This is a genomic window from Labrys miyagiensis (assembly GCF_030160835.1).
GTDB classification, from domain to species: Bacteria; Pseudomonadota; Alphaproteobacteria; order Rhizobiales; family Labraceae; genus Labrys; species Labrys miyagiensis.
In genome coordinates, this window is sequence record NZ_BSPC01000095.1 from 1 (window position 1) to 55,566 (window position 55,566).

Annotated in this window: 51 protein-coding genes; 20 read left to right on the forward strand and 31 right to left on the reverse strand. The window is 64.6% G+C overall.

Annotated features, from left to right (window positions below):
- Positions 1–801 precede the first annotated feature (801 nt).
- The 3 genes from QQL24_RS34945 (at position 802) to mutL (ending at position 5,597) form a co-directional block, all read left to right on the forward strand.
- On the forward strand, positions 802–2,112 hold the full coding sequence (locus tag QQL24_RS34945) for a M16 family metallopeptidase (RefSeq protein ID WP_284316939.1): 1,311 nt from the start codon (positions 802–804) through the stop codon (positions 2,110–2,112).
- A 90-nt stretch (positions 2,113–2,202) separates the two neighbouring features.
- The gene (locus QQL24_RS34950) at positions 2,203–3,444 is read left to right on the forward strand and encodes a M16 family metallopeptidase (protein WP_284316940.1); all 1,242 of its coding nucleotides are present in this window, start codon (positions 2,203–2,205) and stop codon (positions 3,442–3,444) included.
- A gap of 362 nt (positions 3,445–3,806) precedes the next feature.
- Complete coding sequence (gene mutL / locus QQL24_RS34955; RefSeq protein ID WP_284316941.1) at positions 3,807–5,597, forward strand: DNA mismatch repair endonuclease MutL; 1,791 nt, start codon at positions 3,807–3,809, stop codon at positions 5,595–5,597.
- A gap of 187 nt (positions 5,598–5,784) precedes the next feature.
- Here mutL and QQL24_RS34960 read toward each other — a convergent pair whose 3' ends face one another.
- The 5 genes from QQL24_RS34960 to ileS form a co-directional block, all read right to left on the reverse strand.
- Positions 5,785–6,456, reverse strand: coding sequence for a D-lyxose/D-mannose family sugar isomerase (locus QQL24_RS34960; RefSeq protein ID WP_284316942.1), 672 nt, complete (start codon positions 6,454–6,456; stop codon positions 5,785–5,787).
- A gap of 11 nt (positions 6,457–6,467) precedes the next feature.
- Positions 6,468–7,217 carry an SDR family NAD(P)-dependent oxidoreductase gene (locus QQL24_RS34965; protein ID WP_284316943.1) on the reverse strand — a complete coding sequence of 250 codons (750 nt, stop codon included), beginning with the start codon at positions 7,215–7,217 and terminating at the stop codon, positions 6,468–6,470.
- Positions 7,218–7,437: 220 nt separating this feature from the next.
- Entirely contained in the window at positions 7,438–8,070 is a 633-nt protein-coding gene (locus QQL24_RS34970) for a hypothetical protein (RefSeq protein ID WP_284316944.1), read from the reverse strand.
- A gap of 142 nt (positions 8,071–8,212) precedes the next feature.
- Positions 8,213–8,764, reverse strand: a complete 552-nt coding sequence (lspA, locus tag QQL24_RS34975) for a signal peptidase II (RefSeq protein WP_284316945.1) — start codon at positions 8,762–8,764, stop codon at positions 8,213–8,215.
- Positions 8,765–8,767: 3 nt separating this feature from the next.
- Positions 8,768–11,836 (reverse strand): isoleucine--tRNA ligase, encoded by a 3,069-nt coding sequence (ileS, locus tag QQL24_RS34980; RefSeq protein WP_284316946.1) that lies wholly within the window; start codon positions 11,834–11,836, stop codon positions 8,768–8,770.
- A gap of 322 nt (positions 11,837–12,158) precedes the next feature.
- Between ileS and yghU the strand changes: the two genes are divergently transcribed.
- Complete coding sequence (gene yghU, locus QQL24_RS34985) at positions 12,159–13,034, forward strand: glutathione-dependent disulfide-bond oxidoreductase (RefSeq protein WP_284316947.1); 876 nt, start codon at positions 12,159–12,161, stop codon at positions 13,032–13,034.
- 85 nt (positions 13,035–13,119) lie between these two features.
- On the opposite strand, the gene QQL24_RS34990 is transcribed toward yghU, so the two are convergent.
- From QQL24_RS34990 to QQL24_RS35020, 7 genes are all read right to left on the reverse strand, one after another.
- The gene (locus tag QQL24_RS34990; RefSeq protein WP_284316948.1) at positions 13,120–14,025 is read right to left on the reverse strand and encodes a S1C family serine protease; all 906 of its coding nucleotides are present in this window, start codon (positions 14,023–14,025) and stop codon (positions 13,120–13,122) included.
- A gap of 239 nt (positions 14,026–14,264) precedes the next feature.
- The gene (locus tag QQL24_RS34995; RefSeq protein ID WP_284316949.1) at positions 14,265–14,585 is read right to left on the reverse strand and encodes a DUF6665 family protein; all 321 of its coding nucleotides are present in this window, start codon (positions 14,583–14,585) and stop codon (positions 14,265–14,267) included.
- Positions 14,586–14,745: 160 nt separating this feature from the next.
- A complete protein-coding gene (locus tag QQL24_RS35000; protein ID WP_284316950.1) occupies positions 14,746–16,398 on the reverse strand; it encodes an FAD-binding dehydrogenase in 1,653 nt (550 codons plus the stop codon).
- A 145-nt stretch (positions 16,399–16,543) separates the two neighbouring features.
- Entirely contained in the window at positions 16,544–17,326 is a 783-nt protein-coding gene (locus QQL24_RS35005) for a molybdopterin-binding protein (protein ID WP_284316951.1), read from the reverse strand.
- 2 nt (positions 17,327–17,328) lie between these two features.
- Positions 17,329–18,213: a cytochrome b/b6 domain-containing protein gene (locus tag QQL24_RS35010; protein WP_284316952.1), complete on the reverse strand. Its 885-nt coding sequence runs from the start codon at positions 18,211–18,213 to the stop codon at positions 17,329–17,331.
- A 111-nt stretch (positions 18,214–18,324) separates the two neighbouring features.
- A complete protein-coding gene (locus tag QQL24_RS35015; RefSeq protein ID WP_284316953.1) occupies positions 18,325–18,552 on the reverse strand; it encodes a hypothetical protein in 228 nt (75 codons plus the stop codon).
- Between the two features lie 128 nt (positions 18,553–18,680).
- Positions 18,681–19,388 carry a DUF1223 domain-containing protein gene (locus QQL24_RS35020; protein WP_284316954.1) on the reverse strand — a complete coding sequence of 236 codons (708 nt, stop codon included), beginning with the start codon at positions 19,386–19,388 and terminating at the stop codon, positions 18,681–18,683.
- Positions 19,389–19,657: 269 nt separating this feature from the next.
- Here QQL24_RS35020 and QQL24_RS35025 point away from each other — a divergent pair, with 269 nt between their 5' ends.
- The 7 genes from QQL24_RS35025 (at position 19,658) to QQL24_RS35055 (ending at position 26,426) form a co-directional block, all read left to right on the forward strand.
- The gene (locus QQL24_RS35025; protein WP_284316955.1) at positions 19,658–20,575 is read left to right on the forward strand and encodes a TauD/TfdA dioxygenase family protein; all 918 of its coding nucleotides are present in this window, start codon (positions 19,658–19,660) and stop codon (positions 20,573–20,575) included.
- A gap of 24 nt (positions 20,576–20,599) precedes the next feature.
- Entirely contained in the window at positions 20,600–21,691 is a 1,092-nt protein-coding gene (locus QQL24_RS35030) for an ABC transporter substrate-binding protein (protein ID WP_284316956.1), read from the forward strand.
- A 1-nt stretch (position 21,692) separates the two neighbouring features.
- The gene (locus QQL24_RS35035; protein ID WP_284316957.1) at positions 21,693–22,547 is read left to right on the forward strand and encodes an ABC transporter permease; all 855 of its coding nucleotides are present in this window, start codon (positions 21,693–21,695) and stop codon (positions 22,545–22,547) included.
- Entirely contained in the window at positions 22,544–23,365 is an 822-nt protein-coding gene (locus QQL24_RS35040) for an ABC transporter permease (RefSeq protein WP_284316958.1), read from the forward strand. The genes QQL24_RS35035 and QQL24_RS35040 overlap by 4 nt, the downstream gene beginning before the upstream one ends.
- On the forward strand, positions 23,362–24,210 hold the full coding sequence (locus QQL24_RS35045) for an ABC transporter ATP-binding protein (protein ID WP_284316959.1): 849 nt from the start codon (positions 23,362–23,364) through the stop codon (positions 24,208–24,210). The genes QQL24_RS35040 and QQL24_RS35045 overlap by 4 nt, the downstream gene beginning before the upstream one ends.
- Before the next feature lie 106 nt (positions 24,211–24,316).
- On the forward strand, positions 24,317–25,678 hold the full coding sequence (locus tag QQL24_RS35050; RefSeq protein WP_284316960.1) for an LLM class flavin-dependent oxidoreductase: 1,362 nt from the start codon (positions 24,317–24,319) through the stop codon (positions 25,676–25,678).
- A 196-nt stretch (positions 25,679–25,874) separates the two neighbouring features.
- A complete protein-coding gene (locus QQL24_RS35055; RefSeq protein ID WP_284316961.1) occupies positions 25,875–26,426 on the forward strand; it encodes a DNA/RNA non-specific endonuclease in 552 nt (183 codons plus the stop codon).
- Between the two features lie 80 nt (positions 26,427–26,506).
- On the opposite strand, the gene QQL24_RS35060 is transcribed toward QQL24_RS35055, so the two are convergent.
- Complete coding sequence (locus QQL24_RS35060; protein WP_284316962.1) at positions 26,507–28,774, reverse strand: FdhF/YdeP family oxidoreductase; 2,268 nt, start codon at positions 28,772–28,774, stop codon at positions 26,507–26,509.
- Between the two features lie 157 nt (positions 28,775–28,931).
- Positions 28,932–29,843 carry a LysR family transcriptional regulator gene (locus QQL24_RS35065; RefSeq protein WP_284316963.1) on the reverse strand — a complete coding sequence of 304 codons (912 nt, stop codon included), beginning with the start codon at positions 29,841–29,843 and terminating at the stop codon, positions 28,932–28,934.
- Between the two features lie 100 nt (positions 29,844–29,943).
- Here QQL24_RS35065 and QQL24_RS35070 point away from each other — a divergent pair, with 100 nt between their 5' ends.
- The 3 genes from QQL24_RS35070 to QQL24_RS35080 all read left to right on the forward strand — a co-directional run bounded on the left by QQL24_RS35070 (position 29,944) and on the right by QQL24_RS35080 (position 31,269).
- Entirely contained in the window at positions 29,944–30,642 is a 699-nt protein-coding gene (locus tag QQL24_RS35070; RefSeq protein ID WP_284316964.1) for a pirin family protein, read from the forward strand.
- Between the two features lie 94 nt (positions 30,643–30,736).
- Positions 30,737–30,949 carry a hypothetical protein gene (locus QQL24_RS35075; protein WP_284316965.1) on the forward strand — a complete coding sequence of 71 codons (213 nt, stop codon included), beginning with the start codon at positions 30,737–30,739 and terminating at the stop codon, positions 30,947–30,949.
- Positions 30,950–31,002: 53 nt separating this feature from the next.
- Positions 31,003–31,269: a hypothetical protein gene (locus QQL24_RS35080; RefSeq protein ID WP_284316966.1), complete on the forward strand. Its 267-nt coding sequence runs from the start codon at positions 31,003–31,005 to the stop codon at positions 31,267–31,269.
- 261 nt (positions 31,270–31,530) lie between these two features.
- Here QQL24_RS35080 and QQL24_RS35085 read toward each other — a convergent pair whose 3' ends face one another.
- Positions 31,531–31,860 (reverse strand): hypothetical protein, encoded by a 330-nt coding sequence (locus QQL24_RS35085; protein ID WP_284316967.1) that lies wholly within the window; start codon positions 31,858–31,860, stop codon positions 31,531–31,533.
- A gap of 683 nt (positions 31,861–32,543) precedes the next feature.
- Here QQL24_RS35085 and QQL24_RS35090 point away from each other — a divergent pair.
- Positions 32,544–32,993 (forward strand): hypothetical protein, encoded by a 450-nt coding sequence (locus QQL24_RS35090; RefSeq protein WP_284316968.1) that lies wholly within the window; start codon positions 32,544–32,546, stop codon positions 32,991–32,993.
- A 53-nt stretch (positions 32,994–33,046) separates the two neighbouring features.
- Here the strand turns inward: QQL24_RS35090 and QQL24_RS35095 are convergent, their stop codons facing one another.
- The gene (locus QQL24_RS35095; protein WP_284316969.1) at positions 33,047–33,286 is read right to left on the reverse strand and encodes a DUF2188 domain-containing protein; all 240 of its coding nucleotides are present in this window, start codon (positions 33,284–33,286) and stop codon (positions 33,047–33,049) included.
- Positions 33,287–33,334: 48 nt separating this feature from the next.
- Between QQL24_RS35095 and QQL24_RS35100 the strand changes: the two genes are divergently transcribed.
- Complete coding sequence (locus QQL24_RS35100; RefSeq protein ID WP_284316970.1) at positions 33,335–33,490, forward strand: hypothetical protein; 156 nt, start codon at positions 33,335–33,337, stop codon at positions 33,488–33,490.
- A 119-nt stretch (positions 33,491–33,609) separates the two neighbouring features.
- On the opposite strand, the gene QQL24_RS35105 is transcribed toward QQL24_RS35100, so the two are convergent.
- Complete coding sequence (locus QQL24_RS35105) at positions 33,610–34,005, reverse strand: PRC-barrel domain-containing protein (protein ID WP_284316971.1); 396 nt, start codon at positions 34,003–34,005, stop codon at positions 33,610–33,612.
- Between the two features lie 111 nt (positions 34,006–34,116).
- On the opposite strand from QQL24_RS35105, the gene QQL24_RS35110 reads away from it, so the two are divergent.
- Entirely contained in the window at positions 34,117–34,674 is a 558-nt protein-coding gene (locus QQL24_RS35110; RefSeq protein WP_284316972.1) for a sugar O-acetyltransferase, read from the forward strand.
- A gap of 274 nt (positions 34,675–34,948) precedes the next feature.
- Here QQL24_RS35110 and QQL24_RS35115 read toward each other — a convergent pair whose 3' ends face one another.
- On the reverse strand, positions 34,949–35,926 hold the full coding sequence (locus QQL24_RS35115) for an aldo/keto reductase (RefSeq protein WP_284316973.1): 978 nt from the start codon (positions 35,924–35,926) through the stop codon (positions 34,949–34,951).
- 180 nt (positions 35,927–36,106) lie between these two features.
- Here QQL24_RS35115 and QQL24_RS35120 point away from each other — a divergent pair, with 180 nt between their 5' ends.
- Positions 36,107–37,021 carry an AraC family transcriptional regulator gene (locus QQL24_RS35120; RefSeq protein ID WP_284316974.1) on the forward strand — a complete coding sequence of 305 codons (915 nt, stop codon included), beginning with the start codon at positions 36,107–36,109 and terminating at the stop codon, positions 37,019–37,021.
- Positions 37,022–37,049: 28 nt separating this feature from the next.
- On the opposite strand, the gene QQL24_RS35125 is transcribed toward QQL24_RS35120, so the two are convergent.
- The 7 genes from QQL24_RS35125 to QQL24_RS35155 form a co-directional block, all read right to left on the reverse strand.
- The gene (locus QQL24_RS35125; RefSeq protein ID WP_284316975.1) at positions 37,050–37,445 is read right to left on the reverse strand and encodes a DoxX family protein; all 396 of its coding nucleotides are present in this window, start codon (positions 37,443–37,445) and stop codon (positions 37,050–37,052) included.
- 519 nt (positions 37,446–37,964) lie between these two features.
- On the reverse strand, positions 37,965–38,915 hold the full coding sequence (locus QQL24_RS35130) for a bifunctional riboflavin kinase/FAD synthetase (RefSeq protein ID WP_284316976.1): 951 nt from the start codon (positions 38,913–38,915) through the stop codon (positions 37,965–37,967).
- 7 nt (positions 38,916–38,922) lie between these two features.
- Positions 38,923–39,792 (reverse strand): TIGR01459 family HAD-type hydrolase, encoded by an 870-nt coding sequence (locus QQL24_RS35135; protein ID WP_284316977.1) that lies wholly within the window; start codon positions 39,790–39,792, stop codon positions 38,923–38,925.
- A 338-nt stretch (positions 39,793–40,130) separates the two neighbouring features.
- The gene (locus tag QQL24_RS35140; protein WP_284316978.1) at positions 40,131–40,955 is read right to left on the reverse strand and encodes a patatin-like phospholipase family protein; all 825 of its coding nucleotides are present in this window, start codon (positions 40,953–40,955) and stop codon (positions 40,131–40,133) included.
- Between the two features lie 3 nt (positions 40,956–40,958).
- Entirely contained in the window at positions 40,959–42,230 is a 1,272-nt protein-coding gene (gene purD, locus QQL24_RS35145) for a phosphoribosylamine--glycine ligase (RefSeq protein WP_284316979.1), read from the reverse strand.
- Positions 42,231–42,440: 210 nt separating this feature from the next.
- Entirely contained in the window at positions 42,441–43,316 is an 876-nt protein-coding gene (locus tag QQL24_RS35150; RefSeq protein ID WP_284316980.1) for a 4-(cytidine 5'-diphospho)-2-C-methyl-D-erythritol kinase, read from the reverse strand.
- 22 nt (positions 43,317–43,338) lie between these two features.
- On the reverse strand, positions 43,339–45,246 hold the full coding sequence (locus QQL24_RS35155; RefSeq protein WP_284316981.1) for a tetratricopeptide repeat protein: 1,908 nt from the start codon (positions 45,244–45,246) through the stop codon (positions 43,339–43,341).
- A gap of 304 nt (positions 45,247–45,550) precedes the next feature.
- Here QQL24_RS35155 and QQL24_RS35160 point away from each other — a divergent pair, with 304 nt between their 5' ends.
- Positions 45,551–46,786, forward strand: coding sequence for an MFS transporter (locus QQL24_RS35160; protein ID WP_284316982.1), 1,236 nt, complete (start codon positions 45,551–45,553; stop codon positions 46,784–46,786).
- A gap of 151 nt (positions 46,787–46,937) precedes the next feature.
- Here QQL24_RS35160 and QQL24_RS35165 read toward each other — a convergent pair whose 3' ends face one another.
- From QQL24_RS35165 to QQL24_RS35185, 5 genes are all read right to left on the reverse strand, one after another.
- Complete coding sequence (locus tag QQL24_RS35165) at positions 46,938–47,813, reverse strand: SDR family oxidoreductase (RefSeq protein WP_284316983.1); 876 nt, start codon at positions 47,811–47,813, stop codon at positions 46,938–46,940.
- 307 nt (positions 47,814–48,120) lie between these two features.
- Positions 48,121–48,960 (reverse strand): N-acyl homoserine lactonase family protein, encoded by an 840-nt coding sequence (locus QQL24_RS35170; RefSeq protein WP_284316984.1) that lies wholly within the window; start codon positions 48,958–48,960, stop codon positions 48,121–48,123.
- Between the two features lie 9 nt (positions 48,961–48,969).
- Positions 48,970–49,965, reverse strand: coding sequence for an ABC transporter permease (locus QQL24_RS35175; protein ID WP_284316985.1), 996 nt, complete (start codon positions 49,963–49,965; stop codon positions 48,970–48,972).
- A gap of 1 nt (position 49,966) precedes the next feature.
- Positions 49,967–51,526, reverse strand: a complete 1,560-nt coding sequence (locus tag QQL24_RS35180; RefSeq protein ID WP_284316986.1) for a sugar ABC transporter ATP-binding protein — start codon at positions 51,524–51,526, stop codon at positions 49,967–49,969.
- 17 nt (positions 51,527–51,543) lie between these two features.
- Positions 51,544–52,482 carry a sugar ABC transporter substrate-binding protein gene (locus QQL24_RS35185; RefSeq protein WP_284316987.1) on the reverse strand — a complete coding sequence of 313 codons (939 nt, stop codon included), beginning with the start codon at positions 52,480–52,482 and terminating at the stop codon, positions 51,544–51,546.
- Between the two features lie 183 nt (positions 52,483–52,665).
- Between QQL24_RS35185 and QQL24_RS35190 the strand changes: the two genes are divergently transcribed.
- Positions 52,666–53,679 (forward strand): LacI family DNA-binding transcriptional regulator, encoded by a 1,014-nt coding sequence (locus tag QQL24_RS35190; RefSeq protein ID WP_284316988.1) that lies wholly within the window; start codon positions 52,666–52,668, stop codon positions 53,677–53,679.
- Between the two features lie 42 nt (positions 53,680–53,721).
- On the opposite strand, the gene QQL24_RS35195 is transcribed toward QQL24_RS35190, so the two are convergent.
- Positions 53,722–55,398, reverse strand: a complete 1,677-nt coding sequence (locus tag QQL24_RS35195; RefSeq protein ID WP_284316989.1) for an electron transfer flavoprotein-ubiquinone oxidoreductase — start codon at positions 55,396–55,398, stop codon at positions 53,722–53,724.
- Positions 55,399–55,566 lie beyond the last annotated feature (168 nt).

Here is a 55,566-nt window from a genome sequence, read left to right on the forward strand (position 1 = left end):
GGTGGTGGCGGCGGTGGCGGTGGTAGCGGCGGTGGTGGTGGTAGCGGCGGTGGCGGCGGCGGTGGCGGTGGCGGTGGCGGTGGCGGTGGCGGCGGCGGTGGCGGTGGCCCAGGCAATGGCAATGGCAACCAGCCGAACAGCGGCAATGGCGGTGGCAACACCCATGGCTCCGGGCCGGGAACCGGCAACAATGGCCACAACAACGGCAACGGAAATCCCACGCGTGGCTGGGGCAACAAGAAGTAGTCCGCAGACGCGCGGGTCGCGAGCCAGGCAACGAGCTTGGCTCGCGCATCGTCTCGCTGCGTAAAACCAACCAACGCGTTTTGCGATTTGATGGCATCGGCAAGAATCGTAAAAGCGCGTCGAAACAAAGAGTTAGAGAAAATTAACGTTTCCGCTTAAATGTGTTTTGCTGCAGGTCACAAACTCATAAAATTGCCTCTCGAAGCGCCTGTGGTGTGATTCAAGCTCCCTTTTGGAGCTTGGCATGTCATTGCGTCGCAATGAACGGAGCGATTTCGAACGGTTGCATCGCGCCTGCTGGGCCAGACGAGGCATTCTAAAACGAGGCGAGCCGGTTGCGCGCCCTCTCCCTGCAAGAACGGGGCGAGGGGACCTCGTCGGCACGCCCTATGACCAGGTGCCCATCTCGCCCAGCCGAAAGATCGGGGGCAGGTCATGTTACTTCCGACCTCAGTCGCCCTTGCAGCTCCCCTGCCGTAACGCTATGGGGGCTTCACAAAGTTCTTTTTCGGCCCATATTGAGCTGACTTCTTTTCCCACCCGATCGGATCTTCAATGACGATTGCGCTCATCCCCGGACTCGGCGGTGCCTCCCAGGCCCAGGGTCCGGCGATTACGGACTTTTATCTCGACAACGGCCTGCATGTTGTCGTCATCCCCGATCACCGCGCACCGGTCGTCACCCATATGATCTGGTACAAGGTGGGCGGGGCGGACGAACCGAAGGGCAAGTCCGGCATTGCCCATTTCCTCGAGCACCTGATGTTCAAGGGCACCGAGAAGAATCCCGGCGGCTTTTCCAAGCAGGTCGCCGAACTCGGCGGCCAGGAGAACGCCTTCACCTCCCTGGACTACACCGCCTATTTCCAGCGCGTGGCCAAGGAGCATCTCGGCGCCATGATGGCTTTCGAGGCAGACCGCATGACTGGCCTCGCCCTCACCGACGAGGTCGTCAACCCCGAGCGCAATGTGGTCCTCGAAGAGCGCAAGATGCGGGTCGACAACGATCCCGGTTCCCAGCTTGCCGAGGAGATCGCCTCGACCCTGTTCACCCACCATCCCTATGGCACGCCGATCATCGGCTGGGAGGACGAGATCGAGGGCCTGACGCGCCAGGACGCCATCGATTTCCACGCCCGCTTCTATACGCCCAACAATGCCAGCCTGATCGTGGCCGGCGACGTGACGGCCGAGGAGGTTCGCACCCTCGCCGAGGCGACCTATGGCCAGGTCACTCGTCGGGCCGAGCCGCCGCCGCGCCTGCGCCCGCAGGAGCCGCCCCAGCGGGCCGACCGCCGCGTGCGGCTCGCCGACAAGCGTGTGGAGCAGCCGATCTATCAGCGCCATTGGCGGGCACCCTCCTATATCCGCGCCCGGAATGGCGAGGGCGAGGTGCTGGACCTGCTCTCCCAGATCCTCGGCGGCGGGCAGACCTCGCGTCTTTATCGCTCGCTGGTGGTCGACAAGAAGGTGGCCTCCGCCGCCGGCGCCTTCTATGGCGGCTCCGCCGTCGACGAGACGCGCTTCGGCGTCTGGGGCATCCCGATGCCCGGGGTCAGCTTCGAGGCGCTGGAGGCGGCGATCGACGAGGAGATCGCCCGCATCGTCGGCGAGGGCGTCACCGATGACGAGCTGGAGCGGGCCAAGACGCGGCTGGTGGCCGATGCGATCTACGCACAGGACAACCAGTCGACCCTGGCGCGCTATTACGGCACCATGCTCTCAGTCGGCGGCAAGGTCGAGGACCTGCAGCTCTGGCCGCAGCGCATCGCCGCGGTTGCGGCCGAGCGCCTGCCGGAAGTGGGGCGCCTGGTTCTGACCAACGGAAAGTCCGTGGTGGGCCTGCTCGAAGGGCAGGCTGCCTGACGGCCGATCGTCGCAACGCCGTCAAAGAAGAGTGTTTGGTTGATTTCCCTGTATGATCGACGCAAAGCGTCGATCTGACCGAGTATTTCCATGATTCAGAAGATCGTCTCGCCCCTCGGCATCGAAGCCTGGCTGGTCGAGGACTATGCCGTACCGCTGGTTGCCGTCGACTTCGCCTTCAAGGGCGGTGCGGCGCAGGACCCGGCCGACCGCGCGGGCCTCGCCCATATGATGTCCGCCCTCTTCGACGAGGGCGCCGGGCCCTATGACGACGAGGCCTTCCAGCGCACGCTCGAAGAAAATGCCGTGGAGATTTCCTTCCAGGCGGCGCGCGACCAGATCAACGGGTCGCTGCGCACGCTGGCCGACCGCAAGAACTTCGCCTTCGACCTCCTGCATCACGCCATCACCGAGCCACGCTTCGAGGAAGGCGCGGTCGAGCGCATCCGCCAGAGCCTGCAGGCGGGCCTGCGGCGGGAGGCGAGCGATCCCAATGCCATGGTGTCTCTGGCTCTGTTCGCCGGCCTCTTTCCGGACCACCCCTATGGCCGCTCGCCCCGTGGTACGCTGGAGAGCATCGGCGCCATCACCCGCGACGATGTCGCGGCCCAGCATCGTCGCCTGATGGCCAAGGATGGGCTGACGGTTTCCATCGTCGGCGCCATCGACGCCCATGACGCGGAGGAGATGCTCGACAAGGTGTTCGGCTCCCTGCCGACCTCGGCGCTCCTGCAGATCGTACCGGAGGCTGACCTTGCCAGTCTGGGCGAGCGTCGGATCATCGAGCTTGAAGTGCCGCAGACCGTGCTGCAATTCGCGACCCCCGGCGTGAAGCGCGACGATCCCGACTACATGGCCGCCTTCGTGCTCAACCATATCTATGGCGGCGGCAGCTTCTCCTCGCGCCTGTTTCAGAAGGTCCGCGAGGAAAAGGGCCTGGCATATTCGGTCTCCACCCAGGTCGGGGCGCTTGCCCACGCCGCCTTTATCGGTGGCGGGGTTGCCACCCGCAACGACCGCGCGGCCGAGAGTCTTGCTATCATCGAGGCGGAGATGGCCGAGATCGCCCGCAACGGGCCGACGCAAGCCGAGCTCGAAAGCGCCAAGAAATACATCACCGGTTCCTACGCCCTGCGCTTCGACGCTTCCACCAAGATCGCCAACCAGCTCACCATGATCCAGACCGAGCAACTCGGCATCGATTTCATCGATCGCCGCAATGATCTGGTCGACGCGGTGACGCTCGATGACACAAGGCGCGTGGCCCAGCGCCTGTTCGGCGGGGGGCGGCCCTTCGTGGCGGCGGTCGGCAAGCCCGAAGGGCTGGCCTGATCCGGTGTGCCGGCCTTGAGGCCGGCATTTTTCTGAAAGTGTAGGCATCACGCGTCAGCCCGGGTCAATGTGAACGTGAATGCGCGATAGCGCTTCGAAAGCTCCCGCTTATAGGGGCCGGTCTTCAGACCTGGCCGTCAGCGAGCAGATACGGCCAAGAGCCGAGTCCGAAGACCCGCCCCTCCAAACCGCGTTTCCCTTCCAGTGTTTTAGCCCCATGGTTTCAGCCGCTGGTCGTCTGGTGTATCGTTCCAAGAGGAAGGCGCGCGACTGCGCTGTCGAGTCGCCCGTGCCCTAACCTCTTGTTTTCATGCATGATCCCACGCATTTGAGGGATCATGCGCCGCCGGACGATTCGCTTCATGGCCATTCGAGCCCTTCCCCAGATCCTGATCGACCGCATCGCCGCCGGCGAGGTGGTCGAGCGGCCGGCGAGCGCGGTGAAGGAACTGGTGGAAAACGCCATCGATGCCGGCGCCAGCAGGATCGAGGTGGTCAGCGAGGGCGGTGGCCAGCGGCTGATCCGCATCGTCGACGACGGCTCCGGCATGTCGCCGTCGGACCTGGAGCTGGCGGTGCAGCGCCACGCCACCTCCAAGCTGCCGACCGAGGACCTGCTCGCCATCACCACGCTGGGCTTTCGCGGCGAGGCGTTGCCTTCCATCGCCTCGGTCTCTCGCCTTTCCATCACCACGCGGGCCCGCGGTACCGATACCGCCTCGATGATCGCCATCGAGGCGGGTGAGAAACAGGCGATCAAGCCGGCGGCGCTGGGCGAGGGCACGCGCATCGAGGTGCGCGATCTTTTCTACGCCACGCCGGCCCGGTTGAAATTCCTCAAGACCCAGCGCACGGAAGCGGCGGCGATCGGCGATATCGTCAAGCGTCTCGCCATGGCCAATCCGCAGATCAGCTTCACTTTGGCCGGGGAAGATCATGCCCCTACCACCTGGCCGGCGGGGGATGAGGCCGCTCGCCTCGGTGCCATCCTCGGTGCCGATTTCATCGACAATGCCATCGAGATCGATGTCTGGCGCGGCGATGTCCGCCTGCATGGACAGGTTGGTTTGCCGACTTATAATCGCGGTAATGGCCAGCATCAGTACCTCTTCGTCAATGGTCGGCCGGTGCGCGACAAGCTGCTGCTCGGTGCCGTCCGCGGCGCCTATGCCGACCATGTGCCGAAGGATCGCTTCCCGGTGCTGGCGCTGTTCCTCGATATTCCCTCGCGTGACGTTGACGTCAACGTCCATCCGGCCAAGGCAGAGGTGCGCTTCCGCGACGGTGGGCTGGTGCGCGGCCTGATTGTTTCGGCCATCCGCAACGCGCTGGAGCGGGAATCCGGCCGCACCTCCTCCGGCAATGCCGATGTCGCGCTCGGCCTGCTCGCGCGCAGCCTCACGCGTCCGGCCAATGCCGACTGGGACTGGCGCCTCTCGCCCGCCGCGCCGCGCATGCCGCCCGATGAGTCTGCGGGATTTGCCGAACCCGCCCAGGCCGGCTTCGACACGCTCGTCCTGCCCTCGGCCGATGCGCGAGCCAATACGGCACCCGTCGCGCCCGATAATCTCGACCGCCCGCTCGGCGCCGCCCGGGCACAGCTGCACGAGACCTATATCGTGGCCCAGACAAGGGAAGGCGTCGTCATCGTCGACCAGCATGCCGCCCATGAGCGCCTGGTCTATGAAAGGCTGAAGCGCGAGCGCGCCGCCGTCGGCGTGAAGAGCCAACTGCTGCTGATCCCCGAGGTGGTGGATCTCGACCCGGCCGATGTCGAGCGCCTGACCGCCGCAGCCGAGGACCTCTCTGCCCTCGGCCTCACGATCGAGCCCTTCGGTCCCGGTGCGTTGCTGGTGCGCGCCACGCCTGCCGCCCTCGGCACCACCAACCCGGCCTCGCTGATCCGCGACCTTGCCGATGGCTTTGCCGAATGGGGCTCGGAGATCGTGCTGGAACGCCGCCTCGACCATGTCGCCGCCACCATGGCCTGCCATGGCTCGGTCCGCGCCGGCCGCCGCCTGCTGCCGGCCGAGATGGACGCGCTGCTGCGCGAGATGGAGGTCACGCCCAATTCCGGCCAGTGCAATCACGGGCGGCCGACCTATGTGACGCTGAAGCTGACGGATATCGAGGCGCTGTTCGGGCGACGGTAGGAGGGGAGGTCCGACTTTCCAGCCGTCTTTTGAAAAAACACCTACGCCACCGAATAGGGCGCTCGGTGTGCCGGTCTTCAGACCGGCATCTTCCTCTCCGCGGCCGGGACGGTCGAGGGCATGCCGGTCTGAAGACCGGCACACCGATTGACGCCTGTAGTCCCAGGAAAGACGCCGGGCTTCCAGCTTATTCCGGCAACTCGTTCCACAGTGGATAGAGCTTCTCCTCATCTTCCTCGATGGCCGCAAAACGCCCGAGCCCGTCGAGGAAGATATTATCCGTCAGGTCGTCATTGACCTGCGAGACCTCGCCGACGAAGACCGTGCCCTTGCCGGGCTCACCGTAGAAGCGGTGCCAGAGATTGCGCGTGATGGTGACACTCTGGCCGGGGGTGAGCCGCAGCGGGGCACCGGGCTCGAGAGCCGTGCGCACGCCGTCGACGCGGACCTCCACCGGTGTGTCGGCGCGGCGGCCATCCTCCGTCATGTTGTGGAACTCGATGATCAGATTGCCGCCGCCGCGCACGATGATGTCCTCCATCTTGATGCGGTGGGCGTGGGTGGGCGTCTCCTGGTCTTCGCCCACGACGAGCAGCTTTTCGGCGTAGGGCTTGCTGTGTGCCTGGGACTGCAGACCGTTGCGCACGCAGAAGATCACCAGGCCGCGCTTCTCGAAATCGCCCGAGCCGAAATCGGTGACATCCCAGCCCATCTGGTGAGCCCGGCAGTAATGCGCGGTTTCGGGATCGGCCCGCCACTGCGCCTCGCCCCAGGCAGCAAAGGGGGGCAGCGCGAAGCGGTAATCGGCGAACAAAGCGGAGGCGGCTTTCTGCTGCCGGTTGATCTCGGACCGTTTCATGGCAATCCCTGTCAGAAGGAAGCGAGCAGCCCGCCATCGATGAGGTGGTAGGAGCCTGTGATGAAGCTGGACTCATCGGAAATCAGGAAAGCCGCGAGCCTTGCGACCTCGATCGGCTGGCCGATGCGGTTGAGGGCATGTTTCGTGCCCCATTCGGCCAGCACCGCCCCCGGATCTTCCGGGTTCCAGTGCCGCGCATTGGCCTGGGCGAGGGGCGTTTCGATCGTGCCTGGGCAGATCGCGGTGACGCGGATGTTCTGTTTGCCGTGATCGAGCGCCATCACCCGCGTCAAAGCCAGCACGCCGCCCTTGGTGGCGGCGTAGGCAGCGACACCTGCCTGGGTGGCGAGACCCTGGATCGAGGACATGTTGACCACGGAGCCGCCGCCATGGGCGATCATCTGCGGAATGACATGCTTGGAGAGCAGGAAGATCGCCTTGAGATTGACATTCATCACCCGATCCCAATCGTCCTCCGGCATGTCGATGACCGACCCATGCAACTCGATGCCGGCGGAGTTGAGGAGGCCCGTGATCCTGCCGAGCGCCGCGGCCCTGTCAGCTACGCCTTGGCATTCCTCAGCCTTGGTGATGTCGGCGACGGCAGGATGGATGCGTTCGGAGGCCAATGAGGCGAGGCCCTCGGCATTGATGTCGACGGCCAGCACCGTCGCTCCGCAATCGGCGAAATGCAGCGCCGATTCCCGGCCAAGGCCGGACGCGGCTCCGGTGACGATCACGATACCGGACAGTTGCACCATGGCAGCCCGGGCCCCCTTTGATGATGCGCTTGCGTCTCAGGTCCGGTGGCGCGCCGCATACCCGCCAGGACCATTCCCACCTGGAGGGCGAATGTGGAGCGCCCCGCTTGCGAGGTCAATGCGGCAGACGGGGAGTTGGCCTCGCGCCGATGCGTTTCGCGCGAGCAAAATAAAAAGGCCCGGAACGATCCGGGCCCTTCGAAAGTCGATCCGCGATGCTTCAGTGCGTCTTCGGGGTCTTGAATATCCGGTCATACCACGGCGTGCTCTCGTTGGCCTGGGAAGGCAGCGGCTCGTCGCCACCGATCGGAGCCGAGGCCAGCGGCTTGCGATAGCCGGAAGGCGGATCGGTGAGGGAGCGGCGCGGCGGCTCCTGGCCGACGACCAGTGGCGTATCGTCTTCGTCGCCGGTCTTGATGCGCTTGCCATAGAGGTCTCTCGGCTTCAGCGGCACGGCGCTCGACTTGGCGGCGTCGAAGGGTTCAGGGCTATCCACCTGGCCGCCACCGGATCCCTGACCGCTAGCCATCTCGCCCGGCGAGAGGCGGCCGTCACCATGTTCCGGCTTGCTCTTCGGAATGATGCCGGCAGATTTGCGCTTTTTTTCATCCGGATCGTTCGGCCAGTTGGGGTCCGATGCGTTGGAGGCGGCCGTGCCGGGGGCCGGCAGGTCGAGCTGCTTGGGCTTTACCAGCGGCGCGCGTTCCGAATAATTGATCGGCGGCGCTTCGTCTTCGGTGCCCAGCATCTTCTGGAAGAAGCCCTGAACCGACTGCGCGCTGGCTGCACCGGCGGGGGCAATGACAATGAACGCAGTGGCCGCAGCCAAACCGAGCCAATTCTTTGTCCGCATCCTAAATCCCAATCGCTGCTCGAACCCAGAAGATATCTCTGGAAATTACATCTTCCCGGAAAGTTGGTAAACTTTCTGTAGAGAAAATGCGTCAAAACAAAGAATTCCCGCCAAATCCGATCCGTCGGGATCAGGATATCCACTAGGATAGATGGGCTCGGGGCTCCTTGTTCAGGACGACGTCATACAGCAGGAGAGCCACGCCTGCAACGATGGCGACGTCGGCGATGTTGAAGACGTACCAGCTGAAGCTGCCGACATGGAACAGGAAGAAGTCGGCCACGCCCTCGCGACGCAGCCAATCGGCCGTGAAAGGCCCCTCGATCGCCAGCAATCCGTCAATGGCATTGCCGACGGCCCCGCCGATGATCAGGCCGATCGCCACCGCCCCGGCGCGGGTGGGAATCCGCGCCAGCCAGACGAGCAGGAAGATCGTCGCCAGCAGGCGGAAGGCCACCAGCAGGATCATGCCGACCTGGCTTTCCTGCTGGAACAGCCCGTAGGAGACGCCCCGGTTCCATACCAAAGTGAACTGCAGGAACGGCGTCCAGTCCACCGGCCCTTGAAAGGCGATCTGGTCGGCGATGCCGAAGACATGCAGCGCCCAGACCTTGAAGCCTTGGTCGAGGATGATGGCGACGAGCGCCACCAGCACTCCCAAGACCGTGAAACGCCCGATGAAGCGTGACAGCATCGATCAGGCTCCAGATCCGCTTCCGGCTTGCGCCTGCCATTCCTTCATCGCCGCGGCATCGCGCGGGGTGATATCGGGGAAGGCGGGATCGGCGGTCTTCGGGTCGAAATAGCGCCAGGAACGGGCGCATTTCACGCCGGAAGCCTTGCCGGGCACCACGGCGACGCCCTGGACGCCGTCGAGACGGAAGGCCTCCACCGGCCCATTGCCGGCCGCGAGCGTCAGGCCGGAGACGATGCAGACATCATCGAAGTCGACGCTGCCGACAAGGCTGCGGGTTGCGTTGTCCGCGATGTAAACCGTGGGCGCGGCTTCCAGCGAGGAGCCGATGCGCTTGGCGGCGCGCTCCTGCTCCAGCGCGCCGGTGACGACGCGCCTGACATCGCGGATGACCTCCCACTTCTTTGCAAGCTCCGGATCGAGCCAGGCGGGATCGGCGGCGGCAAGCGGCTCCAGATGCACCGAGGCCTCCTCTCCAAAACGCGAGGTCCAGGCTTCCTCCATGGTGAAGCACAGCACCGGCGCCAGCCAGGTGGCGAGGCTGGTGAAGAGCCTGTTGACCACGCTGAGCGCGGCCCGGCGACGCAACGACGATCTCGGATCGCAATAGAGCGCATCCTTGCGCACGTCGAAATAGAAGGCCGAGAGGTCCGAGGTCATGAAGGTCGCGAGCAAAGCGATCACGCGCTTGTAGTCGTAGCCTTCATAAGCGGCATGGATCTGCGGGCCGAGCTCCGCCAGCCGGTGCAGCATCAGCCGCTCCAGCTCCGGCATCTCGGCGGCCGGCATGTCGTCGCTTGCCTCGTAATGGGCGAGGGTGCCAAGCATCCAGCGGATGGTGTTGCGCAGCTTGCGATAGCTGTCTTCCACCGTCTTGAGGATTTCGGGACCGATGCGCTGGTCGTCGGCATAGTCGGATGTCGCCACCCACAGGCGCAGGATGTCAGCGCCGGAGCGCCTGATCACGTCCTGCGGGGCGACGGTATTGCCCAGCGACTTCGACATCTTCTTGCCCTGCTCGTCGAGCGTGAAGCCGTGCGTCAGCACGACGTCATAGGGCGCGCGGCCGCGCGTGCCGCAGCTTTCCAGCAGGGATGAGTGGAACCAGCCGCGATGCTGGTCGGAGCCTTCCAGATACATCACGGTATCCTGGCCGCCATCAGCCTTGCGCACGATACCGGCAAGGCCTGGGAAGTGCCTGGGATCCTCCAGCGTGAAGGCATGCGTCGAGCCTGAATCGAACCAGACGTCGAGGATGTCGTTGACCTTGACCCAGCCTTCGGAGGCGCGCGCGCCAAGAAAACGCTCGGCGGCGCCGTCCTTGTACCAGGCATCGGCCCCTTCGACCTCGAAGGCCCGCGCGATCGCTTCGTTGACCGCCTCGTCCTTCAGGATCTCGACGCCGCCGCCCTGCTTGTCGCGCACGAAGACCGAGATCGGCACGCCCCAGGCGCGCTGGCGCGAGACGACCCAATCCGGCCGATTGGCGATCATGCCGGTGATGCGGTTCTCGCCAGCCGCCGGCACCCATTCCGTCACGCTGATGGCGTGCAAGGCGAGCTCGCGCAGGGACGAGCCGTCGCCGAGCACCGGGCCGCGATCGTTGCGCAGGGCGCCGTCGGCGATGTGCGCGGGCGAGGCGGCGGGAACGCTGCCCGGCGGCACCTCGTTGATCGGCGTGTCCATCGCGATGAACCATTGCGGCGTGTTGCGGAAGATCACCGGCTTCTTCGAGCGCCAGCTATGCGGGTACTGGTGCTTCAGGCGGCCCCGCGCCACGAGGTTGCCGTCAGCCACCAGCGCCTTGATCACAGCATCGTTGGCATCGCCCTTCTCGCCCTTCTCGGTGATGACGCACTTTCCCTCGAAGCCGGGGGCATCGGCCGTGTAGAAGCTGTCGCCGTCGACTGGGTAGGGGATATGGGTGGCGATGCCCTTGTCCTGCAGCAGGCGGGTATTGGCCATCCAGACGTCGAAGTCCTCGCGGCCATGGCTGGGCGCAGTGTGCACGAAGCCGGTGCCGGCCTCGTCGGTGACGTGGTCGCCGTCGAGCAGCGGCACCTTGAAGCCGTAGCCGGGATCGAAGCCCGCCAGCGGATGGGCGACCGTGAGCGTGGCGAACTCGCCGGTATCAATCCCGCCAAGGCGCTCGAAGGCCTCCACCTTGGCAGCCTTGAACACCTCGGCCGCCAGCTTGTCGGCGAGGACGAAGGTATCGCCCACTTTGGCCCAGTTGTTCTCGGGCGCGGCGGTGACACGGTAGAGGCCATAGGCGACGCGGCTGGAGAAGGCGATCGCCCGGTTGCCGGGGATCGTCCAGGGCGTGGTGGTCCAGATCACGATGGCGGCCTTGGCGAGCTCGTCACGGCGCGCGCCCTCAAGGATCGGGAACTTCACCCAGACCGTGTCGGAGGTGTGGTCCTCATATTCGATCTCGGCTTCGGCCAGCGAGGTCTTCTCGACCACGCTCCACATCACCGGCTTGGAGCCGCGATAGAGCTGGTCGCTCATGGCGAATTTCATGATCTCGCGGGCGATCTGCGCCTCGGCGGGATAGGCCATGGTGAGATAGGGATGGCCCCAGTCGCCCTCGACGCCGAGGCGCTTGAACTCCTCGCGCTGGACGCCGACCCAATGCTCGGCGAAGGCGCGGCATTCCTGGCGGAACTCGACCAGTGGCACCTCGTCCTTGTTCTTGCCCTTGGCGCGATACTGTTCCTCGATCTTCCACTCGATCGGCAGGCCGTGGCAATCCCAGCCCGGGACATAGTTGGAATCGAAGCCCAGCATCTGCTGCGAGCGCGTCACCATGTCCTTGAGGATCTTGTTAAGCGCATGGCCGATATGGATGTTGCCATTGGCATAGGGCGGGCCGTCATGCAGCACGAATTTCGGCCGGCCGGCCGAGGTCTCGCGCAGGCGCTTGTAGAGATTGCCCTTCTGCCAGCGGGCCAGGATCTCCGGCTCCTTCTGGGGCAGGCCGCCACGCATCGGGAAGGCCGTCTGCGGCAGGAACAGGGTCTGGGAATAATCGAAGCTGTCGGCTTCGGGAGAGGACACAACGTCGGTCATGAAAACAGGTCCGTCGATACGGATGGAGGAGACAGGCGGCGCAAACCCGGACCTTCCGCGGAGCTCAGCAGAGCCCGCACGCGGAAGCCGGGACGATAATTCGTATGAGGCGCAGCACATCTATCATGCGGGCGTGAATAGCAGGCTATCGCGGCGGGATAAAGCGCGGCGGTGGATTTTCTGGGGCATTTACGAGTGAGGCGCGAGCGGCCTCCTCCACTTCGCCCAGAGTTGAGCACCCGGCCTCTTGTCCCTCGATGTTGTTTCTTGCCATCGTGCCCCTATATCCGTCGCATCCCGATATTACCCCGGAGCTTATGGAATGACCGACACGCCCGAATACACGCCTCCGAAAGTCTGGACCTGGAATAAGGCAAGCGGCGGCCAGTTCGCCAATATCAACCGGCCGATCGCCGGCCCCACGCATGAGAAGGAGCTGCCGGTCGGGCGCCATCCGCTGCAGCTCTATTCGCTCGGCACGCCCAATGGCGTGAAGGTCACCATCATGCTGGAGGAGTTGCTGGCGCTCGGGCACAAAGGCGCCGAATACGACGCCTGGCTGATCAAGATCGGCGATGGCGAGCAGTTCGGCAGCGGCTTTGTCGACGTCAATCCGAACTCGAAGATTCCGGCGCTGCTCGATCGCAGCGGCCCCAAACCGATCCGCGTGTTCGAATCCGGCTCGATCCTGTTCTACCTCGCCGAGAAGTTCGGCGAATTCCTGCCCAGGGACCCCGCCACGCGCGCCGAATGCATGTCGTGGCTGTTCTGGCAGATGGGCAGCGCGCCCTATCTCGGCGGCGGCTTCGGCCATTTCTACGCCTATGCGCCGACAAAAAACGAATATGCCATCGACCGTTTCGCCATGGAGGTGAAGCGCCAGCTCGACGTGCTGGACCGGCGCCTGGCCGAGGTGGCCTACCTCGCGGGCAACGACTACACCGTCGCCGACATGGCGGTCTGGCCTTGGTATGGCGGCCTGGCGAAGGGCTGGCAGTATGGCGCGGGCGAGTTCCTCGACGTGCAAAGCTACGAGAACGTACAGCGCTGGGCCGAGACGATCTTCCAGCGCCCAACCGTGCAGCGCGGGCGCATGGTCAACCGCACTTCGGGCGAACCCTCGAGCCAATTGCGCGAGCGCCACGACGCCAGCGATTTCGAGAAGAAGACGCAGGACAAGCTGGAAGCCGCGAGCTGAGGGGTAAAGTTGGGGGCGGGTCTTCAGACCCGGCTCTTGACTACGCGTGCCACACAGAGGCGGGTCTGAAGACCCGCCCCCCGATTCACTGCAACTGCGGCTTCCTGAGGAAGCTGTTGCGGTCGGCCGACTTCACGCGCAGCCAGGATTCGCGGCCGTCGCGCAGGATGCGCAGCGGCACTTCCGCACCGGCCGGGCCGGTCTCCCAGACTTTGCGGTAGAAGTCGGCGAGGCCCTGGACCTCCTCGTTGCGCACGTCGGAGATGATGTCGCCCGGGCGCAGGCCCGCCTTGGCCGCCGGGCAGCCGCCGGCAACGCTGACCACCACGACCTTGCCGTCGCTCTCCGCCGAGAAGGCGCCGAGCCAGGGGCGCGGCGGCCTGTTGACCTGGCCGCGCGTCAGGAGATCGTCGAGGATGGGCGGCAACAGGTCGATGGGCACGACCATGTTGATGTCGAAGCTCTCGCCATTGCGATCCATCTGCAGGAGCAGCGAGCCTATGCCGAGAAGCCGGCCGTCATTGCCGACCAGCGCTGCCCCGCCCCAGGAGGGATGGGCCGGCGCGGTGAAGATCGCCTCGTCGAGCAGATATTCCCAATAGCCGGCAAATTCCTGCTTGGCGACGATATTGGCCTCGACATAATGGCCGGTGCCGTCGGCAAAGACAGCTTCATCGCCGACCTCAGCCTTGCTCGAATCGCCGAGATTCACGGCCGGCAGGTCGAGCCTGCCGAGCGCCTGCACCAGGCCGAAGCCGGTGGTCTGGTCATAGGCCAGCGCATGGGCGGGGACAACGTGCCCGCCCTGCGTGGTCAGCCAGACCTCCTCGGCCTCGGTGATGAGATAGCCGATGGTGAGCACCAGCCCGTCGTCGCGGATGACGACACCGCTGCCCTCGCGCTCCGTGCCGAGAACACCCGCCGTGAAGGCTTCCTGTGGAATGATGGAACGCACGGCCACGACCGAGCGCATGATCGACTGAATATCCATGGCTTTCATCTTGATAGAGCGCGGCTTTCGGGCAGAGCACCGCGAGAGGCGGCAAAGGCCGCATGCGTGATATTATATGAAGGTATGAAAGCCTGGCTGCGGGCGCAAGGCGTGGGGTGGGCAAAAGCGCGCAAGGAGTGGGAGTGGCGATCACCGATCGCCATCTTAAGAGGCGACGCGCTTGCTGGAGAGGAAGATGGCGGTCGGTGACCGCCACTCCGCGGTTGGTGCGCCCTCCCTCACGGCATGCGCCGCACCCCAAGCCGCACCAGCACCTCGCGCGGGATGGCGAGGTCGCGGATCACCGCGCCATGCGAGGACTGGCCCATCAATTCGCGCTGGATGAAATAGCCCCACACCGCTTCGGCGGTCTCCGCCAGCAGGCGCGGACGTTCCGGATCGTCGAGGGGCAGGGCGTTGAGGATGGCGACGGCCTTTGCGGCCGCCTCCCCGGTGCGCTCCAGCGAGATCGCCTTCTCCATGCGGATTTCGGCGGCGAGGACATCGACAGCAGCGTTGGGCGAGAGGCTGGACAGGTTCTGCGGAGGGCGGACAGTCATGGCGATTATAGTGGGGCGCGAGGTTGAGCTTTTCAAGCGAGAGGCGGGGCAGGATATGGCAGCGTAGGCATAGCAGGAAGGGCGCAACGTGAGCCTCCGCCAGCTTCGTGGGGGAGGCGAGTCGCGCCCAGCTACACCGGCTCGCAAATTGTCCCACCCCCTACACCACCCGCGCCGCCGCACGTCCGGCCTGCCGACCGCTGAACAGGCAGCCGCCCAGAAACGATCCCTCCAGCGCCCGGTAGCCATGCATGCCGCCGCCGCCGAAGCCGGATGCCTCGCCGGCGGCGTAGAGGCCAGGGATCACGGCGAGGTCGTGGCCGAAGACGCGGCCGTCGAGGTCCGTCTCCAGGCCGCCCAGCGTCTTGCGGGTGAGGATGTGCAGGCGCACCGCGATCAGCGGGCCATGGGCAGGATCGAGCAGAGCGTGCGGGCTTGCCGTGCGCACCAGCCTGTCGCCGAGATAGCGCCGGGCGTTGCGGATGCCCATCACCTGGCCGTCCTTGGTAAAGGCGTTGGCGATCTCGCGATCGCGTGCCTCCACCTCGCGTCGGACTGCGGCGGCATCGAGCAGCGGCTCGCCGACGAGGGCGTTCATGCCGGCGACAAGGCTGTCGAGGTTGTCGCGCACCACGAAATCCTCGCCATATTTCTTGAACGCCTCCACCGGACCCGTCGCCTGCCGTCCCCTGATGCGGGCGAGGATCAGGCGCCAGTCGCGCCCGGTGAGGTCGGGGTTCTGCTCCGAGCCCGACAGCGCGAATTCCTTGCGGATGATGCTCTGGGTGAGGATGAACCAGGAATGGTCGAAGCCGCTCCGGCGCAGATGTTCGAGCGTGCCGAGCGTGTCGTAGCCCGGATAGAATGGGCCGGGCAGGCGTCGGCCCTGCGCATCGAGCCAGAGCGAGGAGGGGCCGGGTAGGATCCGGATGCCGTGCTGCGGCCAGATCGGATTCCAGTTCCTGAGGCCCTCGACATAATGCCACATGCGGTCGCGGTTGATCAGCCGGGCGCCCGCCGCCTCGGCGATGCCGAGCATGCGCCCGTCGACATGAGCGGGCACGCCACAGACGAGGCCCTCAGGCGGCGTGCCGAGGCGCGCAGGCCAGTTCTGCCTGACCAGACCGGTATTGCCGCCGATGCCGCCGCTGGCGACGATCACTGCCCCGGCCTGCATCTCGAAGTCGCCCACCGTCACCCGCGAGCTCGCCACCCCGCGAGCGGCCTCGCTCGGCTCCAGCAGGGCGCCCTGCACGCCGGTGATAGCGCCGTTGCTGACAACAAGCTTGTCGACACGATGGCGGAAGCCGAAGGCGATCCGCCCGGTCCGTTCGGCCTCCAGCGCCCGCCGCTCGAAGGGCTCTACCACGCCAGGCCCGGTACCCCAGGTGACATGGAAGCGCGGCACCGAATTGCCATGGCCGAGGGCATTGCCGCCCCCGCGTTCGGCCCAGCCCACCACCGGAAAGATGCGATGCCCCATGCCGCGCAGCCAGGAGCGTTTCTCGCCGGCGGCAAAGGCAAGATAGGCCTCCGCCCAGCGCCGCGGCCAATGATCCTCCGCGCGATCGAAGCCAGCCGCGCCCAGCCAGTCCTGCAGCGCCAGATCGTAGCAGTCGCGGATGCCGAGCCTGCGCTGCTCCGGACTGTCGACCAGGAACAGCCCGCCCAGCGACCAGAAGGCCTGCCCGCCGAGATTAAGGCGCGACTCCTGATCCAGCACGATCACCCGCTTGCCAGCATCGGCGAGCTCGGTCGCCGCAACGAGACCGGCGAGACCTGCGCCGACGATGATGACGTCCGCATCGGGCATGAGGGCTCCGGGGAAGGGAGACTTTGAGGGCCGGTCACCCTGCCTTCGGAGCTCATCCTATGCGATATCAGTGGATGATTTGTAGGGGCGAATGTCGGCAGATGCAGGGAGTGGCCATTGCAGGCCGTCCTTCGGTCCTTGTGGATCAGATGCCGCCATACCATTCATAGCCATTGTCTTCCCAATAGCCGCCATGGCCCATGCCGATTTGGGCGAAGCTGTCGACCAGTTCGATCTTCTCCAGATATTTCGGCATCTTGTAGCCGAGCTGCCGCTCGACCCGTACGCGCAGCGGAGCACCATTTTCGATCGGCAGAGGCTTGCCATTCATGCCATAGGCCAGGATGGTCTGCGGATGCCGGGCGTCGATCAGATCGATCGAGCCGTAATATTGGGTGCCATCGTCTTGGTCGATGGTGTCCATGCAGTAGAACACCACATAGCGCGCCGAAGGCTTCGGCTTGGCTTCATCGAGCACGATTGACAAGGGGACCCCGGTCCATTTTGCGATGCAGCTCCACCCCTCCACGCAGTCGTGCCGCGTGATCTGCGTGCGTGACGGCATGGCCTGCAATTGGGCGAGAGACAGCGACAGCGGCTTCTCGACCAGGCCGCCGACCTCGAGTTTCCACTGCCTGAAATTGTCGGATGCCAGCTGCTTGTAGTCCTCGTCGTCCGGATCCGTGCTGCCGTTCGGCCGCTGCGGTTGACGGATATCCGCCTCGGTGAACTCCTCCGCCAGGGCGTTGCGATCGGCCAGTGCCCGGTGGACGCGATAAGTCAGGTTGTTGGCGCTCTCGAGCACATCGCGGACACTGCTATCCCTGTCCAGGTCATCCAGCACATTGCAACTGGCCAGCAGCAGGCTCGAACCGCCGATGGCGGCGGCGGTGAGGAAGCTTCGACGGGATAGCCTGAACTTCGACATTGTCATATCTCCTGCTCAGGCGCGCCCGCGGGCTGCGAGGGGGGATCGATGCGATACCAGCCCGTAACGATCGAGCGCAGTTCGTTGAGCGGGCCCGCAGCGATCACCATCAGCATGTGCACGACGAAAAAGCCGACCAGCAGTAGCATCATGCAAAAATGGATGGTGCGCGCCGTCTGCCGGCCGCCCAGAATATCGGCCAGATGGGGCACGGCGGCGTCGATCCCGGGCGACATCGTCAGCCCGGTCAGGATGATCAGCGGCAGCACCACGAACAACACGCCGCCATAGGCCAGTTTCTGCAGGGTGTTGTAGTCTCGGGTGTGATGGAACCTGAATTTCAGGTGATCGGAGACATCACGGGGCAGGTTTCGCAGGTCTCTGCCCCGTGGAATGAGATCGCGACCGAGGTGCCCGTTGATCAGGCCGCCAATGAGCCAGCCGACGAAGGTGATGACCAGAATCCAGGCGAAGAAGAAGTGTACCACCCGCCCAGTGCCGAGATCCTGATAGGACGGTATGGTCGCCCAGCTAGGAAAGCCGCGTTCCGTCGGCGTATTGTCGACGGCCGACAGGCCGAGCACGCCAGTGGTGTTGAAGCTCTTGCCAAGCACGCGGGTAAAGCCGACCGGCCCCGCCGGGGTGTCCTGGGAGCCTATAGCCAGGACTTCGTTGGAAAAGCCGAAGCCCGACTGATTGCCGATATAGAGCGTTGGATGGGCGTTGAAGATCTGGAGACCGGACAGCAGCAGAAAGAACATGGCAATGGCCCAGGTCCAGTGCGTGATGCGCGTCCACAGAAACTGCCGATAGACGAGAGGCTTTGCGCCTGCAGGTAGCCTCGCTTCGTCCGAACCGGATCGCTGCTGTTCCACCTTGTCGATCATCGCAGAACTCCGTAGGCCGCTTGTCGCGCGAGGGCGGTCGAGGCCGGAAGATGTCACTGCCCGCATCCGCCGGCTTGAACCGGCAAATGCGGGTCAATCGGCGAAGGCAGCCTAATGCGCCATCGGCATCATGCTATGCGATTTGCAGGCCTTTTCCATGGATTTCATCTTCATGGCATCGGTTTCCATTTTTGCCTTCTTCATGCAGTCGGCCATCATGGCGTTCTTGGACATGGGCTTTGGCTTCATGGCTTCGGCTGCAAAGCCATTGCTCACCATCGTGAGCCCCAGTGCTGCTGCGAGAAGCGTCGAGGCAGTTGTCTTCCTGATCAGGGTCATTGCTCTACTTCCTGCTGTGGGGTCCCGCCGGCCGGGTCCCCGGTTGAGTTGCCCGATTGGGCAGTCCGGAGGCGGGGCCCATGGCAGGCAATCCACATCCGAATTCCAAGAACGTCACACCCGCGGCTTCAGTCGGTCGCTGCAGCCAGGATTGGCCCGCCATTCGGTACCTGCACCAGAATGGCCGTTCGCAGCCCTGCACTCGCGGGTTCGAAGGTCTGCCTGACGGCGCTGCCCGTCCAACTGCCGAGCCGCCTCAATTCATGAACGACGTTGGTATGAGGCAAGGTTCGTCCGGTGTTTTCGCCACGACCGACCGCGACATTGACGACGTTTGGATCGTAGCGGACGAGCCAGATGTCGGTTCCGGAACGGGGTGCCGCGCCGGGCGCCAGGTTGACGCTGGTTGAGGAGAGCTCGATGGCCGGGCCAGTCGACAGATGGCTTCCGCTCAGCAGGCCCTCGACGGAAGAGAAGTCGTTGCCGACAGTATCCCGGCTGCCGTTCACCACCATCTGAGGCGTGAAGGGACCGTCATGCCCCAGATTTGTCTCGTAGGAGCTTTGCCTGTCGGTGAATTTTTCCTGGCCGAACACATCCTTCCAGCCCAGGCTGTCCCAATAGGTCACCGAAAAGCTCAAGGCCAGAACATCGCTCCGGCCGCGGAGCTTGATCAGATTGGCGTTGGCGGGCGGACAGGACGAACAGCCCTGACTTGTGAACAGTTCGACCACGAGCGGCACGCGGCGTCCGGAAGCCTCCGCCAAACCAGGCAAACCCATGAAGACCAGCACAGCGCCCGCAGAAATACCCGCGCGAAAAAGTGCGCCTCTCATGTCTCGCTCCTTACAACCACGATAATCGCCCGGGAGAATTGGTCTCCTGTTCGGGACTTCGCGGTGAGCGCATTCCTGTTACATCACGTGTTCGTGAGGTACTGCTCAGCAGCCAGCCCGTCAGCGTCCAGACGGCGATCGCGATGGTTCGTCGACGCCATAAATCTATTAAATCTATATATATCATAATTTTTATAGACTTTTGTTTTTCGTGGGGTACAGTCCTCTCCAGCATGGCTATGGGAGCCAGCAGAACTGGGACGATAAACATGACGCTTGCCCTCGAAGGTGAACTTGTAATCAAGCCCGTGGCCGCGCGGATCGGCGCCGAGATTTCCGGCGTGAAGTTGTCGGGCGATCTTCCGGCAGAGACGGTTGCGGCGATCAATGCGGCGCTCCTGCGTCACAAGGTGATTTTCTTCCGCGGCCAAAATCATCTCACCGATCTCGAACAGGAACGGTTCGCCGCTCGCCTGGGCACGTTGGTGGCCCATCCCACCCAGCACGCGCAAAAGGGCACCGCTGCCATTCTCGAACTCGACTCCACCAAGGGCGGCGGCCGGGCTGATTCCTGGCATACCGATGTCACCTTCGTGGATGCCTACCCGAAGATCTCGCTCCTGCGCGGCGTCGTCATTCCAGAGGTCGGCGGCGACACGGTCTGGTCCAACACGGTCGAGGCCTATGAGCGCCTGCCTCCCGCGCTCAAGACCGCCGCCGAGCAGCTCTGGGCCTTGCACACCAATGCTTATGACTATGCCGCCTTGCGCCCGCATGCCACCGACGAGGAACTGCGCCACTTCGAGGAAGTCTTCGCCTCGACCGTCTATGAGACGGAGCATCCGGTGGTTCGCGTCCATCCCGAAACCGGGGAACGCTCCTTGGTCCTGGGCTCCTTCGTGCAGCGCTTCCTGGGCTATTCGCGGAGCGACTCCGAACATCTCTACCAGCTGCTGCAGACCCACGTGACCAGGCCCGAGAACACCGTGCGCTGGCGCTGGCACGAGGGTGACGTTGCGATCTGGGACAATCGCGCCACCCAGCACTACGGCGTCAACGACTATGGCACCGCCAAGCGTGTCGTTCGTCGCACCACGCTCGATGGCGACGTGCCGGTAAGCGTCGATGGCCGGCGCAGCGTCAATCGCAAGAAGGCCGTGCGCAACCCCTCGGCCCTGGCTGCCTGATCGACCCTATCAAGGATCTCATCGATGAAACTCGCTTACATTGTGGCCCTGGCCGCAGGCCTCGCGGCCGTCGCCCCGGCCTCGGCCGAAACCCTCCTCCGCATCGGATATCCGGGCACCGGCCTCGATGATCGTCCGTTCGGCTATGGCGACTACATCGCCATTGGCCATGTCAAGCAACTGGTCGAGGCTGAATTCAAGGACCAGCCCGACGTCAAGGTGACGTGGACATTCTTCCGCGGCGCCGGGCCGGCGCTGAATGAATCGCTTGCCGCCGGGCAGCTCGATTTCGCGGCAGGCCTTGGCGATCTTCCGGCGATCGTCGGGCGTTCACGGGGTCTTGCCACCGAATTCCTTGCGTCGGCCGGCAGCCACGACCCGCTCTATCTTGCGGTTCCCCCCAATTCGTCGATCCATTCGGTCGAGGATCTAAGGGATCACAAGGTCGCGCAATTCCGCGGCACCAACCTGCAGATCGCAACGGACAGGGTGCTCGAGGCGCATGGTCTGTCGGAAAAGAACATCCGGTTCGTCAGCCTCGATTCCAACGCCGCGACCGCCGCGCTCGTCTCGGGCAATGTCGACGCCTCCTTCGGCGGCTCGGAATATCTCGATCTGGCCAAGCACGGGGTGGTCAAGATCATCTATTCCACCAAGAACGACAATCCGACCCTCGGCCGCAATTCGGGCCTCTATGTCACGGCGGATTTCGAAAAGGCTCATCCCGACTACACCGCCAAGGTGGTGGAAGCCTTCGTCAAGGCCGCGCATTTCGGCGCCGACGAAGCCAACAGGCAGGATGTCTTTGAGATCTGGGCGAAATCCGGATTGCCGGCGGAGAGCTTCGCAACCGACTTCAAGGACGAGCGCCTGGCCCACCGTCTCTCGCCGGTCGTCGATGATTACATCGTCGCCCGCTACAAGGACCAGGCCGAGCGCGCGAAGGCCTATGGGCTGATCAAGAAGGATGTCGATATCGATAGTTGGTTCAACACCAAATATCTGAAGCAGGCCCTGACCGACCAGAAGCTCGAGCATTATTGGCCGACCTTCGACGCCAAGGGTCAAAAGCTGACAGACGGCGAGGTCGAGCAGACCAGAGCGGCGACCAACTGAGATGTCCTGGCTGCACGCCGACGCTCCCCATGGCCACATTGGCGCCCCCGCAGAAAGTGCGGGGCGCAAGGGAAATATCGGTCGGAATATCGGCCCTGCAGCCGGGGCCGTGGGTCTCGGGCTCATCGTGCCGCTCGCGCTCCTGGCCGCCTGGACCCTCTCGGCCCTGGCGGATTGGCTTCCCGAGCAGATCCTGCCGCCGCCCTGGGTGGTCTACGATACGCTGCGGGACGGCATCCAGGATGGCTCCCTGCTCTCCAGCACGGTGACGAGCCTGCGGCGTGTCGCCGAGGGATTTGCCGCCGGCGCCCTCGCCGGGCTGACGCTCGGCGTGCTGATCGGCCTGTCCAAGACCCTGCGGCAGTTCGTGGATCCCCTGTTCCTCGCCTTGAGCCAGGTGCCGACGCTTGGCTGGCTTCCCATCATGGTTCTGTTCGTCGGCCTCGACGAGAGTCTCAAGGTCGTGGTGATCGGCTGGTCGGCCTTCATCCCTGTCGTCCTCAACACGGCGCAAGGCGTGCGCGAGGTGCCCCAGGCCTATGCCGAACTGGGCCGGGTTCTGTCCTTCAGCCCCTGGTCGAAGCTGACGACCATCGTGTTGCCCTCGGCCGTGCCCTCGATTTTCACCGGTTTGCGCGAAGGCCTCGCCAATAGCTGGCAGACACTCGTTGCCGTGGAGCTGATCGCCTCCTTCGAGGGGCTCGGCTACCTGATGGCCTATGGGCGCCAATTGTTCCAGCTGGAACTCGTACTCGCCGCGATGATCGTCGTCGGTGCGATCGGCCTTCTCATTCACGGCTCGCTGACCTTGATCGAGCATCGTCTTCAGCGTTGGCAATCGGAGATCAAGCGATGAGCACGATCATTGCCGATAATCCTCGGCGCGAGGAGACTGCCAGGCCCTGGTGGCCGCGCCTCGAGCATATCCCGGCAGCGGCCAGGCCTTTCATCCTCCCGGTGCTGCTCCTGATCCTTTGGGAGTTGTTGTCTCACGCAGGCGTCGCGAACCCGGTTTTCTTCCCGACCCTGGAGCAGATCGTCGAGCGCGGCATCAAGGAAGCGGAGGAGGGCAATCTCATCGGCAATTTCCTCGCCAGTCTCCAGCGCGACCTGCTCGGCTTCATCGCCGGCAGCGCGATCGGCACGGCGCTGGGCCTTGTCATCGGCTTTTCGCGGCTCCTGCGGCGCCTCCTCGGCCCCATCCTGCTCGTCCATCGCCAGATCGCCCTCTTTGCCTGGGTTCCGCTGATCTCGATGTGGTTCGGGGGAGGGGAGACCGGCAAGCTGGTGTTCATCGCGCTGGCTGCCTTTCAGCCGGCCCTGGTCAACAGCTGGCAGGGCGTCGCCAATATTCCGCGTAGCTATCGCGAACTGTCCGAGGTGCTGACCTATGGCTGGTTCGATTATGTCGCCATGATCGCGATTCCCGGCGCCTTGCCCAGCGTCTTCACCGGGTTGCATTCCGCCCTGATCTATGCCTGGACGGCGACCGTGGGCGCCGAGCTGTTGCTCAACATCGCGCCTGGCCTCGGCGGCCGGATGAACGAGGGCCAGCAATTGTTCCATATGGACCTGCTGTTCCTCTGCCTCTTCCTGCTCGGCCTCGTGGGCGTCCTGTTCAACCTTTTGGCGGCGGCACTGGAACGCCGGCTTGTGCGCTGGAGAATTCAATGACAATTCATGCCGTCATCACCGGCAGCCAGGCGATCGCTGCTGAAACGCTTGCCATCGACCATGTGAGCAAGGAGTTCGACGTCGCTGGACAGCGCGTAAGAGCCCTGGCCGATATCAACCTCACGGTCGCCGAGGGCGAATTCGTCAGCATCGTCGGAGCGTCCGGCTGCGGAAAGTCGACGCTTCTGCGCCTGATCCTGGGCCTCGACACTCATTATCAGGGCGAGATCCGGGTCGAGGGAAGGCGGGTGGAATGCCCGGGCCTCGACCGCTCGATCGTCTTCCAGGAACACCGGTTGCTGCCATGGCTGAGCGTGGAGGCCAATGTCGCGGCGGCCCTGCGAAAGAGCCCGCTGGGCGCTTCGCAAAAGAGGGCGCTTGTTGCGGAGCACCTCGAGCTCGTCGGCCTCGATCAATTTGCGAAGGCCTATCCGGCCCAGCTCTCCGGCGGCATGGCCCAGCGGGTGGCGATTGCGCGTGCCCTGGTCACGCGGCCAAAATTCCTGCTGCTCGACGAGCCGCTCGGCGCGCTCGATGCCCTGACCCGTCTGCGTCTCCAGGATGAATTGCGGCGCATCGTCAGGCAGGAGGGGGCAACGGCAATCCTTGTGACCCATGATGTGGACGAGGCCGTCTATCTGGGCGACCGCGTGGTCATCATGCATCCCCATCCCGGCCGGATCGCCACGATTCTCCCGGTCAAGGGCGCCTCGCATGATCGCTCCGATCCCAGCTTCATCCGCCTGCGCGATGAGGTCCTCTCCTGGCTCGGCGTACCGCGTGCGGGTGGCGCTTCGGTTGAGATACGGGAAAAAGCCGCCAAGCAGACTGCAAGCCTGAATTGAGAATGCCGCCCTGAACGGAAGTGGCGCGACGCCGTCCTTCAGGTCCATGCCGTATCCCAATCCATCCCACGCGCCTGATAGGCCGCCTCAAGGGGAGTTCCGCATCATGACAAAGCGCAAGGGCCAGCTGAAGCTCGGGGCTTTTCTCTATTTCACCGGCCATCATGTTGCGGCCTGGCGCCATCCCGAGGCCTGGGCCGGGGATGAGCTCAAGCATTACACCGATTTCGCGCGCCTGGCGGAGGCCGCGAAATTCGACACCGTCTTCTTCGCAGACGGGGTCGACGTCCGGCTCAGGAATATCGAGGCGGCCAGCCGCAAGGCCCACAGCGGCGTCTCGCTGTTCGAACCCCTGACCTTGCTGTCCGCCCTGGCGCTGGTCACCGAGCGGATCGGACTCGTTGCCACCGCCTCCACGAGCTACACGGAGCCCTATAATCTCGCCCGCCAATTTGCCTCGATCGATCATCTGAGCGGGGGACGGGCGGGCTGGAACCTCGTCACCTCCTCCGATCCCGATGCCGCCTATAATTTCGGCCATGTCGCGCCGATCCTCCATGCCGACCGCTATGACCGTGCGGAGGAATTCGCGGATGTGGTGATCGGGCTCTGGGATAGCTGGGCCGACGATGCCTTCATCCGCGACCGAACGAACGGGCGCTATTTCGATGCCGACAAGCTTCATGTCCTCGACCACAAGGGCAAGCATTTTCGCGTCAGGGGTCCCCTGAACACGCCGCGCACGCCGCAGGGCCATCCGGTCGTGGTTCAGGCCGGTTCCTCGGATCCGGGCAAGGAGCTCGCGGCCCGGACAGCGGAGGTGATCTTCACGGCGCAATTGACCCTGGAGGACGCGACGGCCTTCTATGCCGACGTCAAGGGGCGGCTCGCCAAATATGGTCGCTCGCCCGACGACCTGAAGATCATGCCCGGCGTCTTTCCCGTCGTGGCCAGAACCGAATCCGAGGCCCGCGAAAAGTTCGAGGCGCTGCAGGATCTCGTCCAGCCCGTGGTCGGCCTGGACCTGCTGGCGGGCCTCGCAGGCGGGGAGGAGTTGAGCACCTATCCCGTCGACAGCCCGCTGCCGCCGCTGCTCGAGTCGGAGGCCGGCAAGAGCCGCCAGGCGCTGTTGATCGATCTTGCCCGCCGCGAAAACCTCACCATCCGCCAGCTCTATCTGCGCATAGCCGGCGCCCGTGGCCATTGGCAGCTGGTCGGGACCCCGGAACAGATCGCCGATCAGCTCGAGGAGCGCTTCGTGAACTATGGCGCCGATGGCTTCAATGTGATGGCGCCGATCGTACCCGGCGGGCTCAACGATTTCATCGAGCTGGTGCTTCCCGAGCTGCGCCGCCGGGGCCTGTTTCGCACCGAGTATGAAGGCGCGACCCTGCGCGAAAATCTCGGCCTCAAGCGGCCGCCCAACCGGTTCGAGAAGGCGGCCGAACAAACGCAAGCGGCCGAGTGACGAGGATTGGGACCTCCGTCGCGCGAGGTCTGGTTCAACCATCCTTGCGGTGCCGGGCTCGCATTTCCTGATAACACGGCGCCAGCTCGCCCGATCCAGCATTCGGCCTCGCAGAGCAACAAGGGCTGCCCGCTTTCTCGACCAGATGGCGATTTTTCCTTACGATACGCCCCAACCGGACCTGCCGGAGGGGCTCATGCTGATTTATGCCGGTCTCACATCAACCCTGAAAAACTTGCGACCGCCGTTGACCGAAGCCGTCGTGACTTCAATGCTGGCTCCGTGCCTTGTCAAAGCTTGGCTTGACGACTATGGCCGCGTCGTCAGTGACTACGAGGTCGTAGAAACTCAAGACGAAGGCTTTTCCTATCTGTTCGACATATCCGCCCAGCGTCTGATCGCGGCGTGGGGGCTCAGCAAAGGCAAGGACGTGTCGCCGCGTTCCATCATCGCAACCAGGATGAAGGGCCACCCGCTCACGAATACAGTGGGTGGAAAACGCTATCATCGGGGGCATACCATCCCACACACCATGGGCGGGCGAACCGACATCAATCTTGTCCCCCAGCTCGGTGTGATCAACTCGGGGCCGTTTCAGGAACTCGAACGCCTCGCTGTTGCTACACCTGGCTCGCTCTATTTCACCTATTGGTCGTATCGCGACGCCCGCACGCAGCGACCTTCCGGCGTCGAGCAGGGCTGCCTCGTCGCGGGCTCCGATCCCAAGATCGTCAACTTTCAGAATTGAGTTCGGGACTCCACGGCGGAGACCAACGAACCCGGTTGCGTCCCCCGCCGGGCACTCGTCTCGGCAACCCTGTTGGACGATTATGCAATCTTCCGGAGCCTTACTGGCAAGGACTTATATGACGGTGTGCCGCTCTGAGGATCCTGGTAGGTCAGCGGGCAAAGATTGTTGGCCTCGGGGTAATAGGCACCGATTGATCCCGGGGCGATGTCATGCGCGATCGCCGTCAGACGGATGCGCTTGTGCTCCTGGCCCGGGATGGCGGAGATGATCTCCACCAGATCGCCGTGCTCCAGGTTCTGCGCCGCCAGATCCCGCTCGCTGATGAACAACACGTCGCGCCTGCCGAACACCCCACGGTAGCGGTCATCGAGGCCATAGACGGTCGTATTGTACTGGTCATGGCTGCGCAGCGTGGTCAGCTTCAGCACGTCCGTCCCGGCCAGCATCGGGTCTTCCTCCAGCCCGGCGAAGGGGATGAACTCTGCCTTGCCGGACTTGGTGTGCCAAACCCGCTCGGTCGGACCCAGCGGCAGACGGAAGCCGCCTGGGTGGCGGATGCGCGTGTTGTAGTCGCGGAAATCGGGGTACACGGCCTCGATCTTGTCGCGGATCCGGTCGTAATCGGCGATCAGACCCTGCCAATCGACCTTGCTGGCGGGCAGGGTCGCCATGGCGATGCCGGCGATGATCGCAGGTTCTGAGCGCAAGTGTTCCGAAGCCGGCTCCAGCTTGCCACGGGAGGCGTGCACCATCGACATCGAATCCTCGACCGTGATCGATTGCGCGCCGGTCACCTGCACGTCCCGCTCCGTGCGGCCAAGGACAGGCAGGATGATCGCTTCCTTGCCGATCAGAAGGTGGGAGCGGTTCAGCTTGGTGTTCAGATGAACCGCCAGGTCCAGGTTGCGCATACCCTGATAGCTCAGATCGGCGTCGGGCATGGCGACCGAGAAATTGCCGCCCAGGCAAACCAGCACCTTTGCCTTTCCATCCACCATCGCCTGCATCGCCTTGACCGCGTCATGGCCGTGGTTCGACGGCGGACGGAAGCCAAAGGCTCTCTCTACATTGGCGAACATCAGCGGATCAGGTTTTTCGGTGATGCCGACGGTGCGGTTGCCCTGCACGTTGGAATGACCGCGCAGGGGGCAGATACCTGCGCCAGGCTTGCCGTAATTGCCGCGCAGCAACAGCAGGGCCGCGATCTGCTGCACATTTTGCGTGCCTTTCTCATGCTGTGTAACGCCCATGCCATAGCTGACGATCGTGGCGTTCGATCGGACATAGGCATCAGCCACCACCTCCAGCGCGCCGCGAGCCAAGCCGCTGGCGGCCTCGATTGCCGCCCACGGCGTCTGCCGCAGATCCTCGGTGAAGGCATCGAATCCATTGGTGTGGGCGGCGATGAAGTCGCGGTCGAGTACGTTCTCGCCTGCGTCGGCGCGGGCGATGACGGCCTTCATGATGCCCTTCAGAGCGGCCGCATCGCCGCCGACCTTAACCTGGTGGTAGGTTGAGGCGATTGGGGTGGCGCTGAAGCTCGCCATCTCGATGGGGTTCTGCGGGTCGGCGAAGCGCTCAAGCGCCCGTTCCCTCAGCGGGTTGAAGACGAAGATCGGCACGCCGCGCCGGGCACATTCATGCAGCGTGCCCATCATGCGAGGATGGTTGGTGCCGGGATTGTGGCCCATCGCGATGATGAGGTCGCAATGGTCGAAGTCCTCCAGCGAGACGGTGCCCTTACCGATGCCGATCGCCTGCGGAAGGCCGACACTGGTCGCCTCATGGCACATGTTGGAGCAGTCGGGGAAATTATTGGTACCGAATTCGCGGGCGAAGATGTTGAACAGGAACGCTGCCTCGTTCGAAGCGCGGCCGGAGGTGTAGAACTCCGCCATGTCTGGATCCGGCAGGCCGCGCAACACCTCCCCGATCCGAGCGAATGCATCGTCCCATTCGACCGGCTTATAGGTGTCGCTCGCCGGATCGTAGGCCATCGGGTGGGTGATGCGGCCGTGGTTCTCCAGCTCGTAATCGCTCTGCTGGAGCAATTCCGCGACCGTGTGCTCGGCGAAGAATTCGGGGGTGACGCGTTTCTTCGTCGCCTCCCAGGTGACGGCCTTGGCCCCGTTCTCGCAGAACTGGAAGGTGGAGGTATGTTCCTTGTCCGGCCAGGCGCAGCCGGGGCAGTCAAAGCCATCCGGCTTGTTCGTGCGCAGCAGCAGCAGCGGCGCCTCGGCGACATGCATCTGCTCGGCAACGGCCTTGGCGGTTGCCCGCAGCGCGCCCCATCCGCCCGCTGGCGCATCATAGCGGTGGACGCCTGGAATGTTACGTTTTTCCATCACCAGAATCATCCTTACTTTTAGAGTAAAGCGTTATATTTAAAATGGAATAGCGCTATATTCCGCTTATATTGCCTGATGCATTGAAGGTTGGACAGACTTTCTCGCAGCATATCGCCCGTGTGAGCCAAGGCAGCTTTACGCTCGCACTGCCTTCTCACGCCCACGGCGCCCCCGCCAGCGCAGCCGCCAGATAGTCGATTACCACCTGCACCCTCAGCGGCCGTAGCGGCGAAGGCGGCATGATCAGGTGCAGGGCCAGCGGTGGCGAGGTCCAGTCCGGCATGGCGATTTCCAGCGTGCCGGCGCGCAGTTCGCGCCAGACCAGGAATTCCGGCTGGATGGCGAGGCCCAGTCCCGCCACGAGCGCCGGGTTGAGCATGTCGGCATTGTCGGTCCACAGCCGCACCGGCGGCTGCACGACTTCCTCGCCGAACTGGGGATGGCTGAAGCGCCAGGAGCCGGGCGAGGGTGCTCTCGTATAGGCCAGCGCCTGGTGCCGCTGAAGCTCGGCCGGATGGGTCGGGCGTCCCTGCGCGTCGAGATAGGCCGGTGCGGCGACCAGCAGCAGGCGCACGGCGCACAGCCGGCGGGCGAGGAGCGAGGAATCCTCCAGCCGGGCGATGCGCAGGGCGAGATCGAAGCCGTCGGCGATGAGGTCGACCTGGCTGTCGGTCAGCGAGACATCGAGCGTCACGTCGGGATAGGCGGCCATGAAGCCGGGCAGGGTGGCCGCCATGTAGGCAATGCCGAAGGAGAGGGGCGCGCTGAGGCGCACGCGCCCGCGCGGCACGGCCGATTGCTCGGCGGCTTCGTCCTCCACCGCCTCGCCCTCCTGGAGGATGCGTGTCGCCCGTTCCAGCGCAGCGCGGCCGCCTTCGGTCAGCGACAGCCGCCGCGAGGTGCGCGAGATGAGCGCGATGCCGAGCCGCGCCTCCAGCCGGGCGATGGCCTTGGAGACGGTGGGGTTCGACAGGCCGAGTTCCTGCGCGGCGCGTGCGAAGGAACCAAATTCCGCCACCTTGGCGAAGATGGCCCAGGCTTCGAGGTCAGGGAGGCGACGTGTCATTTTTGGAAACGATGAGATGACAATGTTTCTATTTCATCAAAGTACGACCGGGGCCATGTTTCCGTCAACGCAGCAATCACGCTGACCACGGAGACCTATCATGATCGATCGTCGCCCCTTCGCCAGCCTCGGCGGTGCCAATCACGGCTGGCTCGACGCCAAGCACCATTTCTCCTTCGCCAATTATTACGACCGCAAGCGCATGGGCTGGGGGCCGATCCGGGTGTGGAACGACGACACCATCGCCTCCGGCACCGGCTTTCCCCCGCATCCACATGCCGACATGGAGATCATCACCTATGTCCGCGAGGGCGCGATCACCCATCAGGACAGCATGGGCAATTCCGGACGCACCGAGGCCGGCGACGTGCAGGTGATGAGTGCCGGTTCGGGCGTACGGCATTCCGAATATAACCGCGAGCCCGGCACGACGCGCATCTTCCAGATCTGGATCGAGCCGAAATCGCGCGGCGCAAGGCCGGCCTGGGGTGCCAAGCCCTTCCCGAAGGGTGATCGCTCCGGCCGCTTCGTCACGCTGGCGAGCGGCTTTGCCGAGGATGCCGACGCCCTGCCGATCCGCACCGACGCTCGCATCCTGGGCGCCACGCTGAAGGCTGGCGAGACCGCCGATTATGAGCTCGGTGCCGGCAACCACGCCTATCTCGTGCCGGCCAAGGGGGCCGTCGAGATCAACGGCGTGCGCATCGATGCCCGCGACGGCGCCGCGATCGCTGATGAGACGGTGCTGCATGTGACCGCGCTCGAGGATGCTGAACTCGTGCTGGTCGACGCGGCCTGAGATGGCGAGGCGCCAGCATCGCACCGGGGCGAACACCCGGAGGCGATGCTGGCGCCAGGTCGCATAGAGGGTTCAGCCGCCGGCGCATTCTTCGATGAAAAAGACGATCCTCGTTCTCTCCATCCACAAGAGGCAGCGCTGCCAGTTGGGTTGGCAGGACGGATCAGTGCTCGAATGCCAGGGGCTCGGGTCGCAAAGCGCTGATATTGCTGCCACCATGTCGGCGGTCATGGAGTCCAGGATTGACCCGTATTTAACATGGCAATTGGATAACCTCGGAATTGCCGCCTTGCTGTCACATTATTGACACAGGATCTCTCCGAGGTTCACCCTGGGGCTGAACCCAAGGAGACGATGACCATGAGAAAACTTGCTATCATCCTGGCAAGCACCATTCTGGCCGCTTCAACAATCGGCATTGGCGCGGCTTCCGCGCAAACGACGCCCGCGCCGGCGACCCCCGATGCCACGACGGCGACGCCCGCCCCGGCTACGGCGGCGCCGATGAAGAAAGCCAAGCCTCACAAGGCTGCCGTCAAGCACAAGGCGATGAAGAAGAAGGCCGCGCCCAAGAAGAAGCCGGCCATGGAGCCGAGCAGCGATCAGAGCACGCAGCCGCAGCAGTAAGTTTCCGTAAGCGGGGATTGCGCCCGAGCCCGGCCGGCTTGCCGAGTTCAGGCGCCATCGCACCGGCCCGCAAAACGCACGGCAAGATGTCAGCACGTGACCCGATAGGTCGGGTGGTCATGGTGGATTGGCTATTTCCACTGACATGTCTACGGACTCGCCCGTCGCTTGCAGGACCATCGCGAAGAGCAAACGCAAAAGTGGCTGCCTTCATGAACATTGGCGGCGCTGCCTGGAGCAGCGCCGCCGCACTCTCCGCCCTCAATTGGCGATGACGCGGTCGCCGCGGCAGACATTCACATTGTCGTAGGTCGAGGTGTAATCGTCGCTGAAGCGCACCTTGATGTCGAACAGGCAGTTGTTGCCGGAAATGGTGAAGTCGGACGTCGAGTTCGGCGCGATCGCCGCATCGACATCCGCCGCCTTCCAGGGGTCGGACTCCCCGGCATGGGCGAACCAGACATTCTGGATCGCCAAATTGTCGTTGCGATTGACCACGGTGAACTCACCGGCCATGGCGGCCGATCCCTGGAACAGGGCACCCATTGCGAGGGCACCGACGACAACCAAAGCCTTGATGGACTTGCTCATAGCTGAATTCTCGCTTTCTGGAGGAAGTGTTTGATGCAACGGCCTGCTTGACCACCCGGCCGTCGCCAGAGCTATAGGCCCGGCCTCGCCGCCTTCCTGTTCCCCGCGTTACGAAAATCCCCCAGAAAGCCTCGAAACCGACCGTTTTCGCCCTCAACGCGTGCGCTTGGGCACAAATCCGGACATTTGCCGTGATGGCGTGGGTGGGCGGCAGGAGCCAACCTGACGGTGTTGGGTACGAGGCCCGTACGCAAGCGCAGCTCCAAGCGACCCGAAGCGATATCCGATCAGAATGGCACGCGACGTCATCCCGGGCGACGGAGGAGACCCGGGATCCATGAACACTGTCCTTCCAAGGTTGTGTTCATGGATTCCGGCTCTTCGCGTCGCTCCCCAACCAAACCGAACGGTTTGGTCGGGGGAATGACGATTCACTTCATTCTGAAGCGATCATGCTCCAATTGCCGCCGGATCAAGTCCGAAAGCCTGGCGTCCGATCTGCCTGGGGATCGCATTCATGGGCCGCTTTCCAGCACGCGCATCCCGATGCTATCCCATGCCAATGACAGGGCAGAATTCGTCGCTGAAACTGCCGCGTCAACCGCAGCGGAGCAATCGGGGTCAGCAGAGGCTGTAGTCGGTCAGGCGCCACCGGCAACGGCCCTTGCATGCAGGAGGCGAAAATGGACGCGGCCTATATTTCAGCGCTTTTCGGTCTCGCGGGCGCGATCGTTGGCGGGCTGGCGTCATTCAGCACGACCTGGCTCACGCAGAGCGCGCAACTCCGCGAAAGGCGGCGCGAGGTTGAAAGGAACAGGCGGGAGCAACTCTTCGACAGCTTCATCACCGAGGCAACGCGCCTGTATGGCGACGCGCTGAGCCATGAGAAGGATGACGTGGCGGATCTCGTGCTCCTCTACGCGATCGTTGGCAGAATGCGATTGACGACCTCGCGGACAGTGGTGGAGGCTGCCGAGCGCGTGCTGGACGTCATCGTCGACACCTACCTCGCACCCAACCGGACACTACACGAGCTGCGCCATCTCGCCCGCGACGGCGGCATGAACTTCCTCGGCGAGTTCGGCGAGACCTGCCGTGCGGATCTTCAGGCAACTACGTATGGCGGGAGATGACGTCAGGTCTGTTAGCTGGCTATCGGCCGCTCAGGTGAGCGGTATCGCTGCTCTCAGTTTTTCACTCTAGTCGACGGGCGGTCGCCGCCGGAAGAGTGCTCCTTGTGCCACTTGCCATTGGTGTCCTCGAAATCGATCTCCGCATCTTCCCCCGGCGTACGCTGCTCGCGTGCGGCCCGCTCCGCCGCTGCATGGGCTGCGTCCCGCGTCGGGAAGGGCTCCGAGAACACGCCATCCGCCTTGTAGGCCCATCCGCCATCATGCTCGACAACTTCATAAATCTCTTGTGACATGAACAAACTCCATTTTTGAAAATCGGTGAAGGCCCTTGAAGTGACGCCATGCTCAGATGGAACTTCAATTCCACATTACGCCAATCGCCATTGAAAGCCATCGGATCGCTGCTGGTCTCGCTCCGTCCGATCTGGATCGGCAAGCAGCAGGCCGGCGAAGTGCAGGCCGGCATCGACTTCGCGGCCGAAAGGTATGGTGATTGAGCCGGCGCTGCCGCGACAGGGGCTGCCCCGTTCTTCAGCGGAAGAATCACAGATACGGCACCGGGCCTGACTTCTGTCTCAGGCCCGGCGCCGCCGTTTTCCACCCATGAGAGCGGGAGCTAGACCCCCGCGTTCGGATACTCGCCCAGCCCACGCCCGCCCGGCGTCTTGTAGTAGTCGTCCACCAGGCGGGTGCGATCGGGATCGCTCCAGTCCCACTGCTCTTCCTCCGCATATTTGGGCGCGCGGGTGAGTTCGTCCTCGGTGACGCCGACCTGGTAGCCGCCGAGATCGGTATTGTATTTCAGCGTGTTCCACGACAGCGGATAATGGTCGTGGCCGATGCCCAGGAAGCCGCCGAAGGCCAGCACGGCGTAGGAGACCTGGCCGCTGCGCTTGTCGAGCATCACGCGCTCGATCGAGCCGATGCGTTCGCCATCCGCACCATAGACGGCGGTGCCTTCCACCTTGTCGCTGCCGATGAGGTTGCCGTATTCCCTATTCTCGATTGCCATGGAAAATCCTCCTGTTTCCTCATCGTGAACAGGAGCAGGAGGCATTTGTTCCGCCTGGCAGAGTCTCGGCGCGGCCTTCATATGCCGACCGCTACCGGAGGAAAATAACGAATGGCGGATCGTGACCGCACCAAGATAATTGCCAGGAGAACGCCGGAATCGGCGGCCATGCTGGCAAACGTCAAACGTGCGATGGCGATCACCGCCAATCTCAATCGTTTGACCCTCAGCGACGCGGACGAAGTCCGGGCCTTGTTCAGCGATCTCATCGGCAAGAAGGTGGACGACAGCTTTTTATTGATCCCACCATTCTACACAACCGGTGGGCTCGATATCCGTGTCGGGCGCAATGTCTTCGTCAATCAGAACTGCACGTTTTATGACCTTGGCGGGCTCGACATTGCCGACGACGTGATGATCGGGCCGAATGTGAGCATCATCACGTCCGGCCATCCCCTTGCACCTTCCCAGCGGCGCGCCTTCGTAACCGCCAAGCCCATCGTGATCGGAAGAAACGTCTGGATCGCCGCCGGCGCAACGATCATCGGCGGCGTGACGGTGGGCGAAAACTCTGTTGTCGCAGCGGGTTCCGTCGTCACCAAGGACGTTCCCCCAAATACTCTTGTCGGCGGAAACCCAGCGCGGGTCATTCGTTCAATTGCCGACTGAGGGGATTCCAGTCGCGGACGTCGCGGCATGGCGTTCGGCTCCGCCCTTCGCCGATGCGGCGATGATCGAGGCTGCCGACCCAGGGGCGAAACCCCAGTCAGGCCGCCCCCGGCGAAGGCGCGGATTGTTGGGCGCCGCCCCACTCGGGGCAAACATCAGGGCCTCGGGCATGGCGTCTCCTGTCGGTTGCCTTCCAGAGCAGGAAGGATCTCCAAGACGTAGGCCCAAGAGGCAAGGCGAGCCGGGGGAGCAAATCCGGCCGGCTGTTTTGAGTTCAGCGGTCGATAACCGCCATGTTTCCAGCGTCGTGGCGCTCGCCGACAGCTGGCGCGAGGTTGTTCAGCCGCTCTATCTGCTCGGCGCTTAGATGGAGCTGGTCGGCCGCGATGTTTTCCTCGACGCGAGCCACTCGCTTGGTGCCGGGAATCGGGGCGATATCGTCGCCTTGGGCGAGCAGCCAGGCCAGAGCGATCTGCGCGGGTGTTGCATTTACTTCTGCAGCGACCGCCTTGACTTCATCGACGATGCGCAAGTTGCGCCGGAAGTTTTCACCGCTGAAGCGCGGGTTGGTCTTACGCCAATCGTCGTCGGAGAGTTGCTCGGGCGAGCGAATCTCGCCGGTGAGGAAGCCATGGCCGAGCGGTGAGTAAGGAACGAAACCGATGCCCAGCTCGCGGAGCAGCGGCAGAAGCTCGGCCTCCGGGTCACGGGTCCAAAGGGAGTATTCGGTCTGCAGCGCAGCGACGGGATGCACGGCGTGCGCGCGGCGGATCGTGGCGGGGCCAGCCTCGGACAGACCAATGTATCGGACCTTGCCCGCTGCGATCAGGTCGACCAGAGTGCCAATTGTATCCTCAATAGGAGTCTTTGGGTCCACCCGGTGCTGGTAGTACAGGTCGATATGGTCGGTGCCGAGCCGTTTGAGAGAGCCGTCGACGGCTGCGCGAATGTTCGCCGGACTGCTGTCGAGAACGCCAGGGCCACCGCCAGCGTGCGAGAAGAGCCCGAATTTCGTCGCCAGGACAATTTGGTCGCGGCGGCCCTTGATGGCTCGGCCGACCAGTTCCTCGTTGATGTAGGGACCGTAGATCTCGGCGGTGTCGAAATGTGTGACGCCCAGATCGAGCGCGCGGTGGATCGTACGGATGGACTCCGCGTCGCTACCCATGCCGACGTTGTAATAGCCGGACATCGACATGGCGCCGAGGCCTATGCGGGAGACCTGAAGGCCTCCGATCGAGATGTGCTTCATGGTGATTTTTCTCTGTTTCGGGTGCGATTTCGATGGTGCAATATCGCTGGAGAACGTCCGGGCCGTTTACCGGATTCAACGAGTTTATTGCCCGAAACGACGGTTCATTGTCGAAATGGTGTTTGCATGGCATTGGAGGTGTTAGGCTGGAATCTGTTGTAGAGACCCAGGAGGCTCTTAATGTACAGATACTTAGATTCCAGACCTGCGGGAAACTCCTCGATTTCCCTGTTGGCTCGTGCTATCGGCAAAATTGCCCAAACCGAGGGAGATCACACCACCGCCATTCCGGCTCTAACACTCCATCGCCGCAACGCGCCCACCAAACCCTTGCACTGCATTTACGGCTTGGGTTTGGGCGTCGTCGTGCAGGGCGAGAAGCAGGTGATGCTTGGGGATGCAGTGATCGATTACGGTCCAGGTCAATCCATGGTGACGACCATCGATCTACCGGTCGTTACGCATGTCGCGCGGGCTAGTTTCCACGAGCCGTTTCTCGGTCTCGTGCTGACGCTGGACAGTCGCCACGTTGTGCAAATGGCGTCCGAGATGGAATTGCCGCAGCCGTCGAGGGGCGGCGTCTATCGGCCGATCTCAATCGAAGCATTGGATGGGCCACTCGTCGAGGCCCTTGCCCGGCTGGTCGGGCTGCTCGATGAGCCGGCACTTCTTCCCCGGCTGGCGCCACTGATACAGCAGGAAATCACCATCCGCCTGTTGGCGGGTCCACATGGATCACAATTGCAGCACCTGGTCGCCAGCGGGTCGCCAAGCCAGCAGATTGCAAAGGCCGTCGCCTGGCTCAAGCAGAACTTCACACGGACGCTGCATGTTGACGAACTAGCCGCTCGCGCGCACATGAGCCCGTCTACATTTCGGCAGCATTTCCGCAACATCACCGGCATCAGCCCATTGCAGTTCCAGAAGCAACTGCGCCTGCAGGAAGCACGGCAGCTGATGCTCAACCAGGACCTTGACGCCGGTAACGCCGGGGGGCAGGTGGGCTATCAAAGTGCCTCGCAATTCAATCGCGAGTACAGCCGCCTGTTCGGCACTCCGCCTCAGCGCGATGTCAGGCGCATGCGAGCAAATTGAGCGTGGGCCCGGGATTGGCGAAACCCCGTCAGGCCGCCAGCGGCAACAATTCGCGCAGGCGGGTTTCGCGCAGATAGAGGCCGCCCCAGGTCAGCGCGCCGAGCAGGAGACAGATGAGCTGTGGTGGCGAGCCGAGTTCGCCGAGGCGGAAATGCGTGCAGATGGCGCCGCCGAGGAAGCCCGTCACCAGGATCGCGCCGAGCACGGCCGTGCGAGGAATGGCGTAGAGGATGGCGCAGGTGAGCATGATGATGCCGAGCGGCAGGGCCTGGCTGGCCGGGAAACCGCTGGCCTCCATTTCAGCCTTGGTCAAGCCGGGGGCGAAGAGCTGCACCAGGCCATCCGCGAGGAGGGCCACGACCACGAGGCCGGAGAAGACGCGGCCGATCCAGACGGCAGCCGAGGTTCCAGGGGTAGAGGACATGCAGAATTCTCCTGAAAGTCGCTGCTGAGACGCGAAGAGCTGCGCCAGGCAGGTTGACACCAACATGTACAGCAACGGTGGGTTTCCGCCTGAAGACGGAAGGTCGTCGCCGTGCGCGGGAGCCTATAGACCGGCTGGTGAAATCGAGCGTGATATGCGTTTTGGGGCTGAGGCAGTCGGCGACGGCGGGGCGAGATGAGGCATTTCAGAACGAGGCGGGCCGATTACGCCCCCTCGCCCCGTTCTTACGGGGAGAGGATAGAGGTGAGGGGCTGCGCTCAGTTTTGAGATGAGCGTTCTCTAATGCGCTGTGATCTGAGCGGCGTGCCTAGCTTCACTATATCTCTTTGATACATTTAAGAAAATAATCTGCAAGGGTCGCGCTGCCCCTCACCTCTATCCTCTCCCCGTAAGAACGGGGCGAGGGGGCGCAACCGGCCCGCTACATTCTAAAGCGCCTCATCTCGCCCAGCCGGGGAGCTTTGACCTGACATGTGTCAAGGCCGATGCCCGCCGGCCTCACGCCCTGGTCATCTCCCGCGCCAGCCGCGCGTCCTCGTTCATCCGCGCCACCAGCGCCTCGATCGAATCGAACTTCTCCTCGCCGCGGATGCGCCCGACGAAGGCGACCTCGATCACCTTGCCATAGAGATCGCCCGCAAAGTCGAAGACATAGGTCTCCAGCAGCGGCGGGCCGTTGTCGAAGGTGGGGCGGCGGCCGAAGCTGGCGACGCCGGAGCGAGTGATGCCGTCGATAACGGTGCGCACGGCGTAGATGCCATGCTGCAGGCCGCATTGCGGATCGAGCGCCATGTTGGCGGTGGGAAAGCCGAGCTCGCGGCCGCGCTTCTCGCCATGGATGACCGGGCCGAGCACCGACCATTCATGGCCGAGCAGCCGGTTGGCCCTGGCGATCTCGCCGGCCGCCAGCGCCTTGCGGATGGCGGAGGAGGAGACGGCTTCGCCGGTCTCGCGGGTCGGGGCCACGATGGCGATGTCGAGGCCGAGCGCCCGGCCGTGCTGCACCAGGAATTCGGGCGTGCCGCGCCGGTCCTTGCCGAAATGGAAGTCGTAGCCCACGGCCACCGCGCTGGCGCCCAGGCGCCGCACCACCAGTTCCTCGAGGAACTCCTCGGCCGTCATGCCGGCAAGCGCGCGGTCGAAGGTGAGGGTGATGAGGGCGTCGAGCCCGGAGCGCTCCAGGAGCAGCGCCTTCAGGGCGGGAGGCGTCAGGCGGAAGAGCGGCTCGTCCGGACGGAAGAGGGCGCGCGGATGCGGCTCGAAGCTCAGCGCGATCGCCGGGCGGGGCGGGCCATGCGGGACATTGTGCGGGCCCTTTGCCAGGGCCTCGGCGGCATCGATCACCGCCTTGTGGCCACGATGGACACCATCGAAATTACCGATCGCCACCGCCGCATTGTGGAGATGGGCCGGCAGGGAGGCGGGATCGAAGAACTGCTCGAAAGGCATGGCGTGGTCACCAGATCAGGCGCGGCATCACGGCATCCGGCACGACGCCCTTGTCGGCAAGGAAGGCGGCCAGCGCCTCGGCGTCGATCTCGCCCTCGCCATGGCCGGCTTCCAGCGCGTGGATGCCGCCGGAGATGAACAGCGCGCCGCAGCCGATGGCAGCGGCGCCGGCAAGGTCGGTGCGCACGGAATCGCCGATAGCAAGGGTGCGGCCATGCGCCACCGGGCTGCCGCGTCTGGCGGCGGCGGTCTCGAAGGCGGCGTCGTAGATCGGCTGGAAGGGTTTGCCGCAAATCGCCGCCTCGCCGCCGATGGCGCGATAGGCCTCGGCGATGGCGCCGGCGCAATAGATGATAATGCCGCCGCGATCGACCACCAGGTCCGGATTGGCGCAGATCATCGGCACCTGGCGGGCGAGGAAGGCGCGCAGCATCGGCCCGTAATTGTCGGGCGTCTCGGTGGTGTCGTCGAACAGGCCGGTGCAGACGACCACGTCGGCCTCGTCGGCCTGGGCGAAGTGGATGTCGAGCCCTTGATAGAGAGGCAGGTCGCGCTCCGGGCCGAGATGGAAGACCTTCTTGTCGGCGACGGCGGCGATGTGGGAGCGGGTGACGTCGCCCGAGGTCACGATGGCGTCATAGGCCTCGCGCGGCAGGCCGAGGCGGTCTAGCTGCGGGGCCACGGCGCCGTTGGGGCGCGGCGCGTTGGAGACCAGCACCACCGTGCCGCCGCCCCTGCGAAACGCGCTCAGCGCCTCGGTGACGCCGGGGAACACGGCATGGCCGTTATGGATGACACCCCAGATATCGCAGAACAGGAGGTCATAGGCCGGGGCGATCTCGCGAAAGCCATGGATGAGACGGGGCGAGGCAGCCAAGGCGGGACCTTTCGGATGGGGACGGAGCGGCGTCCTTCACATAAGCCGGGAAGGCGCGGGTGGAAAGGGGCGGAACGTCTCATGAGGAGGCGGCGGGCCGCTTGCGGTAACCGAGCCGAGCGAGGCGCGGGCCCTCCCCACGAAGCTGGGGAGGTCGCGCACACATTTGTGTACGCAGAGCAGGGGTGGGGTGTGGTCAGAAAAGGGCGCGCCCTGAGCCCATTGCACAACCGCTGCGCCCTTTCGGCGAGGTGAGGCCCTGCCCGCCACACCCCCTCCGACCCGACTTCGTCGGGCCACCTCCCCCAGCTTTGTGGGGGAGGCTCTCCTGTCGCGCCTTACTCCAATAACTCCCCCAGCCTCCGCTTCAGCTCTTCCTTTGCCGGCTTGGCCAGCCTGAAGATCACGCTCGACCGCCCGAAGTCCAGTGCCCGGATGCTCCCGACATTCGGGCGGATCAAGATGTCCGGCCTGTATTGCGCCGCCTTCGCATCCACGATCGCGCCCTGCATGATCTGCAGCGCGCCGAACAACGCCTCCCAGGCGCCGGGCATGTCGGTCTCGCCGGGCACCACCGGCGCGCCGCTGACGTCGACGCCGACGATTATGTCGGCCTTGCCGGCCAAATGGTCGATCGGCAGCGGGTTGACGGTGGCGCCGTCGACCAGCACCTGCCCGTCGATGCGCACCGGGCGGATGGCGCCGGGGATCGCCATCGAGGCGGCGATGGCCGGGCGAAGCGGGCCCTTGGTGAAGACTTTTTCGCGCCTTGCGTAGTAATCGGTGGCGACCACCGTGAGCGGTATCGGGCATTGCGCGAAGGTCTGCGGCACGCCCTCGGGCAGGAAGGCGTCGCAGAAGGCCTCGCCGTCGATCAACACGGGATTGCCCAGCGGCGAAAACAGGTCGGCGAGCCTGCCGACACGCGCGGCGAACAGCTTGCTGCGCGTGCCGCGGCGGTCTGCCAGCGTGGCGAGGGTGTAGTCGTGCAGTTCGCGAGCCGAAAGGCCGCTGGCATAGGAGGCGGCATAGATCGCGCCCATCGAGGTGCCGGCCAGCGCCACCGGCTTGACGCCCAGTTCGTCGAAGACCTCCAGCATGGCGATATGGGCAAGGCCGCGCGCGCCGCCGCCACCCAGAGCCAATGCCACCGTCTTGGTCATCGCTCAGGCCTTTCTGATGGCGCGCCAGCCGATGTCGCGGCGGCAGAAGCCTTCCGGCCAGTCGACGAGATCGACCGCCTCATAGGCGCGGGCCTGCGCCTCCTTGACCGTCTTGCCGATGGCAGTGATGCCGAGCACGCGCCCGCCATTGGCGAGGATGCGGTCGCCCGAGCGCCGCGTGCCGGCGTGGAAGACCAGCACGTCGTCGAGCGAGGCCGCCTTGGCGAGGTCGCGGATCTCCGAGCCGCGCGGGTAGCTGCCGGGATAGCCCTTCGTCGCCATCACCACGCAGAGCGCCGTGTCGGGCTTCCAGCGCAGCGAGATGGTGGAGAGCAGGCCGTCTGCCGAGGCGAGCAGGGCGGGCAGGAGATCCGAGCGCAGGCGCGGCATGATCACCTGCGTCTCCGGATCGCCGAAGCGCACATTGTATTCGATCAGCTCCGGGCCGTCCTTGGTAATCATTAAGCCGGCAAACAACACCCCCTTGAAGGGCGTGCCGCGTGCGGCCATAGCGCGGACCGTGGGGCGGATGATGGTTTCCATCACGCGCGCCTCCATCTCCGGCGTCATGATCGGAGCCGGGGAATAGGCGCCCATGCCGCCGGTGTTCGGGCCCTTGTCGCCGTCGAAGGCGCGCTTGTGATCCTGCGCCGAGATCAGCGGAATGGCGGTGGCGCCGTCGCAGAGGGCAAAGAAGCTCGCCTCCTCGCCCTCGAGATAGGCCTCGATCACCACTTCATGACCGGCCTCGCCCACGCTGCCCGCAAAGATGGCGTCGATGGCGGCGAGGGCGTCGTCGAGGCTCATCGCCACCACCACGCCCTTGCCGGCGGCCAGGCCATCGGCCTTCACCACGATCGGCGCGCCCTGCTCGCGGACATAGGCCTTCGCGGCGTCCGCCTCGGTGAAGCGCTGATAGGCGCCGGTAGGGATGCCGAATTCACGGCAAAGGTCCTTGGTGTAGCCTTTGGAGCCTTCGAGGGCCGCGGCGGCCTTGCTCGGCCCGAAGGCCTTGATGCCGGCCTTGGCGAGATCGTCCACCAGGCCGGCAACCAGAGGGGCCTCGGGGCCGACGACCACGAAATCGATGTCGTTCTCCTGGGAGAAGGCGATCACGGCCTGGTGGTCGGTGATGTCGATGGCGGTACAGATGGCGCATTCTTCCATGCCGGGATTGCCGGGCGCGGCATAGAGCCTGTCGCATTCCGCGCTCGCCGCTATCGCCCAGGCCAGGGCATGCTCGCGCCCGCCCGATCCGATCAGAAGAATGTTCATCGTTACCGCCTGCAGAGATTAGCCGGGCCGGACCTTTGCCCGATTGGGGGAGAGGATGCAATGCCGGGAGCGCGGACGTCTCGTCCGCTCCTGGAAACGGCACGTTCGTCGGAAGAGGCGCGATCGGTGTGCCGACCTCCAGGTCGGCACTCTTGCCGTAAGCGAGGCGGTTCCATGCCGATCTGGAGATCGGCACACCAAATGTGCCCCCTACCCAATCGAGGTCTCCACGATCCACCAGCCTGGCTTGAACGGCCTCAGCGCCTCGGCGGCGATTTTGGCGGCCTCGCGCGTGTCGAACAGGCCGAACACCGTGGCGCCTGAGCCGGACATGCGGGCGAGGCGGCAGCCGGGCTGCTGGCCGACCGCTTCGATCGCTTCCCCTATCACCGGGCGCAGGGCGATGGCCGGCGGCTGCAGGTCGTTGCGGCCGGAGGCGATGAAGTCGACCAGGCTGGCGGGCTTGCCGGCAAGGCCGATGCAGCGCGGCAGCATCTCGTCATAGGGGGCGACATGACCGGGCTCGAAGGCGAGGGCGCGGAAGACCTCGGCGGTGGGCGTGGCGACGCCCGGATTGACCAGCAGCGCCGGCAAAGGCGGCAGAGCCACCGGTTCGGACAGTATCTCGCCGGCGCCGCGCATCCAGCGGCTCCTGGCTTCCAGGCAGACGGGAACGTCGGAGCCGGTGGCCCGGGCGGCCTCCACCACGGCATCATGCGTCAGAGCGAGCTTGTTGGCGCGGGCGAGCAGGCGCAGCGCCGCAGCCGCGTCCGAAGAGCCGCCGCCGAGCCCGGCCGCCGCCGGCAGCGCCTTCATGAGGTGGAAATGGCCGAGAACCAAGCCGGGAAAACGGCTCGCCAGCGCGTTCGCCGCCTTGAGGACGAGATTGTCGGCCAGCGCGCCGGCCCCCTCCGCCCGCGGGCCGCTCACCTCCAGCGACAGGTCCGGCCCCACTTCCAGGCTGAGGCTGTCGGCGACATCGGCGAAGGCGACCAGGCTGTCCAGAACATGGTAGCCGTCGGCGCGACGCCCAAGCACGGCCAGGGTCAGGTTGACCTTGGCGCGCGCATGCTCATTGAGGCGCATGAATCAATGTCCGAAGATGGCCCTAGCCACCGCTGCCGGGAGCAGCGGGCTTGGGCGTATCGGCCGGCTTCGGCGCGTCGGCGGGCTTGGGTGGATCCACCGGCTTGGGGGCATCCGCCGGCTTGGGAGCATTGACGGGGGTCGGCGTCTCCACGGCGGGCTTGGGCTGCTCGGTGGGCTTGGGCGCCACATCGGCAGCCTTGCTGGCATCGGCCGAGGCCGTGTCCTTCATGCCCTGCTTCATCTTGAGCTCGAGTTCGGCCTTCTCGTCCGCCTCGGGCTTGGAATCGAGGGCATGGCGCCACTGGAAGGTCGCTTCCAGCTTGCGGCCGGCCTTCCAATAGGCATCGCCGAGATGGTCGTTGATGGTGGGATCGCTGGGCTTGAGCGAAACCGCCCGTTCCAGCTGCTCCACCGCCTCGTCATACTGGCCGATCTTGTAATTGGCCCAGCCGAGGCTGTCGACGATGTAGCCGTCATCGGGACGCTGATCGACGGCTTTCTTGATCATGTCCATGCCCTCCTGGAGGTGGGCACCCTGGTCGATCCAGGAATAGCCGAGATAGTTCAGCACCGAAGGCTGGTCCGGGAAGAGCTCCAGCGCCTTCTTGAAGTCGGCTTCGGCCTTGGGCCACTGCTTGGTGCGCTCGTAGGCGATGCCGCGATAATAGAAGGTCGACCAGTCGTTGCGGCCAGGCGTGCCGATCACATCGATGGCCTGCGAGAACGCCGCTGCCGCTTCGTCCCAGCGCTTGCGCGTCTGGTAGATGCCGCCGAGCGAGATGATGGCGTCGAGGTCCTTGGGATTGGCGGCGATGATCTTCTTCAGATGCGCCACGCCTTCATCCGTCTTGTCGAGTTCGTCCAGCGTCGAGGCCAGCTCGATCTCGGCATTGCGCTTGAGCGGGGAGGACGGCGGCACCGCCTGGAACAGCTGCTGGGCGATCTCGGCCTGCTTGAGGTCGCTGTAGAGTTCGGCGAGGCCGATCAGCGCGTTGGGGTTGTTGCCGTCGAGATAGAGCGCCAGGCGATAGAACACCACGGCATAGTCGGCCCCGCCCTGCTTGGCGATGCCGGCGGCGACCGAGATCAGGATATCGGCGGAGCCCTGTTGGGCCGAGTTCACCGCCGGGCCGATGCGCTTGCCGGCCTGAATGTCGGAGATCAGGCTGGCGACGATGGGCTGGCGCGGCACCTTGGCGGCATAGTCGTTGAGGACGGCGAGCGCCTCATCCTTCTTGCCGCCGCGCACCAGCGCGCGCGCATAGGCGTCCATCACCGACACGGCATTGGAATCGCGCTCATGCGCGTCCTTGAGGCGGGCGATGGCCTCCTCATGCTGGCCGGCGAGGTCGAGCATCATGCCGGCCGAGAAATTCTTGAAGGTGGAGAAACCGTCATTGGACGAGATGTCGTCCGTGGCGGAGACGCCCTTCTTGGTCTGGCCGGCACCGGCATAGGTCCAGGTCGAGATCAGGGGCGTGGCGAGCTGCAGGATCGGCTTGTCGAGGGTGAAGGCAAGCTCGGTGCGGGCCGCGTTGTAGTTGTGCGCCTTCAGGGCGCGTATGCCGAGCACCAGATGGGCGATCGCGTTCTTCTTGTCGATGGCGATCACCCGGTTGGCGAACATCACCGCCTTGTCCATCTCGCCGGAGGTCAAGAGCGCGATGAAGGTGCGGTTGGTCAGTTCCTGCCGCGCCTGGTCGTCCTTGAACAGGCCGCTCCGCAGAGCCTGGGCGTAGAAGGCGGCGGCATTGTCGTCATCGCGCAGATTGGCGGCAAGGCGCCCCGCCAGCAGGCTGCCGGAGGCCGTGGTCGGCCGGAACGGGGCCTCGGCGGATTTGGCCGCGAAGGCCGGCGCAACGGCGGCGGTCGAGACCAGGAACGCCACGAGGGCAGCGGAAAGAGGCGCGCGAGAAGACAAGGCCACTGTTGGGAAAACTCCGAATCATCCGTTCGCCTCCACGAGGCGACGCAGTCGCAAATCATTCGCTCTTACCATGGCCGCTTTGAGGCGGGGGAACAACCCGTCCCGTATGGGCGGGAATCGATTTTATCGTTTCCCGATGTCGCAGTTTCGTGATCGGGAGCGGAATCGGGTCAGATGAGGGGCACGTCGTCATTCCGGCCGTGTCCTCACAAGCAAGGCTTGTGAGAATACAGTCACCCGGAATGACGCCACCGCGGCGGCACGCCCGCTTGACACGACGCGGCGATCGTCCGACCCCTTCGGCATGTCTGTCGCCTCCGCTTCCACCGAACCCGTTCCCCATGTCGTCAGAGGTTCGGCCGCCTATCGCAGGATCAGCTTCGGCCTCTTCCTGGCGGGCTTCGCCACCTTCTCGCTGATCTATTGCGTGCAGCCTTTGCTGCCGCTGCTGGCCGCGAATTTCGAGATCGGCGCAGCGCAAAGTTCGCTCGCGCTGTCGCTGACGACCGGCCTGCTGGCGCTCGCCATCTTTGCCGCAGCGGCGGTGTCCGAAAGCCTCGGCCGGCGCGAATTGATGTTTGCCTCGATCGGTCTTGCCAGCCTCCTCAACATTGCCGCCGCCATCACGCCGGCCTGGCATGCCATCCTCGTCATCCGGGCGCTGGAAGGCCTGGCGCTCGGCGGGGTGCCGGCGGTTGCCATCGCCTATCTCGCCGAGGAGATCGAGCCGCGCGGTCTCGGCTTCGCCATGGGGCTCTATATCGCCGGCACGGCCTTTGGCGGCATGGCCGGCCGGGTGATGACGGGCTTCCTCGCGGAATTCTTCTCCTGGCGCTTCGCGCTCGGCGGCATCGGCGCGATGGGGCTGGTGCTGGCGCTCGGCTTCATCGCGCTTCTGCCGCCGTCGCGCCATTTCACGCCGAAGAAGGGCTTCGACCTCGCCTACCACGCCAGAGCCTGGGCCTCCCATTTCAGGGACGGCGGGACACGGGCCTTCGCCAAACCGATGCTCTTCGCCATCGCCTTCTGCGCCATGGGCAGCTTCGTGACCATCTACAACTATGCCGGCTTCCGACTGATGGCGCCGCCCTTCGATCTCGGCCCGACCCAGACTGGGCTGATCTTCACCGTCTATCTCTTCGGCATCGCCTCGTCCTCGCTCGGCGGGGCGGCAGCGGACCGTTTCGGCCGGGCGCCGATGCTGATCGTCAGCCTGGTGCTGATGGCCGCCGGCGTAGGTCTGACGCTCACGCCGCACCTTCTGGGCATGATTGCCGGCATCGCCGTGCTCACCGGCGGCTTCTTCGCCGCCCATGCGGTGGCGAGCGGCTGGGTCGGCCGGCTCGGCGGCGCAAGCAAGGGGCACGCCGCCTCACTCTATATGCTCGCCTATTACCTCGGCTCGAGCGTCGCCGGTTCCACCGGCGGCTGGTTCTGGAGCGAAGGCGCCTGGCCGGCCGTGGCCGGCTTCACGCTGGTGCTGATCACGCTGGCGATCGGCTGCGCGGCGAGGCTGGGGATGACGAGGGCGAGCGGGTAGGACGCCCTGGGATCGCAGGCATCCTTGCCTGGTCTTCCCCTCTCGTAAAGCGCATCGTTTCCAAGAGCAGGCGAGATGCCTGTCTCTTCTTCTCCTGTAAGTCCAACGCTTCCAAGAGCAGGCAAAGATGCCCTGCGATCCCAGGAATACCTCACCCCTTCACCGCAGCCGCAATGGTCTGCGCATAAGGCGTCGTCGGCCGGCCGGTCAGCTTGCTCAGTTGCCCGCTGTCATCGAACAGCGCGCCCTTGGCGGCGCCGGCATCGGAATCCGCCAGCAGGCCGGCAAAGCCTTCCGGCAGGCCGGCGCCGACAAGCGCCGCCTTGAATTCCGGCTCGCTGAGATTCTTGTAGACCACCGGCTTGCCGGACACCTTGGCGATCTCGGCGGCGAATTCGGCGAGCGTGAAGCCGTTGTCCCCGGCCAGCTCGTAGATGCGTCCGCCTTGGTCCTCGTCCGAGGTCAGCACGGCGGCAGCGGCGCGGGCATAGTCGGCGCGGGCGGCGGTCGAAATGCGGCCATCGCCAGCGGCGCCGAGGAAGGCGCCATGGGCGAGGGCAGGGGCAATGGAGGCGGCGTAGTTCTCGGTGTACCAGCCATTGCGCAGCAGCGCGAAGGGCACGCCCGATTCCCGCAAGGCGGCCTCGGTCTGCTTGTGCTCATCGCCGAGGCCGAGCGGCGTGGTGTCGGCATGCAGGATGCTGGTATAGGCGATCAGCTTGACGCCGGCCTGCTTCGCCGCCGCGATGGCATTGCTATGCTGGCTGAGACGGTGGCCGACGGCGTTGGAGGAGATCAGCAGCAGTCTGTCGATACCGATGAAGGCGACGGCGAGGCCGGCCGGATCGGCATAGTCGACCTTGCGCACCTCGACGCCCTTGGCCGCGAAAGCCTTGGCGGCATCGCCGTCGGGATTGCGCACGCCGGCGACGATCTGCGAGGCAGGCAGGCTTTCGAGCAGACCATCGACGACGAGGCGGCCGAGCTGGCCGCTGGCTGCGGCGACGAGAATACGAGGGTGGGTCATGCAAAGCTCCCTTTGGGGGTCTGATTTCGGGAGTTGGTATATATTTGAAACCTGACGGCAGCGTAAGAAGGCAGGTTGAGGGAAGGTGGTTACTTCAATGTGCCTAGGACATTATCGGGAACGGCGCCGTTAATCTGAGGCGGCCCGATTTATGCAGGTGGGCGAGATGGGGCTGCTCAGAATGAGGCGTGACGGTTGCGACCCCTCTCCCCGTAGACGGGGCGAGGGACTTTGATGACGCGCCTCATCCTCTCTTGCCTCATCTCGCCCAATCGGCGAGTTTGCTCCCACTCGCACGCAGGCCCTTTTACGACGCCTTGAGGATGCGGAAGCCCTCGATCTCCTTGACGATCGGCAGGTGTTTCCAGCGCTCGCCGTCGTGCAGGACGATCAGGCGGCTGAGATCACCCTCGATCTCCTTGTTGATGCGGTCCATGGTCTTGAGCTGGTCCCAGACGCTGCCGATGCCGTTGCCGAGGGGCACGTAGACGCCGTTGTGATTGTGGCCGCAGAGATTGCGCCTGGAGTAGACGCAATCGCCCGAGACCAGGCGCTTGCCCTTTTCCGTGTCGATGACGATGAACTGCTGCCCGAGCGTGTGGCCCTCGCCGAGCCGGACATGGATGCCGGGGATGAGGTTGTCGACGTCGCCGTCGACCAGGTTGAGCCGATGCTCGACGGAAGCATCGAAGGCGCTGCGCAGGTCGTCGGGATTGATGATGTCGGTCAGGAAGCCGAATTGCGGCGGCAGGGCCATTGCCTCGATCCAGCTCAGGATCTCGCGCTTCTGGATGTGGAGCCGCGCCTTCGGGAACTTGCCGATCGAGCCCATATGGTCGAAATGCGCGTGGCTGAGCACGATGTCGGTGACGTCGTCGGGCGTCACGCCCATCTCCTCCAGCATGCGCAAGGGTGAGATCCAGTAGGGCACGCCGAACTTGATGCTCATCTGCTCGCCGCTGCCTTCGCGCATGAAGCCGCTGTCGACAAGCACGGCCCTGTCGCCATTCTTCGCCAGGACGAAGGAGAAGGGCACGTCGATCACGCCTTCGGCGAAGGTGCCGAACACGAGGCTCGCCAACGGCTGGTCCTTCGAGCGGGCATATTCGATGATGTGGACGTCCCAAAGTGCCTTGGCGTTGGACATGTCGGATCCCTAGTTTTCGGCGATGAAGCGCCCCAGGCTCGAGAGCCCGACGGCGATGATGAGGATGGCGCCCTGCAGCACATATTGCGAATAGGTGGGGGCGCCGAAGATGTTGAGGCCGTTGAAGCCGAAGGCGATGATCAGCGCTCCGACCAGCGTGCCGAGAACGTGGAACTCGCCGTCGCGCAGGGTCGCCGAGCCCAGGAAGACGGCGGCAAAGGCGGTCATCAGATAGCTGTCCGCCGCGCTCGTCGTGCCGCTGCCGAGGCGCGAGGCGAGCAGGATGCCCGTCAGCGCCGAGCAGACACCCGAGACGATGAAGCCGAGGATCTTGATGCGATCGACATTGATGCCGGCCAGGCGCGCCGCTGCCGGATTGCCGCCGACAGCCTGGATCTCCTGGCCGAGCGAGGTGCGTTCCACCAGCAGCCAGAGGCCGCCCAGCACCACCGCCATGATGATGATATTGTTGGGAATGCCGAACAACCAACGGCCCAGCGAGATCTGCAGAAAGGCCTCGGGTACGCCGGCGACGATCGGCACGCCGGCCGAATAGGCGAAGGCGAGGCCGGTGAGGATGGTGCCGACGCCCAGCGTGGCGATCACTGAATTCACCCTGATCTTGGTGACGATCAGGCCGTTGATCCAGCCGATCAGCGCTCCGATGGCGAGGACGATGATAACAGCCACCGGGATCGGGAGCTTGTTGCTGACGATGAGGCCGGTGACCAGGATACCGTGAAGGCTGGCCGCAAAGCCGATGGAGAGGTCGAGTTCGCCGACGATGACGGCGAGCGTCAGGCCGGCGGCGATGATCATCGTCAGCGAGGCCTGGTTCAAGACATTGGTGAAGTTATTGACGGTCGGAAAGGCCCGCGGCGACAGCACCGAGAAGGCCAGGATCATGGCCAGCAGCCCGATGATGGTGGCGTAGCGGGAGAACAGTCCGAGATATTCCTTGCCGCGCGTGCCTGAACCACGGCCGGCCGTGCTGACCTGAGACATGTCAAGACCTCCCTGCCGCCGGCGCTTCGGCATAGCTCGCCTCGATGATGGTGTTGCGCGACAGGGCCTCACCCCTCAGTTCGCGCACGATCCGGCCCTCGGCCATGACCAGCACACGATCGCACAGATCCGGCAACTCGTCCGGCTCCGACGAGATCACCAGCACCGCCATGCCCCTGGCGGCGAGGTCGCGGATCAGCCGGTGGATCTCTCCGCGCGCGCCGATATCGACCCCCCGCGTCGGCTCGTCGAGGATCAGGACCTGGGGCCGGCTGAACAGCCAGCACCCAATCACCACCTTCTGCTGGTTGCCGCCGCTGAGGCGCCCGACGGGGGTGTCGATGCTGGCCGTCTTGATGGCGAGGTCACGCACCGTCTGCAGCGACAGGGCGTTGCGGCGGCGGCCGTCGATCAGGGGAAAGGCGGGGCTGCGGATGATGCGCGCCAGATTGGAGATCTGCAGATTGAATGCGACGCTCTTGGTCAGCACCAGGCCTTCCGCCCGGCGCTCCTCCGGCACCAGGCCGAGGCCTGCCTTCACCGCGTGATGCGGACTTGCGGGGGCATAGGCCCGGCCGTCGAGCGTCATGGAGCCGGACAGCAGCCTGTCCGCGCCGAAGATCAGCCGCGCCAGCTCGCTGCGCCCAGCCCCGACCAGGCCGCCGATGCCGAGCACTTCGCCGCAGTGAAGCTCGAAGCTGACGCCCTTCACCCTGGGCAGGCGTGTCAGGCCATCCACCTTGAGCATGACGTCGTTGCGCGCGGCTGCCTCTCCCGTCTTGGCGAGGTGTTCGACATGGCCGCCGACGATGGCTTCGACCAAGGCGGCGCGAGTGAGGTCGGGCTTCTCGATGCGAGCCACCGAGCGCCCGTCCCGAAAAACGCTCACGCTGGCGCACAGGCGCAGCACCTCATCGAGGCGATGGGAGACATAGAGCACCGCGACGCCCGTTTTCGACAGATCCTCGATGATGGCAAACAGCTTCTCGGCCTCGCTGGCCGAGAGGGAGGCCGTTGGCTCGTCCATCACGATGAGGCGCGCCTTCTGGATCAGGGCCCGGCAGATATTGATCAGCCAGTTCTCGGCGGTGGACAGGCCCTTGACGCTGGCGAAGAGCGGCGCGGTGATGCCGACGCGCTTGGCGATCGGCTCGACATCGCGGGCGATGGCGCGCCAGTCGATCATGCCGAGCCGTGTCTTCTTCGGGAGGCCAAGCATGATGTTCTGCAGCACGGTCATGCCGGGGATGAAGGCGAGTTCCTGATGGATGAAGTTCATGCCGAGCTGCGTGGCGCGGTGGGGCGTGGCGATGGTGATCGGCTGGCCCTCGATGAGGATCTGGCCGTGGTTCGGCTGCACCAGTCCGGCGATGATCTTGATCAGGGTCGACTTGCCCGCGCCATTGGCGCCGACGAGGCCGTGGACCTCGCCGGCCTTGAGGACGATGGACGCGTCCCTGAGAGCGTGGACACCGCCATAGGACTTGGCGACGTTCCGGGCGGCCAGAAGGGGGGGCGGCGAAGACGCCTCCCCTGCCGGCAGGATGGTATCGACGGACATCGAGAGCGGCCTGTCGCCTATTTGCCGGTGGCGTCCGGATGGTCCTTGATGAACTGGGCGACCGTGTCCTGGGTGACGAGCACGGCAGGCACTTCCGCGGCCTTCGGAGTCCAGCCGGCACCGGCTGCCTTGATGTCCTTGAGGAGCTTCACCATCTGGTAGCCTTCCGTATAGCTGTCCTCCCAGGCGGTCGCGCTCATGTGGCCGTTCTGGATGTTCTCGATGGCCTGGGCATTGCCGTTGACGCCATAGACCTTGACGTCGTCGCGGCCCTGCTGGCGCAGCGCGCCGATGGCGCCGATCGCCGGATCGTCCCAGCAGCCCCAGATGGCGAGCTTGTCGCCCGAGGGATGGGAGGCGAGCCAGGCATTGGCATATTGGGCGCCGTCCTCGAAATAGCCGGGGATGCGCACCTCGTTCTTGGTGATGGCGACACCCGGGCTGTTGGCCATGATCTGGTCCATCAGCACCTCGCGGTTCCGGCAGACTTCACCCGTGTGGTAGGTGAGCGCCAGCAGGTCGCCCTTGCCGGCGAGGTCCTTGGCCATGAGGTCGAGCACCGGCTTGGCGATCTCGGCGCCGGAACCGTTGGTGGCCGCAACCGTGCCGCCGAGGCCGCCGCCCCAGGTCACCACCGGAATGTTGGAACTCTTGGCGGCGGCGAGGCCGGCGCCGATGGAGGAATAGGGGAAGACCATGTCGATGATGGCGCCGGCGCCGCGCTCGGCAAAGTTCTGGATCCCCGAATTGGCCTGGTCGGCGCTGCCGGCGGCATCGATCACCGAAACCGTCCAGCCATCTTCCTTCGCCGCGGCGGTGGCGCCCAAGATATAGCGGGCATTGTTGGCTTCGGTCGCCGAGATCGAGACGATGCCGAGCAGCTTGTCGTCAGCCCTGGCCTGGCCGGCGGCCAGCGCGAGGCCCGCCACCAGGAGGCCCATGGTCCACTTAGTCATCCCTTCACTCCCTTGCCGATTGCGTCTGTTGCGCATTTATCCAGCGAAAGATATCTAACCGTTTCGCTAGATTTGACGATGAGGGCTTCATAGGCAAGAAAAATCTGCTGATAGTGGCGTAATTATTCTGGACACGCGGCAGTGTGTCGCTCATTTTCAGCGAAACGATTAGTTGGGTGTTCGGTGGCAACCATCAAAGACGTCGCGCTGGCGGCTGGCGTATCGACCGCGACCGTGTCGGCCGTCATCAATGACAGTACCTATGTCAGCCCGGAGTTGCGGGCGCGGGTGCAATCGGCCATCGCCAAGCTCAACTATACGCCCATGCTGGCCGCCCGGAACCTCAAGCGCGGGCGCAGCCAGTTGATCGGGCTTGTCGTCGCCGATCTCGCCAACCCCTTCTTTTCCCGCATCGTCTGCGCCGCCGAGGCCGAGGTCGCGGCCTGGGGCTATTCGCTGGTGGTGTTCAACTCCGACGAGAAGCCTGACAATGAAAGGCGCATCCTGGCGCGTATCCGCACCTTGTCCTGCGACGGTGTCGTCCTGGTCCCGGTGGGGGAGACGCTGCCCTATGAGCGCGATTTCGAGGGCAACCCGATGCCGATGGTGCTGTTCGGGCGCGTCATCGACGGTTCCCAGTTCGACACCGTGTCGATCGACAATGTCTCGGCCTCACGGCAGGTCACCAATTACCTGCTCGACCTCGGCCACAAGCGCATCGGCACGATCACCGGGCTGATGCATCTGTCCACCGGGCGCGGCCGCCTCGAGGGCATGCTGAAGGCGATGGAGGAGCGCGGCCTCGCTCCGCAGCCCGGTCACATCCGGGCAGGGGCCTTCCGCGAGGACGTCGCCTATTCCGCCGCCCGCGAGATCCTGGAGCGGCCCGACCGTCCCAGCGCGCTCTATGTCGCCAATGGCGTGATGGCACTCGGCGTCATGCGGGCCGTGGCCGATCTCGGCCTCAAATGCCCAGAGGACATCTCGATCGCTTCGACCGACACCATTCCCGGCATCGGCGGGCTGCGCCCGCGCCTGACGCGCACAGAGCACCCGATCACCGACATGACCAACCAGGCTCTGCGCCTGCTCATCGACCGCATCAGCCGGGGCAATGACAGCGAACCGCGCAATGTGGTGTTCCAGCCGGCCATGGTGCTGGGGGAGAGTTGCGCGCCGGTCGTGGTCCGGGAGTGAGGGGCAGGCCCTGCGATCCCAGGGAAGACTCCGCGCTCCCAGCTACATATTCGGATAGTTCGGCCCGCCGCCGCCCTCCGGCGTTACCCAGTTGATGTTCTGGGCGGGATCCTTGATGTCGCAGGTCTTGCAGTGCACGCAGTTCTGCGCGTTGATCACGAAGCGCGGATCCTTCTTGGCCGCCTCATCCCCGTAAACCACCTCATAGACACCGGCCGGGCAGTAGAGCCGCGCTGGCTCGCCAAAGATGGGCAGGTTCTTTTCGATCGGGACCTTCGGATCCTCAAGCATGAGGTGGATGGGCTGGTCTTCCTCGTGATTGGTCGAGGACAGGAACACCGAAGAGAGCTTGTCGAAGGAGAGCTTGCCGTCGGGTTTGGGGTAGGCGATCGGCTTCGACTCGGCGATCGGCTTCAGCGTGGCATAGTCCGGCTTGCCGTGCTTCAGGGTGCCGAACAGCGAAAAGCCGAGCTTCTCGTTGCAATGCATGTCGATGCCGCCGAGGATCACGCCGGCGAAGGTGCCGAGCTTGGACCAGAGCGGTTTGACGTTGCGCACCTTGTAGAGGTCCTGGCCGATCTCGCTGCCGCGCCAGGCCTGCTCATAGGAGAGCGGTTCGTCATGAGCCCGCCCCTCGGCCAGCGCCTGGGAGAGGTGCTCGGCCGCCAGCATGCCCGAGAGCACGGCATTATGGCTGCCCTTGATGCGCGGCACGTTGACGAAGCCGGCCGAGCAGCCGATCAGCGCGCCGCCCGGGAAGGAGAGCTTGGGCACCGACTGGTAGCCGCCCTCGGTGATGGCGCGCGCGCCGTAGGCGATGCGCTTGCCGCCTTCGAAGGTCGGCGCGATCAGCGGATGGTGCTTGAAGCGCTGGAACTCGTCGAAGGGCGAGAGATATGGATTGGTGTAGTTGAGGTGGATGACGAAGCCGACCACCACCTGGTTGTTTTCGAGGTGGTAGAGGAAGGAGCCGCCGCCGGTCTTCGAATCGAGCGGCCAGCCGAAGGAGTGCTGGACGCGGCCGGGCACGTGTTTCTTGGGGTCGACCTGCCAGAGCTCCTTGATGCCGATGCCGAATTTCTGCGGCTCGCTGTTGTCGTCGAGCTTGAAGCGGGCGATCAGTGTCTTGGTGAGGCTCCCGCGCGCGCCCTCGGCGAACAGGGTGTATTTGCCATGCAGCTCCATGCCGCGGGTGAAGCCGGATTTCGGCTTGCCGTCGCGCCCGATGCCCATGTCGCCGGTGGCGATGCCCGTTACCGCGCCCTTGTCGTCATAGAGCACTTCGGCGGCGGCAAAGCCCGGATAGATCTCGACGCCCAGCGCCTCGGCCTGAACAGCCAGCCAGCGGCAGACATTGCCGAGCGAGCCGACGAAATTGCCGTGGTTCGACATCAGCTTGGGCATGCCGAAATTGGGCAGCGGCACGGCGCCGGAGGGGCCGAGATAATAGAACTGGTCCTCCGTGACCTCGGTCACCAACGGGCGGTCGGGGGCTTGCCGCCATTCGGGCAGGAGCTTGTCGAGGCCGACGGGGTCGATCACCGCGCCGGAGAGGATATGGGCGCCGACTTCCGAGCCCTTCTCCACCACCACGACGCTGGTTTCGGGGTTGAGCTGCTTGAGGCGGATGGCGGCCGAGAGGCCAGCAGGCCCGGCGCCGACCACGACGACATCATATTCCATCGCCTCGCGGGGGCCGAGATCGGCGCTGTCGGTCATTCCTCAAGTCTCCAGGCATCGGGGCAGTTGATCACGCGTGCTTTTTTCACGTTTTTGGAAGAGGTGCAAACCGCGTTGCGACGGAATCTTCGCTGGGAGCGCGGACGTCCCGTCCGCTCACTGGTGCACCTTAAGTGTTGAGTGCCTCGGGGCGGTAGCTGTGGTGCA

Coding starts and splice junctions, on each gene's coding strand:
- QQL24_RS34970 (WP_284316944.1), bottom strand. CDS start 8,070: ATGCGGACAAAGAATTGGCTCGGTTTGGCTGCGGCCACTGCGTTCATT.
- QQL24_RS35140 (WP_284316978.1), bottom strand. CDS start 40,955: ATGACCAAGACGGTGGCATTGGCTCTGGGTGGCGGCGGCGCGCGCGGC.
- QQL24_RS35075 (WP_284316965.1), top strand. CDS start 30,737: ATGAAAAAGACGATCCTCGTTCTCTCCATCCACAAGAGGCAGCGCTGC.
- QQL24_RS35050 (WP_284316960.1), top strand. CDS start 24,317: ATGACAAAGCGCAAGGGCCAGCTGAAGCTCGGGGCTTTTCTCTATTTC.
- QQL24_RS34965 (WP_284316943.1), bottom strand. CDS start 7,217: ATGGTGCAACTGTCCGGTATCGTGATCGTCACCGGAGCCGCGTCCGGC.
- QQL24_RS35005 (WP_284316951.1), bottom strand. CDS start 17,326: ATGTCGAAGTTCAGGCTATCCCGTCGAAGCTTCCTCACCGCCGCCGCC.
- QQL24_RS34960 (WP_284316942.1), bottom strand. CDS start 6,456: ATGAAACGGTCCGAGATCAACCGGCAGCAGAAAGCCGCCTCCGCTTTG.
- QQL24_RS35100 (WP_284316970.1), top strand. CDS start 33,335: ATGCTCAGATGGAACTTCAATTCCACATTACGCCAATCGCCATTGAAA.
- QQL24_RS35035 (WP_284316957.1), top strand. CDS start 21,693: ATGTCCTGGCTGCACGCCGACGCTCCCCATGGCCACATTGGCGCCCCC.
- yghU (WP_284316947.1), top strand. CDS start 12,159: ATGACCGACACGCCCGAATACACGCCTCCGAAAGTCTGGACCTGGAAT.
- QQL24_RS35090 (WP_284316968.1), top strand. CDS start 32,544: ATGGACGCGGCCTATATTTCAGCGCTTTTCGGTCTCGCGGGCGCGATC.
- QQL24_RS35015 (WP_284316953.1), bottom strand. CDS start 18,552: ATGACCCTGATCAGGAAGACAACTGCCTCGACGCTTCTCGCAGCAGCA.
- QQL24_RS35150 (WP_284316980.1), bottom strand. CDS start 43,316: ATGCGCCTCAATGAGCATGCGCGCGCCAAGGTCAACCTGACCCTGGCC.
- QQL24_RS35065 (WP_284316963.1), bottom strand. CDS start 29,843: ATGACACGTCGCCTCCCTGACCTCGAAGCCTGGGCCATCTTCGCCAAG.
- QQL24_RS35165 (WP_284316983.1), bottom strand. CDS start 47,813: ATGACCCACCCTCGTATTCTCGTCGCCGCAGCCAGCGGCCAGCTCGGC.
- QQL24_RS35195 (WP_284316989.1), bottom strand. CDS start 55,398: ATGACCGACAGCGCCGATCTCGGCCCCCGCGAGGCGATGGAATATGAT.
- QQL24_RS35070 (WP_284316964.1), top strand. CDS start 29,944: ATGATCGATCGTCGCCCCTTCGCCAGCCTCGGCGGTGCCAATCACGGC.
- QQL24_RS35045 (WP_284316959.1), top strand. CDS start 23,362: ATGACAATTCATGCCGTCATCACCGGCAGCCAGGCGATCGCTGCTGAA.
- QQL24_RS35020 (WP_284316954.1), bottom strand. CDS start 19,388: ATGAGAGGCGCACTTTTTCGCGCGGGTATTTCTGCGGGCGCTGTGCTG.
- QQL24_RS35085 (WP_284316967.1), bottom strand. CDS start 31,860: ATGAGCAAGTCCATCAAGGCTTTGGTTGTCGTCGGTGCCCTCGCAATG.
- QQL24_RS34945 (WP_284316939.1), top strand. CDS start 802: ATGACGATTGCGCTCATCCCCGGACTCGGCGGTGCCTCCCAGGCCCAG.
- ileS (WP_284316946.1), bottom strand. CDS start 11,836: ATGACCGACGTTGTGTCCTCTCCCGAAGCCGACAGCTTCGATTATTCC.
- QQL24_RS35030 (WP_284316956.1), top strand. CDS start 20,600: ATGAAACTCGCTTACATTGTGGCCCTGGCCGCAGGCCTCGCGGCCGTC.
- QQL24_RS34995 (WP_284316949.1), bottom strand. CDS start 14,585: ATGACTGTCCGCCCTCCGCAGAACCTGTCCAGCCTCTCGCCCAACGCT.
- mutL (WP_284316941.1), top strand. CDS start 3,807: ATGGCCATTCGAGCCCTTCCCCAGATCCTGATCGACCGCATCGCCGCC.
- QQL24_RS35060 (WP_284316962.1), bottom strand. CDS start 28,774: ATGGAAAAACGTAACATTCCAGGCGTCCACCGCTATGATGCGCCAGCG.
- QQL24_RS35125 (WP_284316975.1), bottom strand. CDS start 37,445: ATGTCCTCTACCCCTGGAACCTCGGCTGCCGTCTGGATCGGCCGCGTC.
- QQL24_RS35000 (WP_284316950.1), bottom strand. CDS start 16,398: ATGCCCGATGCGGACGTCATCATCGTCGGCGCAGGTCTCGCCGGTCTC.
- purD (WP_284316979.1), bottom strand. CDS start 42,230: ATGAACATTCTTCTGATCGGATCGGGCGGGCGCGAGCATGCCCTGGCC.
- QQL24_RS35110 (WP_284316972.1), top strand. CDS start 34,117: ATGGCGGATCGTGACCGCACCAAGATAATTGCCAGGAGAACGCCGGAA.
- QQL24_RS35180 (WP_284316986.1), bottom strand. CDS start 51,526: ATGTCCGTCGATACCATCCTGCCGGCAGGGGAGGCGTCTTCGCCGCCC.
- QQL24_RS35185 (WP_284316987.1), bottom strand. CDS start 52,482: ATGACTAAGTGGACCATGGGCCTCCTGGTGGCGGGCCTCGCGCTGGCC.
- QQL24_RS35025 (WP_284316955.1), top strand. CDS start 19,658: ATGACGCTTGCCCTCGAAGGTGAACTTGTAATCAAGCCCGTGGCCGCG.
- QQL24_RS34950 (WP_284316940.1), top strand. CDS start 2,203: ATGATTCAGAAGATCGTCTCGCCCCTCGGCATCGAAGCCTGGCTGGTC.
- QQL24_RS35095 (WP_284316969.1), bottom strand. CDS start 33,286: ATGTCACAAGAGATTTATGAAGTTGTCGAGCATGATGGCGGATGGGCC.
- QQL24_RS35105 (WP_284316971.1), bottom strand. CDS start 34,005: ATGGCAATCGAGAATAGGGAATACGGCAACCTCATCGGCAGCGACAAG.
- QQL24_RS35160 (WP_284316982.1), top strand. CDS start 45,551: ATGTCTGTCGCCTCCGCTTCCACCGAACCCGTTCCCCATGTCGTCAGA.
- QQL24_RS35010 (WP_284316952.1), bottom strand. CDS start 18,213: ATGATCGACAAGGTGGAACAGCAGCGATCCGGTTCGGACGAAGCGAGG.
- QQL24_RS35175 (WP_284316985.1), bottom strand. CDS start 49,965: ATGTCTCAGGTCAGCACGGCCGGCCGTGGTTCAGGCACGCGCGGCAAG.
- QQL24_RS34990 (WP_284316948.1), bottom strand. CDS start 14,025: ATGGATATTCAGTCGATCATGCGCTCGGTCGTGGCCGTGCGTTCCATC.
- QQL24_RS35120 (WP_284316974.1), top strand. CDS start 36,107: ATGTACAGATACTTAGATTCCAGACCTGCGGGAAACTCCTCGATTTCC.
- QQL24_RS35055 (WP_284316961.1), top strand. CDS start 25,875: ATGCTGATTTATGCCGGTCTCACATCAACCCTGAAAAACTTGCGACCG.
- QQL24_RS35115 (WP_284316973.1), bottom strand. CDS start 35,926: ATGAAGCACATCTCGATCGGAGGCCTTCAGGTCTCCCGCATAGGCCTC.
- lspA (WP_284316945.1), bottom strand. CDS start 8,764: ATGCTGTCACGCTTCATCGGGCGTTTCACGGTCTTGGGAGTGCTGGTG.
- QQL24_RS35040 (WP_284316958.1), top strand. CDS start 22,544: ATGAGCACGATCATTGCCGATAATCCTCGGCGCGAGGAGACTGCCAGG.
- QQL24_RS35130 (WP_284316976.1), bottom strand. CDS start 38,915: ATGCCTTTCGAGCAGTTCTTCGATCCCGCCTCCCTGCCGGCCCATCTC.
- QQL24_RS35170 (WP_284316984.1), bottom strand. CDS start 48,960: ATGTCCAACGCCAAGGCACTTTGGGACGTCCACATCATCGAATATGCC.
- QQL24_RS35080 (WP_284316966.1), top strand. CDS start 31,003: ATGAGAAAACTTGCTATCATCCTGGCAAGCACCATTCTGGCCGCTTCA.